The sequence below is a fragment of the Xanthomonas sacchari genome (genome assembly GCF_040529065.1).
Lineage (GTDB): Bacteria > Pseudomonadota > Gammaproteobacteria > Xanthomonadales > Xanthomonadaceae > Xanthomonas_A > Xanthomonas_A sacchari.
In genome coordinates this window covers 4,715,989-4,771,283 of sequence record NZ_CP132343.1, presented here as the reverse complement: position 1 = coordinate 4,771,283, position 55,295 = coordinate 4,715,989, and the positions used below count along the sequence as shown (strand labels likewise).

Annotated in this window: 55 protein-coding genes (2 of these 55 only partly in view); 23 read left to right on the top strand and 32 right to left on the bottom strand. The window is 69.0% G+C overall.

Annotated elements, in window-relative coordinates:
* The 3 genes from RAB71_RS20310 to pcaC all read left to right on the top strand — a co-directional run.
* Positions 1–528, top strand: partial view of a 3-carboxy-cis,cis-muconate cycloisomerase gene (locus RAB71_RS20310; RefSeq protein ID WP_010343714.1) — the final stretch only. Its footprint begins 825 nt before the window's first position; only the last 528 of its 1,353 coding nucleotides appear in the window; the start codon falls outside the window, past its left edge; the stop codon is at positions 526–528.
* Between the two features lie 111 nt (positions 529–639).
* Positions 640–1,419, top strand: a complete 780-nt coding sequence (gene pcaD / locus RAB71_RS20305) for a 3-oxoadipate enol-lactonase (RefSeq protein ID WP_010343713.1) — start codon at positions 640–642, stop codon at positions 1,417–1,419.
* 40 nt (positions 1,420–1,459) lie between these two features.
* Positions 1,460–1,852, top strand: a complete 393-nt coding sequence (gene pcaC, locus RAB71_RS20300; protein WP_010343712.1) for a 4-carboxymuconolactone decarboxylase — start codon at positions 1,460–1,462, stop codon at positions 1,850–1,852.
* Positions 1,853–1,868: 16 nt separating this feature from the next.
* Here pcaC and RAB71_RS20295 read toward each other — a convergent pair whose 3' ends face one another.
* A complete protein-coding gene (locus RAB71_RS20295; protein WP_010343711.1) occupies positions 1,869–2,315 on the bottom strand; it encodes a helix-turn-helix domain-containing protein in 447 nt (148 codons plus the stop codon).
* Between the two features lie 132 nt (positions 2,316–2,447).
* Between RAB71_RS20295 and RAB71_RS20290 the strand changes: the two genes are divergently transcribed.
* Positions 2,448–3,725, top strand: a complete 1,278-nt coding sequence (locus RAB71_RS20290) for an MFS transporter (protein WP_010343710.1) — start codon at positions 2,448–2,450, stop codon at positions 3,723–3,725.
* Here RAB71_RS20290 and RAB71_RS20285 read toward each other — a convergent pair.
* The 3 genes from RAB71_RS20285 to RAB71_RS20275 form a co-directional block, all read right to left on the bottom strand.
* Positions 3,619–4,488: an IclR family transcriptional regulator C-terminal domain-containing protein gene (locus RAB71_RS20285; protein WP_029562202.1), complete on the bottom strand. Its 870-nt coding sequence runs from the start codon at positions 4,486–4,488 to the stop codon at positions 3,619–3,621. The genes RAB71_RS20290 and RAB71_RS20285 overlap by 107 nt on opposite strands.
* Before the next feature lie 590 nt (positions 4,489–5,078).
* The gene (locus RAB71_RS20280; RefSeq protein WP_010343708.1) at positions 5,079–6,116 is read right to left on the bottom strand and encodes an NADP-dependent oxidoreductase; all 1,038 of its coding nucleotides are present in this window, start codon (positions 6,114–6,116) and stop codon (positions 5,079–5,081) included.
* A complete protein-coding gene (locus tag RAB71_RS20275; protein ID WP_010343707.1) occupies positions 6,113–7,072 on the bottom strand; it encodes an aldo/keto reductase in 960 nt (319 codons plus the stop codon). The genes RAB71_RS20280 and RAB71_RS20275 overlap by 4 nt, the downstream gene beginning before the upstream one ends.
* 173 nt (positions 7,073–7,245) lie before the next feature.
* Here RAB71_RS20275 and RAB71_RS20270 point away from each other — a divergent pair, with 173 nt between their 5' ends.
* Together RAB71_RS20270 and RAB71_RS20265 are read left to right on the top strand one after the other, a co-directional pair.
* Positions 7,246–8,103, top strand: coding sequence for a class I SAM-dependent methyltransferase (locus tag RAB71_RS20270; protein WP_010343706.1), 858 nt, complete (start codon positions 7,246–7,248; stop codon positions 8,101–8,103).
* 85 nt (positions 8,104–8,188) lie between these two features.
* Positions 8,189–8,725: a pseudouridine synthase gene (locus tag RAB71_RS20265; RefSeq protein WP_010343705.1), complete on the top strand. Its 537-nt coding sequence runs from the start codon at positions 8,189–8,191 to the stop codon at positions 8,723–8,725.
* Positions 8,726–8,922: 197 nt separating this feature from the next.
* On the opposite strand, the gene RAB71_RS20260 is transcribed toward RAB71_RS20265, so the two are convergent.
* Both RAB71_RS20260 and hrpB read right to left on the bottom strand, forming a co-directional pair.
* Complete coding sequence (locus RAB71_RS20260) at positions 8,923–9,333, bottom strand: hypothetical protein (protein ID WP_010343704.1); 411 nt, start codon at positions 9,331–9,333, stop codon at positions 8,923–8,925.
* 115 nt (positions 9,334–9,448) lie between these two features.
* Positions 9,449–12,073, bottom strand: coding sequence for an ATP-dependent helicase HrpB (hrpB, locus tag RAB71_RS20255; RefSeq protein WP_244170801.1), 2,625 nt, complete (start codon positions 12,071–12,073; stop codon positions 9,449–9,451).
* A 97-nt stretch (positions 12,074–12,170) separates the two neighbouring features.
* Here hrpB and RAB71_RS20250 point away from each other — a divergent pair, with 97 nt between their 5' ends.
* Positions 12,171–12,968: a TatD family hydrolase gene (locus RAB71_RS20250; protein ID WP_010340561.1), complete on the top strand. Its 798-nt coding sequence runs from the start codon at positions 12,171–12,173 to the stop codon at positions 12,966–12,968.
* A 335-nt stretch (positions 12,969–13,303) separates the two neighbouring features.
* Here RAB71_RS20250 and RAB71_RS20245 read toward each other — a convergent pair whose 3' ends face one another.
* The 19 genes from RAB71_RS20245 to RAB71_RS20155 form a co-directional block, all read right to left on the bottom strand.
* The gene (locus tag RAB71_RS20245) at positions 13,304–13,807 is read right to left on the bottom strand and encodes a hypothetical protein (RefSeq protein ID WP_010340560.1); all 504 of its coding nucleotides are present in this window, start codon (positions 13,805–13,807) and stop codon (positions 13,304–13,306) included.
* A 181-nt stretch (positions 13,808–13,988) separates the two neighbouring features.
* A complete protein-coding gene (gene panE / locus RAB71_RS20240; RefSeq protein ID WP_010340559.1) occupies positions 13,989–14,933 on the bottom strand; it encodes a 2-dehydropantoate 2-reductase in 945 nt (314 codons plus the stop codon).
* Positions 14,934–15,101: 168 nt separating this feature from the next.
* Positions 15,102–16,133: an OmpA family protein gene (locus RAB71_RS20235; protein ID WP_167397485.1), complete on the bottom strand. Its 1,032-nt coding sequence runs from the start codon at positions 16,131–16,133 to the stop codon at positions 15,102–15,104.
* A 129-nt stretch (positions 16,134–16,262) separates the two neighbouring features.
* Positions 16,263–16,871, bottom strand: coding sequence for a hypothetical protein (locus tag RAB71_RS20230; protein WP_010340557.1), 609 nt, complete (start codon positions 16,869–16,871; stop codon positions 16,263–16,265).
* Complete coding sequence (locus RAB71_RS20225; protein WP_010340556.1) at positions 16,871–17,500, bottom strand: TadE family protein; 630 nt, start codon at positions 17,498–17,500, stop codon at positions 16,871–16,873. The genes RAB71_RS20230 and RAB71_RS20225 overlap by 1 nt, the downstream gene beginning before the upstream one ends.
* 35 nt (positions 17,501–17,535) lie before the next feature.
* Entirely contained in the window at positions 17,536–17,922 is a 387-nt protein-coding gene (locus RAB71_RS20220; RefSeq protein ID WP_010340555.1) for a DUF192 domain-containing protein, read from the bottom strand.
* Positions 17,919–18,809 carry a type II secretion system F family protein gene (locus tag RAB71_RS20215; RefSeq protein WP_010340554.1) on the bottom strand — a complete coding sequence of 297 codons (891 nt, stop codon included), beginning with the start codon at positions 18,807–18,809 and terminating at the stop codon, positions 17,919–17,921. The genes RAB71_RS20220 and RAB71_RS20215 overlap by 4 nt, the downstream gene beginning before the upstream one ends.
* Positions 18,806–19,654 (bottom strand): type II secretion system F family protein, encoded by an 849-nt coding sequence (locus RAB71_RS20210; protein WP_010340553.1) that lies wholly within the window; start codon positions 19,652–19,654, stop codon positions 18,806–18,808. The genes RAB71_RS20215 and RAB71_RS20210 overlap by 4 nt, the downstream gene beginning before the upstream one ends.
* Positions 19,654–21,378 carry an ATPase, T2SS/T4P/T4SS family gene (locus RAB71_RS20205; protein ID WP_010340552.1) on the bottom strand — a complete coding sequence of 575 codons (1,725 nt, stop codon included), beginning with the start codon at positions 21,376–21,378 and terminating at the stop codon, positions 19,654–19,656. Before RAB71_RS20205 ends, RAB71_RS20210 begins: the two co-directional genes overlap by 1 nt.
* Before the next feature lie 30 nt (positions 21,379–21,408).
* Complete coding sequence (locus RAB71_RS20200; RefSeq protein ID WP_010340551.1) at positions 21,409–22,788, bottom strand: type II and III secretion system protein family protein; 1,380 nt, start codon at positions 22,786–22,788, stop codon at positions 21,409–21,411.
* Positions 22,789–23,015: 227 nt separating this feature from the next.
* Positions 23,016–23,855, bottom strand: coding sequence for a Flp pilus assembly protein CpaB (gene cpaB / locus RAB71_RS20195; protein ID WP_010340550.1), 840 nt, complete (start codon positions 23,853–23,855; stop codon positions 23,016–23,018).
* A 42-nt stretch (positions 23,856–23,897) separates the two neighbouring features.
* Positions 23,898–24,092 carry a hypothetical protein gene (locus RAB71_RS20190; RefSeq protein WP_010340549.1) on the bottom strand — a complete coding sequence of 65 codons (195 nt, stop codon included), beginning with the start codon at positions 24,090–24,092 and terminating at the stop codon, positions 23,898–23,900.
* A complete protein-coding gene (locus RAB71_RS20185; RefSeq protein WP_050946520.1) occupies positions 24,089–24,781 on the bottom strand; it encodes a hypothetical protein in 693 nt (230 codons plus the stop codon). Before RAB71_RS20185 ends, RAB71_RS20190 begins: the two co-directional genes overlap by 4 nt.
* Positions 24,778–25,608: a TadE family protein gene (locus RAB71_RS20180; RefSeq protein ID WP_029561765.1), complete on the bottom strand. Its 831-nt coding sequence runs from the start codon at positions 25,606–25,608 to the stop codon at positions 24,778–24,780. The genes RAB71_RS20185 and RAB71_RS20180 overlap by 4 nt, the downstream gene beginning before the upstream one ends.
* Positions 25,609–25,619: 11 nt before the next feature.
* Positions 25,620–26,414 carry a hypothetical protein gene (locus tag RAB71_RS20175; protein ID WP_353940107.1) on the bottom strand — a complete coding sequence of 265 codons (795 nt, stop codon included), beginning with the start codon at positions 26,412–26,414 and terminating at the stop codon, positions 25,620–25,622.
* Positions 26,414–27,925, bottom strand: a complete 1,512-nt coding sequence (locus RAB71_RS20170; protein WP_010340545.1) for a pilus assembly protein TadG-related protein — start codon at positions 27,923–27,925, stop codon at positions 26,414–26,416. The genes RAB71_RS20175 and RAB71_RS20170 overlap by 1 nt, the downstream gene beginning before the upstream one ends.
* A 170-nt stretch (positions 27,926–28,095) precedes the next feature.
* Positions 28,096–28,374 carry a hypothetical protein gene (locus RAB71_RS20165; RefSeq protein ID WP_010340544.1) on the bottom strand — a complete coding sequence of 93 codons (279 nt, stop codon included), beginning with the start codon at positions 28,372–28,374 and terminating at the stop codon, positions 28,096–28,098.
* A 653-nt stretch (positions 28,375–29,027) separates the two neighbouring features.
* Complete coding sequence (locus RAB71_RS20160; protein ID WP_010340543.1) at positions 29,028–29,843, bottom strand: ABC transporter permease; 816 nt, start codon at positions 29,841–29,843, stop codon at positions 29,028–29,030.
* A gap of 19 nt (positions 29,844–29,862) precedes the next feature.
* Positions 29,863–30,846, bottom strand: coding sequence for an ABC transporter ATP-binding protein (locus RAB71_RS20155; RefSeq protein ID WP_050946521.1), 984 nt, complete (start codon positions 30,844–30,846; stop codon positions 29,863–29,865).
* Between the two features lie 155 nt (positions 30,847–31,001).
* Here RAB71_RS20155 and RAB71_RS20150 point away from each other — a divergent pair, with 155 nt between their 5' ends.
* The 7 genes from RAB71_RS20150 to RAB71_RS20120 all read left to right on the top strand — a co-directional run bounded on the left by RAB71_RS20150 (position 31,002) and on the right by RAB71_RS20120 (position 37,671).
* The gene (locus RAB71_RS20150) at positions 31,002–31,712 is read left to right on the top strand and encodes an FAD-binding oxidoreductase (protein WP_040900689.1); all 711 of its coding nucleotides are present in this window, start codon (positions 31,002–31,004) and stop codon (positions 31,710–31,712) included.
* Between the two features lie 541 nt (positions 31,713–32,253).
* Positions 32,254–32,832 (top strand): hypothetical protein, encoded by a 579-nt coding sequence (locus RAB71_RS20145; protein ID WP_010340540.1) that lies wholly within the window; start codon positions 32,254–32,256, stop codon positions 32,830–32,832.
* Positions 32,829–33,029 (top strand): helix-turn-helix transcriptional regulator, encoded by a 201-nt coding sequence (locus RAB71_RS20140; protein WP_010340539.1) that lies wholly within the window; start codon positions 32,829–32,831, stop codon positions 33,027–33,029. Before RAB71_RS20145 ends, RAB71_RS20140 begins: the two co-directional genes overlap by 4 nt.
* Before the next feature lie 90 nt (positions 33,030–33,119).
* Complete coding sequence (locus tag RAB71_RS20135) at positions 33,120–34,634, top strand: alpha/beta fold hydrolase (RefSeq protein ID WP_041500590.1); 1,515 nt, start codon at positions 33,120–33,122, stop codon at positions 34,632–34,634.
* Between the two features lie 31 nt (positions 34,635–34,665).
* Complete coding sequence (locus RAB71_RS20130) at positions 34,666–35,412, top strand: ATP-binding cassette domain-containing protein (protein WP_010340635.1); 747 nt, start codon at positions 34,666–34,668, stop codon at positions 35,410–35,412.
* Positions 35,409–36,590: an ABC transporter permease gene (locus RAB71_RS20125; RefSeq protein WP_010340634.1), complete on the top strand. Its 1,182-nt coding sequence runs from the start codon at positions 35,409–35,411 to the stop codon at positions 36,588–36,590. Before RAB71_RS20130 ends, RAB71_RS20125 begins: the two co-directional genes overlap by 4 nt.
* A gap of 142 nt (positions 36,591–36,732) precedes the next feature.
* A complete protein-coding gene (locus RAB71_RS20120; RefSeq protein WP_010340633.1) occupies positions 36,733–37,671 on the top strand; it encodes a CPBP family intramembrane glutamic endopeptidase in 939 nt (312 codons plus the stop codon).
* 74 nt (positions 37,672–37,745) lie between these two features.
* Here RAB71_RS20120 and RAB71_RS20115 read toward each other — a convergent pair whose 3' ends face one another.
* Entirely contained in the window at positions 37,746–38,756 is a 1,011-nt protein-coding gene (locus RAB71_RS20115) for an energy transducer TonB (RefSeq protein WP_029561785.1), read from the bottom strand.
* Between the two features lie 169 nt (positions 38,757–38,925).
* Positions 38,926–39,534: a TIGR00645 family protein gene (locus RAB71_RS20110; protein WP_010340631.1), complete on the bottom strand. Its 609-nt coding sequence runs from the start codon at positions 39,532–39,534 to the stop codon at positions 38,926–38,928.
* Between the two features lie 113 nt (positions 39,535–39,647).
* On the opposite strand from RAB71_RS20110, the gene RAB71_RS20105 reads away from it, so the two are divergent.
* The 4 genes from RAB71_RS20105 to RAB71_RS20090 all read left to right on the top strand — a co-directional run bounded on the left by RAB71_RS20105 (position 39,648) and on the right by RAB71_RS20090 (position 45,310).
* Entirely contained in the window at positions 39,648–40,337 is a 690-nt protein-coding gene (locus tag RAB71_RS20105) for a glutathione binding-like protein (protein ID WP_010340630.1), read from the top strand.
* A gap of 70 nt (positions 40,338–40,407) precedes the next feature.
* A complete protein-coding gene (locus RAB71_RS20100) occupies positions 40,408–42,639 on the top strand; it encodes a S9 family peptidase (RefSeq protein ID WP_010340628.1) in 2,232 nt (743 codons plus the stop codon).
* Positions 42,640–42,691: 52 nt separating this feature from the next.
* Positions 42,692–43,276 (top strand): cytochrome c oxidase assembly factor Coa1 family protein, encoded by a 585-nt coding sequence (locus RAB71_RS20095; RefSeq protein WP_010340627.1) that lies wholly within the window; start codon positions 42,692–42,694, stop codon positions 43,274–43,276.
* 216 nt (positions 43,277–43,492) lie between these two features.
* On the top strand, positions 43,493–45,310 hold the full coding sequence (locus RAB71_RS20090) for a DUF885 domain-containing protein (RefSeq protein ID WP_010340626.1): 1,818 nt from the start codon (positions 43,493–43,495) through the stop codon (positions 45,308–45,310).
* Positions 45,311–45,385: 75 nt separating this feature from the next.
* Here RAB71_RS20090 and RAB71_RS20085 read toward each other — a convergent pair whose 3' ends face one another.
* Positions 45,386–45,739 carry a hypothetical protein gene (locus tag RAB71_RS20085; protein ID WP_081481889.1) on the bottom strand — a complete coding sequence of 118 codons (354 nt, stop codon included), beginning with the start codon at positions 45,737–45,739 and terminating at the stop codon, positions 45,386–45,388.
* A 267-nt stretch (positions 45,740–46,006) separates the two neighbouring features.
* Entirely contained in the window at positions 46,007–46,483 is a 477-nt protein-coding gene (locus RAB71_RS20080; RefSeq protein ID WP_010340625.1) for a hypothetical protein, read from the bottom strand.
* A gap of 172 nt (positions 46,484–46,655) precedes the next feature.
* On the opposite strand from RAB71_RS20080, the gene RAB71_RS20075 reads away from it, so the two are divergent.
* Together RAB71_RS20075 and hemB are read left to right on the top strand one after the other, a co-directional pair.
* Entirely contained in the window at positions 46,656–46,904 is a 249-nt protein-coding gene (locus RAB71_RS20075; RefSeq protein WP_010340624.1) for a hypothetical protein, read from the top strand.
* Between the two features lie 209 nt (positions 46,905–47,113).
* Positions 47,114–48,106 (top strand): porphobilinogen synthase, encoded by a 993-nt coding sequence (gene hemB, locus RAB71_RS20070; protein WP_010340623.1) that lies wholly within the window; start codon positions 47,114–47,116, stop codon positions 48,104–48,106.
* Between the two features lie 151 nt (positions 48,107–48,257).
* On the opposite strand, the gene RAB71_RS20065 is transcribed toward hemB, so the two are convergent.
* Positions 48,258–49,247 (bottom strand): NAD-dependent epimerase/dehydratase family protein, encoded by a 990-nt coding sequence (locus RAB71_RS20065; protein WP_010340622.1) that lies wholly within the window; start codon positions 49,245–49,247, stop codon positions 48,258–48,260.
* Between the two features lie 91 nt (positions 49,248–49,338).
* On the opposite strand from RAB71_RS20065, the gene RAB71_RS20060 reads away from it, so the two are divergent.
* Positions 49,339–50,226 carry a LysR family transcriptional regulator gene (locus RAB71_RS20060; RefSeq protein WP_010340621.1) on the top strand — a complete coding sequence of 296 codons (888 nt, stop codon included), beginning with the start codon at positions 49,339–49,341 and terminating at the stop codon, positions 50,224–50,226.
* A gap of 118 nt (positions 50,227–50,344) precedes the next feature.
* Here the strand turns inward: RAB71_RS20060 and RAB71_RS20055 are convergent, their stop codons facing one another.
* Positions 50,345–51,100, bottom strand: a complete 756-nt coding sequence (locus tag RAB71_RS20055) for a DNA/RNA non-specific endonuclease (RefSeq protein WP_010340307.1) — start codon at positions 51,098–51,100, stop codon at positions 50,345–50,347.
* A gap of 204 nt (positions 51,101–51,304) precedes the next feature.
* Here RAB71_RS20055 and RAB71_RS20050 point away from each other — a divergent pair, with 204 nt between their 5' ends.
* Complete coding sequence (locus RAB71_RS20050) at positions 51,305–53,815, top strand: sulfite reductase flavoprotein subunit alpha (protein ID WP_010340308.1); 2,511 nt, start codon at positions 51,305–51,307, stop codon at positions 53,813–53,815.
* A 411-nt stretch (positions 53,816–54,226) separates the two neighbouring features.
* On the opposite strand, the gene RAB71_RS20045 is transcribed toward RAB71_RS20050, so the two are convergent.
* The gene (locus RAB71_RS20045) at positions 54,227–55,117 is read right to left on the bottom strand and encodes a PD40 domain-containing protein (RefSeq protein WP_010340309.1); all 891 of its coding nucleotides are present in this window, start codon (positions 55,115–55,117) and stop codon (positions 54,227–54,229) included.
* A gap of 52 nt (positions 55,118–55,169) precedes the next feature.
* On the opposite strand from RAB71_RS20045, the gene aroE reads away from it, so the two are divergent.
* A protein-coding gene (aroE, locus tag RAB71_RS20040; RefSeq protein ID WP_010340310.1) for a shikimate dehydrogenase crosses the window boundary here: on the top strand, positions 55,170–55,295 show its beginning. Its footprint extends 723 nt past the window's final position; only the first 126 of its 849 coding nucleotides appear in the window; it begins with the start codon at positions 55,170–55,172; its stop codon lies off the right edge, out of view.

The following is a 55,295-nucleotide window of genomic DNA, read 5'->3' as shown; positions in this document are numbered from 1 at the left end:
GGCGGCTCCTCGGCGATGCCGCACAAGCGCAATCCGGTCGGCTGCGTGGTTGCGATCGCCGCGGCCACGCGCGCGCCGGGCTTGCTCGCGACCCTGTTCGCGGCGCTGCCGCAAGAACACGAGCGCGCGGTGGGCGGCTGGCATGCCGAATGGGAGACCCTGCCGGAACTGGTGCGTCTGAGCGCCGGCAGCTTGGCGCAGGTGCGGGTGCTGGCCGAGGGCCTGGAACTGGACCGCGCGCGCATGGCCGCGCATCTGGACAGCCACGGTGGCCTGCTCTACGCAGAAGCCGTGGCGGTGACCCTGGCCGCGCACCTGGGCAAGGCCGCCGCGCATGCACTGGTGGAAACGGCGGTGCGTCGTGCGCTGGCCACGCAGCAGCACTTGCGCGCGGTGCTGGCCGAGGAACCGCAGGTGACCGCGGTGCTGGTGCCGGCGCAACTGGATGCGATGTTCGCCAGCGACAGCTGGCGCGGCATGGCCGCGGTGTGGATCGAGCGCGTGCTCGCCGCGCAGTCGCGCGGGTGAGGCGCCGCGCCGTGCCTGTCTGCCGCAGTGTCGGCGACACGTTCTAGACTTGTCGGTGCCGCGCGGTTCCGTGCCGCCGTGACCTCTTCCACTTTCCTGCGAGCGCCGCCCATGCCCATCCTCGACCTGCCCACGCATCGTCTGCATTACCGCATCGACGGCAGCGAAGGCCGTCCGTGGCTGACCCTGTGCAACTCGCTCGGCACCGACCTGCACATGTGGGACGCGCAGATCACCGCGCTGTCGCCGCACTTCCGCGTGCTGCGCTACGACCGTCGCGGCCATGGCGCGTCCACCACCCCGCCGGCGCCCTATGCCATCGCCGACCTCGGCGGCGACGTGGTGGCGCTCTGGGATGCGCTGTCGATCGAGCGCAGCCATTTCTGCGGCCTGTCGATCGGTGGGCTGACCGGGCAGTGGCTGGGCCTGCACGCGGGCGAGCGCCTGCTCAGCCTCGCCCTGTGCGCCACCGCGGCCAAAATCGGCAGCGCCGAGAGCTGGCAGGCGCGCATCGAGCAAGTGCGCGCCGAGGGCCTGGCGCCGCTGTGCGACGGCACCCGCACGCGCTGGTTCACCGGGGCCTTCGCCGAGGCGCAGCCGGCGACCGTCGAGGCGATCCTGGACAGCTTCCGCGCCACCGATGCGCAGGCCTACATCGGCTGCTGCCAGGCGCTGGCCGAGGCCGACTTCCGCGCGCGCCTGGGCGAGATCCGCGTGCCGGTGCTGGCCGTGGCTGGGCACGACGATCCGGTGTGTCCGCCGGCCGATCTGCAGACCATCGCCGCGCAGGTGGCGCAGGGCGAGGATGCCGAGGTGCACGGCCGCCACCTGTGCAACGTCGAGTCGCCGCACGCCTTCAACGACGCGCTGCTGCGCTTCCTGCTGCAGTAGACCGCGCCTGCCTTTTTCCCACGTTTCAGGAGTCGCCCCGATGCACGAGAACGAACGCTACGTCGCCGGCCTGCAGGTGCGCCGCGCGGTGCTCGGCGATGCGCATGTCGACCGCTCGCTGGCCGCACGCACGCCGTTCACCGAGGAATTCCAGGAGTTCATCACCCGCACCGCCTGGGGCACGGTGTGGACCCGCGAGGGCCTGCCGCGGCACACGCGCTCGCTGCTGACCCTGGCGATGATGGTGGCGCGCGGTCACGACGAAGAATTCAAGCTGCACGTGCGCGCCGCGCGCAACAACGGCGTCAGCGCCGACGAGATCAAGGAAGTGCTGCTGCAGGCGGCGATCTACTGCGGCGTGCCCGCGGCCAACCACGCCTTCGCCCTGGCCGCGCCGATCCTGGCCGAGCAGGCCGCCGAAGGCGGCGCTTAGCGCGCGCCGCGCGCGCTCAGCGCACCTTCCGCACTTCGGTGACCGCCGGGCTCAGCCGCGTGCCATCGGCGGCGCGCGGCTGCATGCGCGCGACCGGCTTGCCGCTGCGCGTGTCGATCAGCACCGAGTGGCGCTCGCCGTGGTCGAACAGATGCCGTTCGCCCCATTGCCGCAGCGCCAGCACCACCGCGAACAGGTCCTCGCCCTTGGCGCTCAGCGCGTACTCGCGGTAGGCGCTGCCGTCGGACGCCTCGCGCGTCTCCAGGATGCCGGCCTCGACCAGCTTGCGCAGCCGGTCGGCCAGGATGTTGCGGGCCATGCCCAGGCTGCGCTGGAAGTCGCCGAAGCGGCGCACCCCATCGAAGGCATCGCGCACGATCAGCAGTGACCAGCGGTCGCCGATCAGGTCGGCGCTGCGCGCCACCGGGCAGGGCGACGCGGGCAGGGCAGGGCGGGACGGCATCGGCGTTTCCGGTCGGCGCTCGGTGGCGGTGGTTGCATTTTAAAACCTATCGGCCTAGCCTGAAACAAGTTTCGTTTTGAAACTTGAATGGGTGAGTTTTCGATCATGCACTCCGTCACCGCGGTGCCCTCCATGCCGCGTCGTCTGGTCTGGCTGTTCGCCATCGCCAGCGGCCTGAGCGTGGCCAACGTCTATTACGCGCAGCCGCTACTGGATGCGCTGGCAACGGATTTCCGCATCGGCCCGGCAGCGGTGGGCGGCGTGGTCAGCGCCGCCCAGGTCGGCTGCGCGCTGGCCCTGCTGTTGCTGGTGCCGCTAGGCGACCTGGTGGAGCGCCGGCGTCTGATGGCAGCGCAGGCGCTGGGACTGGTCGCGGCGCTGGTCGCGGTGAGCGTGGCGCGGTCGGCGCCGGTGTTGCTGGCCGGCATGCTCGCCGTCGGCATGCTGGGCACGGCGATGACTCAGGGGTTGATCGCCTATGCCGCCAGCGCCGCGGCGCCGCAGGAGCAGGGGCGGGTGGTCGGTGCGGCGCAGGGCGGCGTGTTCATCGGCCTGTTGCTGGCGCGGGTGTTCGCCGGCGCCGTCAGCGACCTGGCCGGCTGGCGCGCGGTCTATGCCGGCGCCGCGGCGCTGATGCTGGCGCTCGCGCTGCCGCTGTGGCGCTGGTTGCCGGCGCTGCCGGTGCCGCCGCAGCCAGTGCGCTATCTGCGCCTGATCGCATCCATGCTGACGCTGCTGCGGCAGGAGCGTGTGTTGCAGGTCCGCGGCGTGCTGGCGCTGTTGATGTTCGCAGCGTTCAACATCTTCTGGAGCGCGTTGGTGCTGCCATTGCGCGCACCGCCGTACGCGTTCTCGCACACCGCCATCGGCGCCTTCGGTCTGGTCGGCGCGGTCGGTGCGCTGGCGGCCGCACGGGCCGGGCACTGGGCCGACCGCGGCCATGCCCAGCGCACCAGCGCCGCGGCGCTGGTGGTGTTGGTGCTGGCCTGGTGGCCGCTGGCGTGGCTGCCGCACTCGCTGGCCGCGCTGCTGCTCGGCATCGTCCTGCTCGACCTGGCCGGGCAGGCGTTGCACGTCACCAGCCAGAGCATGATCCTGCGCGGCCGGCCGCACGCGCATGGCCGGCTGATCGGCCTGTACATGCTGTTCTACGCGGTGGGCAGCGGACTGGGCGCGATCGGCACGACCGCGACCTATGCCCAGGCGGGTTGGACCGGCGTGTGCCGCCTGGGGGCAGCGGTCAGCCTGCTGGCGCTGCTGTTCTGGTGGGCAACGCGGCGGCTCGGCGCGGCGCCCGCGGCGCTCAGTCGAGCACCCGGCTCAGGCGCTGTGCCGCCTGCCGCAGTGCCGGCAACACCGTGCTCTGCAGGCTACCCAGGGTCATCCGCGCCACCGAGCTGCCCACGTTGAGTGCGGCGACCACGCGGTCCTGGCGGTTGCGCACCGGCACCGCCACCGAGCGCAGGCCGATCTCCAGTTCCTGGTCCACCACTGCATAGCCATCGCGCTGCACGCGCTCGAGCAGGGTCTGGAACTGCGCGCGGTCGGTGACGGTACGCTCGGTGCGCGGGCGCAGCGGGTTGCGCTCCAGATAACTGTTCAAGGTGTCGCCCGGCTGCGCCGCCAGCAGCACCCGGCCCATCGAGGTGCAGTACGCCGGCAGGCGGCTGCCGGCGCGCAGGCCGATCGACATGATCCGCACGGTTTCCGCACGCGCCACGTACAGCAGGTCGTCGCCGTCGAGCACGCCCAGCGAGCAGGATTCGTGCAGGTCGTCGCGCAGCGCATCCAGCACCGGCTGCGCCGCCACCGACAGCGCGGCGGTGGACAGGTAGCCGCTGCCGATGCCCAGCGCGCGCGGCAGCAGCACGTAGCCGCGGCCGTGGGTGCCGGCGTAGCCGAGCTTTTCCAGCGTGTACAGCACGCGCCGCACCGCTGCGCGCGGGATGCCGGTGTCGGCGCTGAGCTGGGCCATGCTGACGTCGCGGCTGTGCTGGCCGAAGGCGCTGAGCACGGCCAGGCCGCGCGCCAGCGAGGTCATGAAGTTCGGATCGCCTCCGCATTCGCCGATGCGCCGCATCAGTTCCGCGGCCAGGCCGCGCTCGGGTGGGGTGGGAGCGGTGGCGGCACGCGCGGTGCGGCGTGCGCGAGGGGGACGCGGGGAATCGGACATGGAAGCGGCGGCGGCGGCGATGCGTCCGATGGTAGTGGTTGCATCAGTGGGCGTCGATGCCGAAGAGGCAGACGGGCGCGGCGGCAGCCGCTCCTACGGTTTTTTTTCGTCCGACACGCAAATCTCAAGCGAAAGCAAAGGCTTTCGCCCTGACGGGCGAGTTACTTTTCTTTGCTCGCGCAAAGAAAAGGTAACCAAAAGAAAGCGCGCCCTGCCTTGCGCCCTCCGCGCTGCGCGCTCCGGGTCCGCGTCCATCACGGGGATCCGCGGAAGGGGCATCCTGCCCCTGCCGCGGACGGCGCACATCCTTGTGCGCAGCCCTTCGGGTTTTTCCCCGCGCTGGCCGCCGCTTCGGAAGGGAACCCGGTAAGTCAAAAACAAGGGCAAAAGCAACAGCCGAAACCAAGCGATCGCGACTCCTACAGCGACTGGCGATGATCGGTGTCCGGGCGGGATGTGGGGAGGGACTCCCGTCCCTTTTTGTGGGATCAGTCCCGACTGATTCCGAGGTAGATCGTCCGTCTACTCCGTTCGTCGTGGTCGCATGACAGTTGACTCCCACAGATCCACCAGCCTCGGACCTTGTGGCCTCAGTCGCCCAGCCGCACCACCAGCTTGCCGAAGTTGCCGCCGCTCAGCATGTCGATGAAGGCCTGCGGCGCATTCTCCAGGCCGTCGACGACGTGTTCGCGGTAGCGCACGCGGCCATCGGCCAGCCAGGCGCCCATTTCGCGCAGGAACTCCGGATACAGTTTGACGAAGTCGCCGACGATGAAGCCGCGCAGGGTCAGGCGCTGGCGCAGCACCTGGCCCATCAGCGCCGGCAGCCGGTCCGGCCCCGGCGGCAGCGCGCCGTTGGCGTTGTAGGTGGCGATGGTGCCGCACACCGGCACGCGGGCGAAATCGTTGAGCAGCGGCAGCACCGCGTCGAACACGTGGCCGCCGACATTCTCGAAGTACACATCGATGCCGTCGGTCGCGGCGGCGCGCAACTGCTCGGCGAAGTCCTTGGCGCGGTGGTCCAGGGCCACATCCACGCCCAGTTCCTCGCGCAAATAGCGGCATTTTTCCGCGCCACCGGCGATGGCGATTACCTTCGCCCCGCGCAGTTTGGCGATCTGGGCCACGGTGGCGCCGACCGGGCCGGTGGCCGCGGCGACCGCCACGGTCTCGCCCGATTGCGGCTTGCCGATTTCGTGCAGGCCGGCATAGGCGGTGAAGCCGGGCATGCCGTACACGCCGAGCGCGGTGCTCGGCGGCAGCGGCGAGTTGGGATCGAGCTTGCGCCGCAGGCTGGCGCCGTCGACGACCAGATGGGTCTGCCAGCCGCCGTTCTGCACCAGCACCAGATCGCCCGGCGCGTGGTCGGGGGAGTTGGATTGCAGCACCTCGGCCACGGTGCTGCCGACCATGGTCTCGCCCAGTTGCACCGGCGGCGCGTAGGAGGGCGCATCGCTCATGCGCCCGCGCATGTACGGGTCCAGCGACAGCCAGCGGTTGCGCAGCAGCACCTGGCCGGGGCCTGGCGCCTCGAGCGGCACCTGTTCGGTGCGGAAGTTGTCGGTGCCCGGCGCGCCCTGCGGGCGCGAGGCCAGCACGATGCGGGTGGTCTGGGTGGGGGCGGTCATGCGGTTTCCTCACTTGCGGTATTCAGTTGCGCGATGTCTTCGGCCGACAGTTGCAGGCGCACGGCGGCGAGCAGGTCCTGCAGTTGTTCCAGGCTGGTCGCGCTGGCGATCGGCGCGACGATGCCGGGCCGCGCCATCAACCAGGCCAGCGCCACCTGCGTGGGCGTGGCGGCATGCTTGCCGGCAATGTCGTCGAGTGCGGCGAGGATGCGCAGGCCGCGCGCATTGAGATAGCGCGCGACCACGCTGGCGCCGCGCGCCTGGCTCTTGCCGGCGTCTTCGGCGCGGCGGTACTTGCCGCTGAGGAAGCCGCTGGCCAGCGCGTAGTAGCACAGCACGCCCAGGCCCTGTTCGCGCACCAGCGGTTCCAGCTCGGCCTCGTAACCGGCGCGGTCATAGAGGTTGTATTCCGGCTGCAGCGTCTCGTAACGGGGCAGGCCATACTGCGCCGAGACGTTCAACGCCTCGCGCAGGCGCGCGGCGCCGTAGTTGGAGGCGCCGATCGCGCGGACCTTGCCCTGCTCGATCAAGCGCCCGAACGCTGCCAGCGTCGCTTCCAGCGGTACCGAATCGTCGTCCTCGTGCGCCTGGTACAGATCGATGACGTCGGTCTGCAGGCGCTGCAGCGAGTCCTCCGCGGCGGCGGCGATGTTGTCGGCCGACAGGCCCGGGCGTTCGGCCCATTTGCCGACCTTGGTCGCGATCAGCACCTTGTCGCGCTTGCCGCTGCGCTTGAGCCACTGCCCGATCAGAGTTTCCGATTCGCCGCCGTGGTTGCCGGGCACCCAGGCCGAGTAGATGTCGGCGGTGTCGATGAGATTGCAGCCGGCCTCGACGAAGGCATCGAGCAGGGCGAAGGAGGTCTTGGCGTCGGCGCTCCAGCCGAACACGTTGCCGCCGAACGCCAGCGGTGCCGCATGCAGGCCGGAGCGGCCGAGTTCGCGCGTGTGCAGCATGGAAAACGTTCCACTGTGGGGGAGGCGACAGGATAGTCGCCAGGGGTTGGGCGGTCGTCAAATGCTCGCGAAAACATCGTTCTGTAGACGTGATTCGCGCTAACGGAAGCGCAACATTCGTCGGTATCGAGCCGCGTGCTAGGCTCGCGCCACCTCTCTTGCGGATGCCTGCCATGACGCTTCGAACCTCGCTCGCCTGCGCCTGCACCCTGGCCGTCGCCACTGCCTTGCTCGCTCCAGCGGCGCAGGCGATCAAGCCCGCCGATACCGCGACGCTGCCAGCGCCGGACGCGGCGTTGCAGACGGCGATCGACGGCAGCTGGCGCGACCGCGCCAACGTCGCCCGCGACGCCTACCGTCATCCCGGCCAGACCCTGGCGTTCTTCGGCATCAAGCCGACCCAGACGGTGATCGAGGTCACCCCGGGTAGCGGCTGGTATTCCGAGATCCTGGCGCCTTACCTGCGCGAGCGCGGGCAGTACATCGCCGCGGTGGTCGATCCGGCGGCCGTGCCGGAAGGCCGCGGCCGCGATTACCAGCAGAAGGCGCGCGCCGGCCTGGAGCAGAAGTTCGCCGCGGCACCGGCGCAGTACGACCACGCGCGCATCGTCGCGTATGCGCCGAACGCCCCGGTGTTCGGCCCGCCCGGCTCGGCGGACCTGGTGCTGACCTTCCGCAATGTGCACAACTGGCGTATGGCCGGCCAGGCCGAGGGCATGTTCAAGGGCTTCTACAACGTGCTCAAGCCCGGCGGCGTGCTCGGCGTGGTCGAGCACCGCGCCAAGGCCGACGTGCCGGCCGACGACAAGAGCGGCTATGTCGGCCAGGCGCAGGTGATCGCCATGGCCGAGGCGGCCGGCTTCAAGCTCGCCGGCAAGAGCGAGGTCAACGCCAATCCGCGCGACACCAAGGATTATCCGGGCGGTGTGTGGACGCTGCCGCCGAGCAACCAGCACGAAGCCGCCGACGACGCCAAGTACCAGGCGATCGGCGAGAGCGACCGGATGACCCTGAAGTTCGTCAAGCGCTGAGCCGGCGCACGGGCGACGCGGCGCGGACGCATGGGACAATGCCTGCGCCGCGCCGTGCGGCGCAGGCCCGCCGCCGTTCCCGCCGATGCTGATCGCCTTCAACAAGCCCTTCAACGTGCTGTGCCAGTTCACCGACCGCAGCACGCCGCCGCGGCGCACCCTGGCCGAGTTCGGCCTGCCCGCTGACGTTTACGCGGCCGGACGCCTGGACTACGACAGCGAGGGCCTGCTGTTGCTGACCGACGATGGCGCATTGGCGCACCGTCTTACCGATCCGCGGCACAAGCAGCCCAAGACCTACTGGGTGCAGGTGGAGGGCACGCCGCAACCGGAACAACTGCAGCGCCTGCGCGAGGGCGTGCTGTTGAACGATGGGCCGACCGCGCGGGCGGAGGTGACGTTGCTGGAGGCGGCGCCATCGCTATGGCCGCGCGATCCGCCGGTGCGCTTCCGCAAGAGCGTGCCCGATGCCTGGTTACAAGTGGTGTTGCGCGAAGGCCGCAACCGCCAGGTGCGGCGGATGACTGCAGCGGTCGGCCTGCCGACGCTGCGCCTGGTGCGTGCGGCGATGGGCGCGCACCGCCTGGGCGGACTGGCACCGGGCGCGTGGCGCGCGCTGTAACGCGTGCGGTGCCGTGTGACGCGTAGGAGCGGCTTCAGCCGCGACCGAGGCGTTACCGATGTTTTCCGGTCGCGGCTGAAGCCGCTCCTACGTTAGAAAGAAGAGCAAGGTCGCAGCGAATCCATAAAAAAAGCGACCGGGATCTCTCCCGATCGCTGCGTGCGACGCTGCGGCGACCGTCAGGCCGCTCGCGCAACTCACTCTTCAGTGGCGTCCTGCGCGGCCGCGGCGCGGCGCGTGCCACGGGTGCTGGCGGCGCTGCGGCGCGCACCGACATTGCCGCGCTTGTTGGCCGCTTCGATGCGCTGGGCATTGCCTTCGATCGGCGCACCCTTGTCGCGCTGGCGCTTGCGGTAGATGGCGTAACCCAGCAGGCCCACGCCCACCGCGGCGGCGGCGATGGCCACGGCCGGATTGCGACGCACCGCGGTGCGCGCGACCTTGGTGCCGGTCTTCACCGCACCCAGCGCAGCGCCCGCCTTGAGCGCACCCACCGCCTTGCCCGACTGCAGCCACTTGTTCGCCTGCGGGCCGAAGTGCTTGAGGCTGTCGCCGGCGTGACTGGCGAGATCCAGGGCGCGATCGGTGATGATGGTCAGCTTGCTCATGGGCGTCCCCTACTGGCAGGAATGAAGGGCTGCAGTGTCGCCCTCGTACCGTATACGGGGCGTTAGCGCAGCGCCGTGGATTCGTCTGCCCGCTGAATGCGGTGCGCCTGACCCACTAGGTGCCGCGCGGCTTGGCGCGGTGGCTGGCGGTGGCGGTCCACGGGTCGTCCGGCCACGGGTGGCGCGGGTAGCGACCCTTCATTTCCTTCTTCACTTCCGGATAGGTGCTAGACCAGAAATTGCGCAGGTCCTGGGTGACCTGCAGCGGCCGCCCGCCGGGCGAGAGCAGGTGCAGCAGCAGCGGCACGCGGCCGTCGGCGATGCGCGGGGTGTCGGCCATGCCGAACAGCTCCTGCAGCTTGACCGCCAGCACCGGCGGCTGCGGCTGCCCGGCGTGGTCCAGGCTGTAGTCGATGCGCCGTTCCATGCCCGAGGGCACCGCGATGCGCACCGGGGCATGGCGGTCGATGGCCTGGCGGCGGTCCCAGGGCAGTCGCGCCTTCAGTGCCTCGCCCAGTTCGTCCTCGCCGAGCGCATCGAGCCGGGTCTTGCCGGCGAAGGCCGGGCGCAGCCAGTCGTCGAGGCTGTCCAGCAGCGCGGCATCGCCCAGGTCCGGCAGGTCCAGTTCCGGCATCCACTGGCGCAGCCCGGCCACCCGCGCGCGCCACTGCGTCAGGCCCTCGCCCCAGGGCAGCGCCTGCAGTCCCAGCTCGCGCACTGCCTCGGTCAGCGCCGCGGCCGCCTGTGCCGGCGCGACGCGACCGGCGGGGCGACTGTCGAGCACGATGCGGTCGAAGCGGGTCTCGCGCAGCGCGCTCAGTGCGCGCCGCTCGGCATCCCAGCGCACCACGTCCTCCTGCGCGAAGCGCTGTGGGAACTGCGCGCGCAGGTAGCGCTCGTCCACCGGCGCGGCGCGCAGCAGCAGCGCGTCCTTGGCCTCGTGGCGCAACTCGGTGACGACCAGCCAGGGCTCGCCGCGCAGGTCGCTGTTGTCGAACAGGCGCGCGCTGCGGCCGTTGGCCAGCAGGTAGCGCAGCGGATCGTTGGGATGGCGGGTGCCGATGCGGTCGGGAAAGGCGTGCGCCAGCAGATCGCCGAGTTCGTGCGCCTCCACGCTGTCCGGCGCGGCGGCATCGCTGCGCAGGCGCCGCCGCCACTGCTTGGCCGCCGCGTCGATCGCGGCCAGCGCGCCACGGTTGGCGTCGTGCGGCACGCGGCCGCGGCGGAACGCGGCCAGGGCGCGCCAGCGTGCGGCCAGCGCATCGCCGCCCTGGCGCAGCGGGTCGCGCGCTTCGATCAACGCGGCGAGGTCGCAGGCCAGCGCCTGCGCGCGCGCATCGCCGGCGGCCAACAGCATCGCCGCCAGCCGCGGATGCGTGCCCAGCGCGAGCATGCGCCGGCCGCTGGCGGTGATGGTCCCGTTGGCACCGAGCGCGCCCAGCCGCTGCAGCAGCTCGCGGGCGGCGGCCAGCGCGCCGGGCGGCGGCGGATCGACGAAGCGCAGCCCATCGCTTCCCCAGGCGGCCAGTTCCAGCGCCAGCCCGGCCAGTTCCACCTGCAGGATCTCGGCGCGGCGTTGCGCTTCCAGGCGCTGCGACTGCGGCCACAGCCGGTAAGCCCAGCCGCTGGTGACGCGGCCGGCGCGGCCGGCGCGCTGGTCGGCCGAGGCCTGGGCGATGGTGGTGACGTCCAGCCGCGAGAAGCCGCTGTTGGGATCGTAGTGCGGCTCGCGCGCCAGCCCGGCGTCGATCACCACGCGCACGCCGGGCAGGGTCACCGAAGACTCGGCGACGTTGGTCGCCAGCACCACGCGCCGCCGCCCCTGCGGATCGGGCTGCAACACCTTGGTCTGCTGCTCCACCGGCAACTCGCCATGCAGCGGCAAGACCTCCACCTCGCTCCCTTCTCCCTGCGGGAGAAGGTGGCGCGCAGCGCCGGATGAGGGTACGCCAAAGGCGGTGCCGGCTGGGGTAGAGCCCGACGCGGCACCTGCTGGAGCAACACCCACCACCGCACCACCCCCAACCTCCGCCGCCTCCAGCGCCGCCTGCACCCGCCCGATCTCGCGCTGCCCGGGCAGGAACACCAGCACGTCGCCCGGATGCTGTTGCAGCGCGTGCTCGACCGCGCGCCGGGCCTGCGCTTCCAGCGACTCCTCGCGCCGCGCCGGGAAATGCGCGATCTCCACCGGGAAGCTGCGCCCGGCGCTGGAAAGCCGCGGGGCGTCGAGGAACTGCGCCAGGCGCTCGCCGTCCAGGGTGGCCGACATCACCACGATGCGCAGGTCCTCGCGCACCTGCGCCTGCACGTCCAGGGCCAGCGCCAGGCCCAGGTCCGCGGCCAGGTGGCGCTCGTGGAACTCGTCGAACAGCAACGCGCCGACGTTCTCAAGCATCGGGTCGTCCTGCAGCATGCGGGTCAGGATGCCCTCTGTGACCACCTCGATGCGGGTGCGTGCGGACACCTTGTTCTCGAATCGGATGCGATAGCCCACCGTCTCGCCCGGCGCCTCGCCACGCTGCCGGGCCATGAAGGTGGCGGCACTGCGCGCGGCGACCCGGCGCGGTTCCAGCATGACGATGCGCCGGCCGTGCAGCCACGGCGCGTCGAGCAGCGCCGGCGGCACCTGGGTGGTCTTGCCGGCGCCGGGTGGGGCTTCCAGCACCAGGCGCGGGTGGGCAGCGAGGCTGTCGCGGAGTTGCGGCAGCAGCGGATCGATCGGAAACACGGCGGACGTCATCGGCAAAGGATACGTGGCCGCCGCGCCGCCGTGGAGCGGCGACAGGCGCGTGGCCCGTACAATTGGCTGCTGTCCCGGCTGATTCCCGCGCAAGCGCATGACCCTGATCGACATCGGCGCCAACCTCACCCACGAGTCCTTCGACCGCGACCGCGACGCGGTGCTGCAGCGCGCCCGCGCCGCCGGCGTCGCGCAACTGGTGGTCACCGGCGCCAGCCGCGAGCACTCGCCGCTGGCGCTGCAATTGGCGCAGCAGCATCCGGGCGTGCTGTACGCCACCGCCGGCGTGCATCCGCACCACGCGGTGGAATACACCGCCGAATGCGACGCCGAACTGCGCGCGCTGCATGCGCATGCCGAAGTGGTGGCGGTGGGCGAATGCGGCCTGGACTACTTCCGCGACTTCTCGCCGCGGCCGGCGCAGCACCGTGCGTTCGAGCGGCAACTGCAACTGGCGGTGGATACCGGCAAGCCGCTGTTCCTGCACCAACGCGACGCCCATGCCGACTTCATGGCGCTGATGCGCCAGTTCGACGGCAAGCTCGGCCCGGCAGTGGTGCATTGCTTCACCGGCAGCCGCGAGGAACTGTTCGACTACCTGGACCGCGACTGGTACATCGGCATCACCGGCTGGCTGTGCGACGAGCGCCGCGGCGCGCACCTGCGCGAGCTGGTGAAGCACATCCCCGCCGAGCGGCTGATGATCGAGACCGATGCACCGTACCTGCTGCCGCGCACGCTCAAGCCGACGCCGAAGGACCGCCGCAACGAGCCGGCGTTCCTGGCGCATATCGTCGAGGAACTGGCACGCGACCGTGGCGAAGACGTGGCGACGGTCGCCGCCGCCAGCACCGCTGCCGCGCGGACGTTTTTCCGCTTGCCGATGCCGGCCTGAGGACGTCGACGCGACCGGTTTCGTGTTTGCGGATTCGTGATTGGGGATTCGTAAAAGCGCGCTTGGCTTTACACGTCTTTTGTAGGAGCGGCTTCAGCCGCGACCGGCCAACCGGTCGCGGCTGATGGCCCGGCGGTCATACCGACCCTTTGCGCGACTCTGCTGGCCGATGCGCCGCTGGAGATCCTGGACGGAGTGGGCTGGCATTTTCTTGTGGGAGGGACTTCAGTCCCGACGCCTGACGGTGTCAGTCGGCGCTGGGCTTGATCCGTCGCGGCTGAAGCCGCTCCTACGTGGGTAACGTGAGTCGGCATGCCGGGTGGCAACCACCCGCCTCAATCGACTTGCGCGTCCTCCCGCTTCGCTTCCGCCATCGCTTCCGGCTCCAGTTCCTCGGCGCTGCGGTTGAGCTTGACGAACACGCCCCAGGCGACCAGCAGCAGCGCCGCGCACAGGCCCACGGCAGACGCGTAGGGCAGCTTGGACGGATCGTCGTGCATCAGTTCGAAGATCGACACCAGGGTCTCGATCGCCAGGGCGATGACGATGACCACGAAGAACCGCGACAGGTAGCGACGCACCCGGGTCGGTCCACTGACCTTGACGTCGCGCTGTACTTCTTCCTCGTAGATGGTCTGGCCCAGTTCCAGGGTCACCAGCGCCACGGTGAGCAGGCCGATCGCTTCCAGCACCACGTTGAAGCGGTCGCGCACCACCAGCTCGCCGCCCGGCGTCAGGCCGTGCCATAGCTCGAGCACGGCCATGCAGATCAGTCCGGCCGCGCACAGCAGGAACAGCAGGATGATGAGGAAATGCCCGCCGCGGAACAGTTTTTCCATGCGCGTGCCCGTCGCTCGCCCCTGTGTGGTGGGCGAGCATAGGCGCCAGGCGCGTCAGCGGCGCGCGAAGACGCAGCGCCGCCCTCGGGACGGCGCGGGTACGACGTTGCCCGGAGCACCGTGGCTGGCATGCGCAGGGCAGGAGCGCGTTGCGCGCAGCACTGGTGTCCCGCGGCAAACCTCAGCGCGCGGGCAGACCGGCCTGGTAGGCCTGCAGGTGGCAGTACGCGGCCATCAGCAGCGGTGCTTCATGCCCGGCGGTACGGGCGCGGACCAGCATGTCGCCGACGATCTGCTGCGCCTCCACCTGCTGCCCGGCCTCCAGGTCGCGCAGCATCGACGCCTTCATCGGCGAGCCTGGCTGCGTCAGCAGGTGCAGCGCGCTGGCCTGCGCCGCCTCCGGCACCGGTTCGCCGGCCGCCGCGGCCACCGCCGTGCATTCGGCATACAGGCCGTGCACCAGCGTCACCCCATCGTCGCTGGCGACGATGCGCCCGATCGGCGCACGCATCAGGCAGGTGGCCGCGGCCAGCGCGGTGAGGAAGGTGTACTTGATCCATTGCTCCTGCGCGATCCGCGGCGTGGCCAGATGGTCCACGTCTGCCTGCGCGCAGGCCTCGGCTAAGGCGCGCACGCGCGCGCTGTCGGCGCCGCGGCCGTCGCGCTCGCCGAAGGTCAGCGAGGCCGGCTTGGCCAGGTGCTGGATCGCGCCGTCGGCATCCAGTACCGCGCTGATGAAGCACAGCCCGCCGACGACCCGCTCCGCACCGAAGCGCGCATCCAGCGCCCGATAGTGGCGCAGGCCATTGAGGATCGGCAGCACGCTGGTGTCCTCGTGGACCGCCGGTGCCACCGCCTCCAGCGCGCTCTGCAGGTCGTAGGCCTTGCAACTGAGCAACACCAGATCGAACGGCCGCGCCTGCGCGGCGCCGGGTAGCGTGTCGGCGGTGAGCGTACTCACCGCGATCGCCGCGTCGCCGCGTGGGCTGCGGATGCGCAGGCCGTCGCGCTGCAGGCGTGCGGCCCGCGGCGGCCGCACCAGGAAGCTGACATCGACGCCGGCCTGGGCCAGGCGTCCGCCGAAGTAACCGCCGGTCGCGCCGGCGCCGAGAATCAGGATACGCATGAGACGTGGATCGCCATGGAGTGGGAGGCGTCCGACTGCGGAAACGCATGCCGGCAAACGAGCGCGCGTGCGGTCCTGTCGACGATGCGGCGCAATCGGTCATGCCGTTGCGCCGCACCACGACCCGCACGCATCAGGGTGACCGCATGCCGCGGTACCCGGTGCGGCTCAGCTCTTCTTCACCAACTCGACGCGGCGGTTCTGCGACTTGCCTTGCTCGGTCGCATTGTCCGCCACCGGGTCGGCATCGCCGAAGCCGGCCGCGGTCAGGCGCGACGCGTCGATACCCTGCGCGACGAGCGCGGCGACCACCGCCTTGGCGCGTCCCTCCGACAGCGTCTTGTTGTGCGCGGCATCGCCGCTGCCGTCCGTATAGCCGTTGACGGCCAGCTTCAACGCGGCGTCCTGCTTGAGCAATTGCACGACCTGCGCGATCTGCGGCTGCGAGTCGGGCAGGATGTCGGTCTTGTCGGTGGCGAAGTTGACGTGCAAGGCCACCTTGCCGGTCTTGTCGATCTGCGTCTTCAGTTCGCTGGCCGGCAGCAGGCTGGCGGTGACCTGCAGCGGCTTGGTCTCGGCAATCAGCAGGCCTCCACCGAACTGGTAGCTGCACAGGTGGATCCAGATGTCGCGGTCGGCGCGATGCACCACGAAGACCTGTGCCGGATTGTTCCAGATGTCGCCAAGGCCGCTGTTGTACTTGGTGGCGACATCGCGCGGCCACTCCTTGATCTTCTGCGTCGCCGCCTCGGGAATCCGGCCGTCGAAGATCTTCTTGCCGCCGAGTGCGGTCACGACGGCCTCGATGTTGCGGGACAGTTCCAGGTCGGAGAAGGTCTTGCCCTGCGCCGCATCGATGTGCGCCGACCAGACCTTGCCCTCGACCGGCTGCAGCCGATCGCCGGTCCAGAACGGCACCTGGTCGAAGTCCGCGACGTCCGGCGTGCTGCCGGTGACGTAGCCGGTGGGCAGTGCGATGTACGGAAAATCTCCCAGTGCGACGTCGGACACCGGCAAGCTGGCCGGATCGAATGCCGTGCTGGCGGTAGCGTGCTGCGTGGACGCGTCCTGCGTGGCGCTGGCGGTCGCCGCGGGGGGCGCCGCCTGATCGTCGGGATGCGCGGGCTGCTCATGCTTCTTGCAGGCGCTCAGGCTTGCGATGGCGGCCAGGGCCAACGTCGCCGCTACTGCTCTTTTCACGGAGATACTCCTTGTCGGGGGACGAACCAATCTAGTGTAACGGCGCGATCGGCCGATCTTGCTGCAGAACCATGAATCCGCGTCGACCAAGAGTGGGCGACGTGCGCATGGATTGCAGGTGACGCGGGATCAGTGCGCGAGGTCGGGCGGCTGGAACAAGGCATCCGGCTGCGGGCCATAGTCGACGCGTTGGATGTCCCAGTGCTGTTGCTGTTCCAGTCCGGTCTTGCCGCGATAGGCGAGCACCAGGCCGGTCTCGCGGTCCAGCCACATCGTGCCTTGCCGGGTTCTGCCCGGCCCATCCGGATTGGCCAGGCGGTACCGCCATTGCACCGCGTCGCGGCCCGCGCGCAGGCCGCTGTCGCCACGCTGGCAGTCGGCGAACATGCCGAGTCCCGCGCAGGGTTGCTCTGGATCGAAGCGTAGCGGCCAGCGCATGCCGGGAACGGGCATGGCACCCCCTTGCTGGCCCACGATCCAGCCGGTGGGCGCACCCTTTGCCAGGATCAGCGCATACGACCGACCGCCGGCATCCTGGAACTGGATCCGCAACGCGTCGTCGCGAAAGAACACCGTCGCCGGCTGCACCGCACCGCGCGGCTGGATCCGGCTCAGGCCGCCAAGTTCGTTGGTGCTGACCTGCGCCACGCCGGAGAACGCGGCGTCCTCGGCGCACGCCGAGCCGGCAATGATCTGGGACAGCAGTGCAACGCACGCCAGCAGCGCGAGACGGGGCATCACTTGTCGAGGTTGCCTTGCGTGTAGATCGGCGACTGCATGCGCACGATCGCATAGCTCTCGATGGGCAGGCGTCCGGTGAGCGGCTGCAGCGGAGAGGCTTCGAACGTACCTGCTTTCAGGTACTGCGATTTCCCGCCCAGCACCCAGCCGACGAAGGGCACCACCAGTGGCGCGTCGTAGACCACCTTGATCTTGAGGATGTTGGCGTCCTGCACATTGACGCCGCTGCTGCCGATCGCATCGCTGCGATAGGCGAGCGTGTCGTTCGGCAACGCGTACTGGCCGTTGTACTGACGTTCGCGGAAGTTGCTCCACGCGGCCCGCGTGGGATTGATCACGGTGATGTGGCCGTGCAGGGTGAGGTCGGCGAATGCCTTGGCGTATGCCACTTCGAGCGCGGCCTGGCCGGTGTCGTGGGCGTACAGCGGCATCATGCCCTTGGCGAAGCCCTTGCGCATCTCCATGCGGTCCACTCCGCTCACCGCACCCGCGCGCGCCGCCATCAGCGCGGCGTAATCGAGCGTGGATTTCATGCGGTACAGCAGCACCGCCTGGATGACCGCAAGCAACAGGAACAGCAGCACCGGCGTGATGATCACCAGTTCCACCATGGATTGGCCGCGCATCGACGTGCGACTGCGGAGTGTGCGGACGCGTGCATTCATGAGCGGGCTCCCGGAGAGGAAGGCGCCGGCGCGGTGGCGCGCCAGTGCCAGTGTTCGCCGCGTTGCGGTTGCAGACGGTCCAGCGCACCGCCATGGAACTCGATGGTGGTCGCGGCACGGCGGCACATCGCCGTGCGATACGGCCTGACGTTCTCGCGCCACTCCAGCACCACATCGTCGCGGCCCAGGAACACCAGATCCAGCGGGTAGCCCATGCCGATGGTATGCACGCTGGCGCAGGGACGGATCAGCAAGGCCTCCGAGCCGTCCGTGGCCAGTGCCGGGCGCGCCAGCAGGCCACGCGCACGCGACCACCAGGTATCGGCCGCCCACACCTGCGGGATCGGGGCGCCGGCGCTGCGCTCGATGCATCCACGCTTCACAGGATCCCCTCCTGCAGCATCTTCAAGTAGATGAAGTAGGCGAGGAACAGGAAGATCAGCGGGAAGAAGAACATCACCAGCGGCAGCATCATCTTCACCGGCGCTTCCAGCGCCAGCTTCTCGGCGCGCAGGAAGCGTTCCTCGCGGCGCTGGTTGGCCTGCGCGCGCAAGGTGTCGCTGAGGTTGGCACCGACCTTGTCGGCCTGGATCAGCGCACTGGTGAAGCTGGTGATCTGCGCGATGTCCATGCGCTCGGCCATGCGGCGCAGCGCCTCGGCGCGCGGCAGGCCGGCGCGCAGATCGCGCAGCATGCGCGAGAACTCCTGCGACAGTGCGCCGGCCGGTCCCTTGGCGACCGCCTGCTCGATGCCGCCGGTGACGTTCAGGCCGGCCTCGACCGACATGGTGATGAAGTCCAGATAGACCGGCAGGTCGCGCACCACGGTCTTCTGCCGCGCCTTGCGCCGCTCGCCCAGCCACAGTGCGGGATACAGCCAGCCCAGCACGCCGCCGAACAGCACGCACATCAGGCCCGAACCGATGCCCAGGTGGCCGAGCATGCCGGTGCACAGCAGGAAGAAGGCGATCACCACCAGCGCGCTGGCCATGCGCAGGCCGTAGAACTCTTCCGGTGTCAGCGTGTAGTCCTGGCCGGCGGCCTGCAACTGGCGGTGGGTCTGTTCCAGTTGCGCCACGCTCAGGCGCGGCGCGATGCGCCGGGTCAGCACCGTCACCAACGGCCACATCAGTTGCATCAGCCGCGGCAGCGGATCGTAGTAGGTGCGGTCCTCCAGTTCGACTTCGCGGATCACCCCGCGCGTGCCGATGACCACCAGCGCGACGGCGCCGGCAGCGAGAAGCGCGACGAGGGCGAGCATCCAGGTCATACGTCGATCGTCATGATCTTCTTGCAGAGACGGTAGCCCAGGTATTCCATGACCAGGCAGATGGTGATCACCACCCAGCCGTGCCAGCTGTGGAACATCGGCTGCATGGTTTCGCTATACATCACGCTGAGGTAGCCGATCAGGAACACCGGCAGCATCGCCATGACGATGCCCTGTAGGCGGCCCTGCGCGGTCAGCGACTTCACTTTCTTCTCCATGGTCAGGCGTCGGCGCAGCGTCTCTGCCAGTGTCGCCAGGGTCTCGGCCAGATTGCCGCCGACCTCACGCGAAATATTCACCGCCGAGACGAACAGCTCCGCATCGGTGATGGGCACGCGCTTGCTGAAGTTCTCCATCGCTTCCTCGGCGCGCAGCCCCATGTGTTGTTCGCGCAGCACCAGCGCCAGTTCCTGCGCCAGCGGCGGCTGGCCGTCGTGGACCAGCACTTCCATCGCCGGCGCAAAGCCGACGCCGGCGCGCAGGCTGCTGGACAGCATCTGCAGCGCGTCGGGAAGCTGCTCCTGGATCTTCTCCAGCCGACGCTTGCGCAGGAACGCGTAGACCTTGCGCGGGGCGAAGATCAGGAAGATGCCGATCAGCACCGCGATGACCAGGCTGCCGGTCAGCATCCACACCAGCAGCGGGATGACCACCATCACCACGGCGCTGATCATGTAGACCTGGGCCGGATCCAGGAACAGGAACATGTCCGCCAGGTTCATGCGGGCCTGGTCCATGAAGCTTTCGCGGTAGCGCTTCAGGAACTGCTCGCTGGAGCGCGCGATCAGCAGGATGGCCATCGCGGTTCCGGCAAACACCAGCAGGGCGATCAGCCACAGGCCCATCAGCGCGCGCCTCCCTGGTTGCGGAAGATGCCCAGATCCACCGACACGCCGCGCTCGGCGAGCTCTTCGTAGAACTCGGGCACTGCACCGGTCGCAACGAAGTTACCGGCGACCTTGCCGTCGGGGCCATGGTAGGTGGTGGGCTTGAACAGGAACAGGTCCTGCATCTGGATGGTGCCGCTTTCGATGCCGGTGATTTCGGTGATGTGGCTGACCTTGCGCGAGCCGCAGGGATAGCGGCGCTGGTGCACGATCAGGTTGACCGCCGACGCGATCTGCTCGCGCACCACCGTCATCGGCAGCTCCATGCCGGCCATCATCACCATCACCTCCAGGCGCGAGAGCGTCTCGCGCGGGTTGTTGGCGTGCGCGGTGGTCAGCGAGCCTTCGTGGCCGGTGTTCATCGCCTGCAGCATGTCCAGGCATTCGCCGCCGCGGCACTCGCCGACGACGATGCGGTCCGGGCGCATGCGCAGCGCGTTCTTGACCAGGTCGCGGATGGTGATCTGGCCCTTGCCCTCCATGTTGGGCGGGCGCGCTTCCAGCGCCACCAGGTTGGGCTGGACCAGTTTCAGTTCCGCCGCATCCTCGATGGTGACCACGCGGTCGCCGTCCGGGATGAAGTTGGACAGGATGTTCAGCAGGGTGGTCTTGCCCGAGCCGGTACCGCCGGACACCACGATGTTGCGGCGCTCGCGCACGGCCATAATCAGGAAGTCCAGCATCGGCTGGTTCAGCGAGCCGAACTTCAGCAGGTCCTCGCCCATCAGCCGGCGCGTGGCGAACTTGCGGATGCTGATGCTGGGGCCGCGCAGCGCGACCGGCGGGATCACCGCATTGACGCGCGAACCGTCCTTGAGGCGCGCGTCGACCAGCGGCGAACTTTCGTCGATACGCCGCCCCAGGGGCGTAACGATGCGTTCGATCGCGGCTAGGCAGGCACGTTCGTTGGAGAACACCACCTCGGACTTCTGGATGCGCCCGGCACGCTCGATGAAGATGTCATCGTGCGAATTGACCATGATTTCGGTGACGGTCGGATCGTCGATCAGGTCTTCCAGTGGTCCCAGTCCGATCGCCTCGTCCAGCACCTGCTTGGCCAGCCTGCGCGGGCTGATGTCGGCCGGCAGATCGCTGAACTCGCGCTTGAGGATGTCGTCGATCAGGTTGATGGTGCTGTCGCGCAGCGCGCTGTCGTCCATGCTGCGTACGTCCATGCGCCGCAGGTCCATCTGCCGCACCAGCGCCATGTGCAGCTTGGTGCGCCAAGTGGCGATGTCCGACGGCGGCGGGCCAGCCACCACCATGTCTGTCGCGGCGGGCGCCGCCGCCTGGCGGTCGGACGCGGCCTCGGTGGTTGCCGCGGGCGCTTCCGTGGCCCTGACCGCCGCGCCGTCGTTGGCGGCAGGCGTCTGCCGGACGATGCGTGCATCGTCGCCGCTGACCTTCAGCATGTACTGGCCGATGCGGATCTCGTCCTTGCCGTCGATCGGCCCCTGCTTGGCCAGCACCACCTTGCCGTTGAGCGTGATTGGCTCGCGCCCGCCCAGGGGCAGGATGAACACGCCGTCGTCCTCGCGCAGCAGGGTGGCGTGCTTGCCGGCGATGTTCCAGCCCTGCAGCATCACCAGGTTGGCATCGGCGCGGCCGATGCCGCACTCGCGGTGCATGCACTTGACCTGGCGCGTGTCGCCTCCTGGCGTATTGATCAGCACTGTGAACATGGCGGTGAACCTTGCGCTCCGTGGGGTGGATTACTTGATCAACTTGTCTTGGCGGGGGCTGATTTCGTCCTGCAACTCCTTTTCGATCCCTTGGGCGCGCTGCAGATCCTGCAGGTTCTCCGGCGAGGTCGGGCTGACGATGCGCGGGGTCACGAAGATCACCAGTTCGGTCTTGTTGCCGCGGAAGCCATCGGAGCGGAACAGCTTGCCCAGGATCGGGATGTCGCCCAGCAGCGGCAGCTTGTCCACCGCCTTGGAGGCTTCCCGATCGAGCAGCCCGGAGATGACGATGGTCTGGCCGGCATTGACGTTCAGTTCGGTCTCGACGCGCCGCGTCAGGAAGCCAGGCACACCTTGTACCGACACCGATGGATCGATCCGGCTGACCTCGGCCATGATCGAGGTATTCACCTGATTGGACGAGTTGACCGACGGGTTGATGTTCAGGCGGATGCCGTATTCCTTGTACTCGATCTGGGTCTGGCCGAGGATCGACGGCACCACGATCGGCACTTCGCCACCGACCAGGAAGGTCGCGTTGCTGCCGCTCTTGGCGCTCAGCTTGGGCTGCGCCAGCACCCAGGCCTTGCCGCGGCTCATCAGCAGGTTGATCTTCGAGGCGATCGTGGTGGCGATACCGAAGTAGCCCTGCGGCCCGGGCAGCTTGGTGGGCAACTGATCCTTGATGTCCTGGAAGGTCTGGTTGTCCTGCGGCAGCACGCGGAAATAATTATTGGTGGTCACGTCGCGGATCAGGCCGCCGATCGGACCGTCGATGGTGCTGTCCCAGCGGATGCCCAGGTCCTCCACAGCGTTCTTGTTGAACTCCATGATCGACACGTCCATCTGCACCATCGGCCGCATGCCGACCGGGTCGGCGCCGGCGAAGTTCAGCACCTGCGGATAGATCTTCTGCAAGGCCTGGATCTTGGCCGTGGTGGCGGCATCCACGTCGTTGCCCGAGATCACCACATTGGAGCCAATGGCCCGCACGGTGACGCCCGGCGTATTGCCCAGCAGTTCGCGCACGGTCTCGGCCGCGCCTTCGGACTTGCTGCCACCGACCGTCACGTTGACGTCGCGCTGGCTGCCATCGGCCATCCACAGGTGGACGTTGGTCTCGCCGGGCTTGGTGCCGATCATGACCAGTTCGGACTTGCCGACCGAGAAGACGCTCAGGACCTCGCCGTCGCCGACCGCGATGCGGCGCAGCGTACCGGGAACCCGCCGCACCACGGCTTCGCCGGCGTAGATGCTTTGCGACGGCTGGATCAACGGGGCGACCGAGGGCTTCTTGTCGCCGGCCAACGCGACGCCGCCACCGCCCGACGAGGCGTTGCCGTTGCCCAGTTCCTGGATCTGCGATTCCACCGTCTGCTTGAGCTGGTCGACCTGGCGTCCTTGCGCCATCAGTCGCGCCTGTTCTGCCGACGGGGCATCCGCTGCCTGCCCGGTCGCCGGCGGCGCTGCTGGCGTGGTCGCCGGCGCGCGCGCGGCAGGCCGTGATGCCGCAGCAGTGGTGGCGGCCTGTTGTGCCGATGCGTTCCATCCCCCGATGCCCGCCAGCAGCAAGCCGGCCAACCATGGCGCCGATGTCCCGGCCTTGCTCCTGCGACGGCGTGTTGCTTGCGTCATGCTTAACCCTTTCCGCCAATGATGAACTCTACGCGGCTGCTTCCGCTGCCTGTGTTTGCCGGATCGCCCGATCCCAGCGACCGCAACAACTGACTCTCGCTCATGCCCGTCGCCGCGCCGGGCGAGGTGTCCTGCACTTCGCGCAGCAGGACGCGCACCGCGCCCACCTTGGAGGCGACGGCGAGCTGCTTGGCCTGATACTGGTCCAGCTCCAGGGTGACGCTGGAGAAGCCGGTGGACGTACTGGATTCCTCGCCTTCCTTCGGCGCCGTCTCGCCGATGCGGCTGCCGGCCGCCAGCACCTTGATCTTCTGCAGCAGCGGGAACACCTGCGCGCCCGATGCCTGGCTGCCGGCGGCGCCATTGCTGCCGGTGGAGGCGTCCTTGACGAAGAAGATGTCGATCAGGTCGCCCGGCGCGATCATGCCCGAGATCGAATTGTTCTCGTCCACGCTCATCGTGTAGGCGACCTTGCCCTTGGGAATCAGCCGCGAGAACTGGTCGTACAGCGGAACCAGGGCGCTGGCGCTCAACGGCGCGCCGCCCCGTGCCGGTGCACGCAATATCCTGCCTTCGAACTGGGCGTGGTTGTCGGGCGTGACCGCATCGGCGGGCGCGAACTCGGCCGGGATCGTGCGCAGGGCCAGATCGCTGCCCTGCAGGATCGCCCCCTGCGGCAGATCGTTCACCGGCACGGCGACGTCGACCATCGGCCGGTTGTCCTGGGTGCGTTCGGCGACGGTGGTGCGGATGTAGCTGACCGCGATGAAGGCGGCCAGGCCGGCCATGACCACCGCGACCAGGATGAAAAGGACGTTCTTGCTGAGTTTGGGTTTCTGCATTGAAGAGGCGCCGTCGGGCAGGTCATCGCGAGGGAAGAGGGATCACCCCACCAGCACGTCGGACGCCGAGATGGCGTAGACGAAGGCGGCATAGAGATCTTTCAGGGCTGTCACCACGTCGGTGATCACGTCGGGCTTGGCGATCAGCACGATCACCAGCGCCATCACCACCACCGTGTACTCGATCGTGGACTGGCCGCGCTGCAGGCGCTGGCAGGACAGGGCATGCGCGTTCATTCAACCACCGCCACGATCACGGTGCCGGTCTGCCCGCGGCTCGAGGTCACGGTGACGCGATCGTCCTGCCGGGTGAAGCGGGAGACGCAGTGCGGACTGCTCGCGGTGCAGGCCGAGGACGAGCCATCGCGCGCAAAGCCCTGCCCGGCGAAATACCGTGCGTAGTACTGCTGGTTCTGCAGCGGCGTATAGCGGTTGAGCATGCTCAGCGTCCTGACATGACGCGGCGTGTCCATGTAGACGATGTCCTCGGCGACCTGTGTCTCGGGCAGCCGGCCGAAGCCCTTGCCGACGTTGTCGGCGGGAAGATCCTTCTTGGGAACTTCCATGACGCCGATCTGGCCCTGCGTGCGATTGGCATCGCCACTCAGTTCCACGGTGATGTAATAGCCGTCCCTGGTCATGTGCCCAAGCACGGTCTTGTTGCCCATTGGGGTGGTCACGACGGCGTTGCCCCACTCCTTCCGATAGAACTGCTCGACCTGCTTCGGCGATTCGGCGACACGGAAGCGACTGGCCCGCATGGCGATGCCGTTGTAGAGCATGTGCTCGGATACGATCTCGCCCGAGGCCTGCTCGGGGACCGGGACTTCCGGCCAGTCCAGCGCATGCGCCTGCTGCGCCGCGACCGTCGACAAGAGCGCGCCAAGCCCGCCAGCGAGCATGCGGTGGGAAACGCGCGGACTCATGGCTTGCCCGGCTTGACCGGGTAGTTGGCGAGCTTGTCTGCAGGCACGACATCCGGCTCGATCGCGCCCAGCTCGAGATCGCCGAGAGAGCCAACCATGGGCAGGATCGGGGTCAAAGGCTTCAGCACGTCGAAGACCCGGTCCAGCCCATCGAAGTAGGAGACCGGCGCCAAGGGACGCACCGTGGCGATCACACTACGTGCACCGCTGCGCGGACCGGAGGCATTCCAGGCATCGGTCAGCAACGTCTGGTGACGCTTGTCGGCCAGATCGAGGTTGTCCAACGGCTCGAGAAAGTGCGCGGGTCGACCGTCCGCGGTCTTCAGGTCGCGATAGTTCAGCGTCACTTCCGCCGTGACATAGCCGCTCTTGTTGGGCGGGAAGGCATTGTCGAAATAGTTCTTCGGTAGCAACTGGGCCGCCTCGTCGACGTAGCCGGGAGAGCCCCTGTTCGCTGTACGCGTGATCGACAGGTCGCGTTTTTCCAGCAGCTTCTGGTTCGAGAAGGTATTGAGCATCTGATCGGCGAACGCACCGCCGCTGGCGCCGGATGTGCGGCTGGTGATCGGCGCGTCGGCATCGGCAAAGTTGCGGTCGAGCGCCTTGCCTTGCAGCGCGGCGCGGCTGGCCGGCTGATAGTTCTTGGCCACGCTCGCTTCCCAGGCGGCGTTGCGTGCCGCTTGCATCGCCATCTGTTTGCCGTGCCCCAACTTGGCGACAACCGGGATCAGCAGGAACAGCGGCACCAGCACAGCGGCACAGACCGCCAGCTCCACCATCCCCTGTCCGCGCATCCTGCGCGCTGGTGCAAAGAGCGTCGTCTTCATGCCGTGTCCTCCTAGTTTTCTTCCTTCTCACCCGCCACGTTGGAAGGAACCAGACCGCTGCCGAGGCTGAACGACTTGACCTGCAGCACGCAGCCGTTGCCGCCCTGCAGCGGCTTGGCCTCCAGCGGAATGGCCTGCAGATAGGCGCCGGCGCCATCGATCGTGCAGCCGGCCGCATCGCCTGGCGACTCGGAAAAGCCCCACTTGCTGCCGCCCGACCACATGCACACGTCCTGCTTGCCGTTCTCCCAGCGCGTGCAGGGCTGCCCCTTGACCTGGGCGTCGCCAGCGAGCTTCCAGCCGATGGCCTGGACGGTCTGCCGTTCCTGCGTGCGCGTGCTGCTGTCGATCGGCAGATACATGCCGTTGGTGTCCTGGATGGTGTCCTTGTCCGTGTGCTCCTCGAGCTTGACCATGCAGGCGCCCTGCGCGCTGTCGTCATCGGCGTCGAGGGTCCAGCTGACCTGATGCGCGAACTGCCGATGTGCGTCGATCATGATCTCGACCTCGCCGGTTCCCAGCTTGGCTTCGTCCTGCGGCGAAAGCGCACGCGTGGGCATGCCGGAGCCACGGCAGGCTTCCAGCTTCGCCTGATAGTTCTTGCGCTCCAGGTTTTCGCCTCCCATGCGCGACTCCCAGGTCAGCACGACATGGAGGGCGGGCAGCGACTTGACCCCGCTTTCCGAGGAGGAATCCCCACCACCGTTGCCGCCCTCGGTCGCGTCGTGCGACTGGCAGCCGGCGGTGAACGCCAGCGAGGCCATGCAAGCAAGCGCCAGCGCGCGGGATCGGTTGGTCAATAACATCATGGAGCGGTCACCAGGAGTGTTCGGTCGGAAATGGGGGTTTGCACCAGGCGCGCCTGCCAATACGGACTGAACAGGCTGCCTTTTTCGAACTTGCTGTCGCCTCTGCCCCACACCGAGCGCCGGAAGGCGCTGAGTTCGTAGGGACGATTGAAATAGACCTGCGCACTGGCCATCGCGCGCAATTGCTCGCCGCGCGCCTGATCCTTCAGCTGCATCCGTCCACTGCCGATCTTCAGCGCCGAGCTGGTGCGCGCCTTGTCGACCCGGGTGCCGACTTCGACGGTGTAGATCGGCCCGGCATTGGCGCCCTCGGGCTGCTGCGAGTAGGCGTCCTTGACGTCCCGATAGCGAGGGCTGATGCCGTAACGATAGCTGTTGATGAAAGCTTGGTTGCGTTTGAAGTCCGGGAGGACGGCTGGGTCGCCTTCGATGAATGCGCCGGCGATGTCGCTGCGCTTGGTGCCGTTGTAGGCCCGATAGGTGCGATTGTTTTCGTAGGGCGATTGCCATCCCCGCCCGTTGTTCATCCCGGGAAAGAAGTTGGGTTTGCGATTGTCGACCGCCTGGGTGCCCGCCCAGCCGATCGGAATCTTGAGGGTGGTGACAAGCAGCGGAAGCTTGAGTTGGAAGGTGTCCACGGCCGACCACCGGTCGTACTCGACCATGTCGGTGCCGCCATTGTTGTTGAAGATGCCGAACGCCGTGCCGTCGCGTGCGCGCGTGAACGTATCGCGCGACGCCATCACCACATTGCGATAGCGCTCGCCGCCCTTGTTGGTGCTGGTCAGGCCGCGGCGTTCGCCTGGGGTATAGCTTTCCAGCTGATTGCCTGCGGAAAGCACGTTCTTGGCCAGAACGCCCTTGCCGACCACGGTCAGATCGGCATCGGGCACATTGTCCTTGACGACCTTGCTGGCCATGGCGAAGACGTTGGCCTCCGACGTGAGGTCGCCCACCGCCGCCTCGGCGGCCAGCGCGTAGGGATGGTCGAGTGCTTGATCCAATATGCCGATGGTGGTGTCCGCTGCCCGCAGAAAGGTTTGGCGAAATATCTTGAGCGTCCTGTTGATCACCGTCATCGCGCGATCGACGCCGATTAGGACTTCACCAAGGGCCGGCACCCAGAACAGCAAGACTTCCGCGACCTCTACGACCTTCTCGAAGTGCACCGACGATGAGTGCACCATGGTCAGCCAGGAGTTCAGACTGACGATCTGCGCGACCGCCACCTCGTTGGCGACGCGTCCACGATTCAGATAGGCCGCGAAATTGCGCGCGCGCGCCTGCTCGACGGCGATGCTGTACGCCGCGGCATCGGCGGCATTGGTGAGTTCGACCTTCTTGCCGACCACCTGTCCGGTGTTGAAGGTCACCAGCAGGCCCACGCACAGCACCATCAGGAACACCAGCACCATCGGCATGGCCTGTCCCTGCATTTTGGAACGGACACAGGTCGGCCCTGGCGCGACCGTCGTGGTCGAGGGATTGGCGGCGGCGATGATCACCATGCGGCTTCCTTCGGGCAACACCACGCCGAGGGCACGACGCGTGCGTCGGACCCGGCGGGTTCCATGGATTGGGAGCTAGCTAACGCGCAGAATTCCGGACAAGACGTCTGCCGACACGATCGACGGCAGGCCACCATCTGCCCGCCTCGGGGCAGATGGTGGCAATGGCATTACTTGTTGCCGTTGTAGGCGGCCATGCCCTTGTCTTTGTCGGCCTGCGACTGCGCCTTGCCGGCGTTGGTGCCAGCGCGGTTGATCATCTGGCTGGCGTCCTGCTTGCCCGACAGCTCCTGCGCCATGCCGGCGACCTGGCTGCGGACGGTGCCGCCGAAGAACGTGAACACGCCAATCGCCGCGATCGCGATCAGGGCCACGATGATGATGTACTCGGTCATGCCCTGGCCGTGCTGCTTGCGGCCGAAGCGGATGGGCTTGCGTTGGATCTTCATCTGATTCCTCTCCTTGGCTCGATCGCCCAATTACCGGCAACACACAAGCGTGCCAGCGGCAACGTGTGGCGACATGGGTTCATTAAGTGAAGTCGTTCACGGAGACGAAGCTGGTCTCCGGCCCGCGCTTTACGTCCAGTAAAGAGATGGTGTGTAGCGGACGTGTGCACTGTAGCGTCGGGATATTGCCGTTACAAGAAAACTTGCGTTAATAAATTGGCGCTTAACAGGATTCGCATCACACTATAGAGTCAAACTTTGGACGCGTGCGTTCCCGTACGGAATATACAATTGTGAATTCGGTGCACTCGCGCCGTGCGCTTCGTCAGATTCGACTGTGACGCATAGCGGATATGCCGGTGCCTGACACCGGCTGCAATCCGGGACGCGGCGTGTATCGCGCTGTACATATGGCGGCTGACTGCGGTGCGCTCAGCTCCCGGCGAGGGTAGGTCTCTTGCGTCTACGTCTTCGTCCACTAGGTGCTCGTACCAAATAGCGAGCGCCTGTGCACTGTGTCGCTGCCACGCCGTGTCGGCGCGGCCTTTTCAGGCGATGCGAGACGTTGCCGCTTGTCACGACGACGCCTGGCGGCGTCGTACTTGGGGCGGCGTAAGCCGCCTGGAGGGCAGGGGCGCTAGGGACGCGGCGCGTCAGCTCCGCAACCCCACCCCGCGCCGCAGCAGCCACAGCGCCAGCGCCGCCAGCACCGCGACGAAGCCCAGCATCAGGCTGTAGGCCACCCACACCGGCACGTCGCTGCTGCCGAGCAGGCCGTAGCGGAAGGCGTTGACCATGTAGAAGATCGGGTTGGCGTGGGTGGCGGCCTCGGCCCAGCCGGGCAGCAGCTTGACCGAATAGAACACGCCGCCCAGGTAGGTCAGCGGGGTCAGGATGAAGGTCGGCACGATCGCCACGTCGTCGAACTTCTTCGCGTAGACCGCGTTGATGAAGCCGGCCAGGGAGAAGATGGTCGCGCCCAGCAGCACCGTGGTCAGGGTCACCAGCGGGTGCGGGATCCGCACCGGGGTGAAGAACATGGCGATGATTAGCACGATCACGCCGACCATCAGCCCGCGCAGCACCGCGCCGGCGACGTAGCCCCACAGGATCACCCAGTTGGGCATCGGGCTGACCAGCAGTTCCTCGACGTGGCGGCCGAACTTGGCGCCGAAGAAGCTGGAGCTGATGTTGCCGTAGCTGTTCTGGATCACGCTCATCATCACCAGGCCGGGAACGATGAACTGCATGTAGCTGTAGCCGCCCATGTCGCCCACGCGCGAGCCGATGAGCCCGCCGAAGATCAGGAAGTACAGGGTCATGGTGATCGCCGGCGGCACCAGGGTCTGGCCCCAGATGCGCAGGATGCGCTTGACCTCGCGGCGCACGATGGTGCCCAGCGCGACCCAGTTGCGCTGGGCGGGCGTGGCGTCGGAAACGGGGAGGGTGGAATCGGTCTGGGAAGTCATGGTCGTCGCCGTGGGGGCATCAGGGAGTGGCGGACGGCGTGGCCGCGCCGGTCGTGGCCGCAGCGGCATCGCGGTGTTCGCCGGTGAGGCGCACGAACAGTTCTTCCAGGCGATTGCTCTTGGTGCGCATGGAGCGCACGCGGATGCCGGCGTCGCCCAGTGCGGCGAACACGCGGTTGAGGTCCATCGCCCGCGGCATGTCCAGGTCCAGTGTGTGCGCGTCCTGGGCGAGCAGGGTGGTGCCCTCGATCGCCGGCAACTGCGCCGGCAGCTCGCCGTCGATGTCCAGCAGGAAGCCTTCCACGTCCAGCTTGGCCAGCAGGGCGCGCATCGGGCCCTGCTCGACGATGCGGCCGCGGTCGATGATCGCCAGGTTGCGGCACAGGCTCTCCGCTTCCTCCAGGTAGTGCGTGGTGAGGATGATGGTGGTGCCGGCGGCGTTGATCTCGCGCAGCACGCGCCACATGTCGCGGCGGATCTCGATGTCCACGCCGGCGGTGGGTTCGTCCAGGATCAGCAGGCGCGGCCGGGTCATCATCGCGCGGGCGATCATCAGCCGCCGCTTCATGCCGCCGGACAGGGTGCGGCTCATCACCTGGGCCTTCTCCCACAGGTGCGCACGCTTGAGTTCGGCTTCGGCCAGGCGCTCGGCCTCGGCGCGCGGCATGCCGTAGAAGCCGGCGTAGTTGACCAGGATGTCGAAGGGCTTCTCGAACAGGTTGAAGTTGATTTCCTGCGGTACCAGGCCGATAAGGCGCATCGCCGCGCTGCGCTGGCTGCTCAGGTCGGTGCCGAACACCTCGACCTGGCCTGCGCTGAGGTTGACCAGCGAGCTGATGATGCCGATCAGGGTGGACTTGCCGGCGCCGTTGGGGCCGAGCAGGGCGAAGAAGTCGCCGGGCAGCACGTCCAGCGACACGCCATGCAGGGCCTGCACGCCGTTGTCGTAGGTCTTGCGCAGGTCGCGCACGCGCAGGGCAGGCGCCGGGGTCTGGGAAGAAATAGCGGATGCGGGAGTCAAGGCGGGCCTTCGCGCCGCATCGACGGCGCAGGAGAAGTGCAGCCGCTATTATAGAAGACCTCGCGGGGTCGCCCCCGGCCACAGACTGTTGCATCTCCGTGCCTGCCCAATTCCCGTTGAAACTGGTCGACCGCCACATGCTGGCCCCGGCCGTCGGCCACTATCGCTTCGTCCGCGACGACGGCCAGCCGCTGCCGTTCGTGCCGGGCCAGTTCGTGCAGGTGCACTTCCACTATGCCGATGGCACCGCCACCAAGCGCAGCTATTCGCTGGCCACGCGCCACGATCCGACGCAGCCGGCCGATGCCACGGTCGAGATCGCGGTCAGCTTCGTCGCCGGCGGCGCGGCCACCGCGCTGTTCGAAGGCCTGGAGATCGGCGGGCAGGTCTGCGCCAGCGGTCCGTACGGCCGCTTCTGCCTGCAGCCCGGCGATAGCAACCGTCGTTATCTGTTGATCGCCACTGGCACCGGCGTCACTCCGTACCGTTCGATGCTGCCGCTGCTGGAAGCCGCGATGGCCGAGCGCGGCGTGGAAGTGGTGTTGCTGCTGGGCGCGCGCACCCCGGCCGAGCTGCTGTACGGTGACGAATTCCGCGCTTTCGCCGATGCGCATCCCGGTTTCCGTTTCGTGCCGTGCTTCTCGCGCGAGCTGCCGGAGGCGCCGCATGCCGACGTGCGGCATGGCTACGTGCAGCAGTTCCTCGCCGAGTTCGCGCCGCAGGCCGAGGGCGACATCGCCTACCTGTGCGGCAATCCGAACATGGTCGACGCCTGCTTCGATGCGCTGAAGGAGGCCGGCATGCCGGTGCCGCACATCCGCCGCGAGAAATACGTCAGCAGCAAGTAACGGCCGCTGTCGGCGCAGGACATCCCGCGTAGGAGCGGCTTCAGCCGCGACCGCTACACCTTCGGTCCGTCCAGGGCGAAGCTGCGTGTTTCCGAAGTGTCGAGCGCGCTTCGCGCCCTTACCCTCACCCCAACCCCTCTCCCGGTGGGAGAGGGGCTCGTTACGCTGGCTTGCCGGTGTTTCGCGTCGTTCGGACAAGGCGTCAGCAACAGGGTGCCCGTTGGCGCTGGACATCCTGCGTAGGAGCGGCTTCAGCCGCGACCGCTCCACCTGCGGTCGGTCCAGGGCGAAGCTGCCTGTTTCCGAAGCGTCGAGCTCGCTTCGCGCCCTTACCCTCACCCCAACCCCTCTCCCGGCGGGAGAGGGGCTCGTTACGCTGGCTTGCCGGTGATTTCGTTTTGTCTGTAAAGGACGCTTGACACTCGACCTTGGCGCGCGCATTCTGCTGTCAAGCGTGCTTGACAGGGGAAAGGTCGGCACGCCATGTGGCGCCGCCGTAACGGGCGGCCGGAGCGGGTCGAACTGAGATTGGGGACGGGGCATGGGCAACTGCAGGCGCAACGCGATCGTGGTGCTGTGCGTGAGTCTGGCGCTGCTGGCGGCGGGGACCTGGCTGCCGCTCGGCGGCAGCGACTATCTGCGTGGGGTATGCATGGGCGTCGGCGTCGGCGGCCTGTTCATGGCGCTGTTGATGTGGTGGTCGCGGGGCAGCCTGGCCGACAGCGCACCGCGGGCGCTGGCACGGCGCTACTACCGCGAGTTCTTTCCGCCGATGGGCGCCTACGTGGTGGTGATGCTGTTCTGGAAGCGCCTGCTCGACAGCGTCGACGCGCACTGGCTGCGCGTGGTGGTCGCGCTGCTGCCGGCATTGACGTTGGCGCTGGTGATCCGCGCGGTGGCGCGCTTCGTGCGCGACTCCGACGAATTGCAGCGGCGCATCGAGCTGGAGTCCATCGCCATCGCTGCCGGGCTGACTTGTGGCGTCTACATGGCCGCCGGCTTCCTGCAGGCGGCGCAGGTGATCACGGTGCCTGCCTCGAGCGCGATGCTGTGGGTGTTTCCTGCGCTGTGCATGACCTACGGGGTGGTCAAGGTCGCGAACGCGCGCCGCTATCAATGAACAGCCGCATCCGCGAACTGCGCGAGGCGCACGGCTGGTCGCAGGGCGAACTGGGCGAGCGGCTGGGCGTGTCGCGACAGACCATCAATGCGCTGGAGACCGGCAAGTACGATCCGAGCCTGCCGCTGGCGTTCCGTATCGCGCGGCTGTTCGCGCACAGCATCGAGCAGGTGTTCCTGTTCGATGAGGCCGAGTAAGCGCGCACTCCGTTCCATGCCCCACCGGGCAACGACGACGCCATGTTCCGGCATGGCATTCTGCAAGCCATGAACTCAAGGATGCGAACCATGCGACACCCCTCCCGGCCGTTCGCCATCGCGGCGGCCACTCTCTTGCTCGCCGCCTGCCAGGCGGCCCAGGCACCGGCGCCGCAGACGTCCGAGCGCAGCTACGGCGCGCTGCGCTTCCACCCGTGCACGCTGACCAATCCGGTTGCCTCCAACAACGTGCCGGCGCAGTGCGCGCGAATGGCGGTGGCGGAGAATCCGGCGGCGCCGAACGGCCGCAAGATCGAACTCAACATCGCCTGGTTGCCGATCACCGGCGAGGGCGGCAGCGACCCGGATCCGGTGTTCTTCCTCGCCGGCGGGCCCGGCCAGGCCGCCACCCAGGTCGCCAGCATCGTCGACATGGCGCTGCGCGAGACCCGCAAGCGCCGCGACGTGTTCCTGATCGACCAGCGCGGCACCGGCCAGTCAAACCCGCTGAGCTGCCTGGGACCGGACGGCAAGGAGATGCCGCTGGCCGATCCGGCGCGCGCGCCCACCGCGAACGAACTGGTCGACTACGCGCGGCGTTGCGCGCAGTCGCTGCAGGGCCGCGCCGATCCGCGCTACTACACCACCACCCAGGCGATCGGCGATCTGGATGCGGTGCGCGCCGCGCTGGGCGTGGACAAGATCAACCTGATCGGCGGCTCCTACGGCACCCGCGTCGCCCAGCAGTACGCGCGCCGCTACGCGCCGCACGTGCGCAGCGTGGTCATCGATGGCGTAGCGCCGAACGATCTGGTGGTCGGCGGCGAGTTCGCCACCACCTTCGAGGATGCGATCGCCCTGCAGGCCGAGCAGTGCAAGGCCGATCCGGCCTGCGCCAAGCGCTTTCCCACCGATACGCGCACGCAGTTGCGCGCGGTGGTGGAGCGGCTGCGGCAGGCGCCGGTGGACGTGGACTACCGCGACCCGGCCAGCGGCGAGAGCCGCCACGACCGGGTCACCGCCGACACCGTCACCAGCCTGGCGTTCTCGTTCTCCTACGCGCCGCAGACCGCGTCGCTGCTGCCGCTGGTGCTGGACGAGGCCGCCAACGGCCGCTACGGCCCGCTGATGTCGCTGGCGCGGATGATGGGCGGGCAACTGGACGGGCAGATGAACCGCGGCATGCAGTGGTCGGTGATCTGCGCCGAGGATGCCGACCGCTACCGCGCGCCGCAGACGCACGACACGCTGCTCGGCCCGGAAGTGGCGCAGATGTTCTTCGCGCCGTGCCCGGTGTGGCCCACCGGCACCCGCCCGGCCGACTTCACCGCGCCGTTCACCTCCACCCTGCCGGTGCTGCTGACCTCCGGCCAGCTGGATCCGGTGACGCCGCCACGCTACGCCGAGCGCGTGCTGAAGGGCCTGCCCAACGGCCGTCACCTGGTGGTGCGTGGCCAGGGCCACGGCACCATGACCCTGGGCTGCATGCCCAAGCTGCTCGGCCAGTTCTTCGAGACCGCCGATGCCAAGCACCTCGATGCCACCTGCCTGGACGCGATGAGCGGCGTGCCGGCCTTCACTTCATTCAACGGATGGGAACCATGAGCTGCGCAGCGTTCGACAGGGAGGGGCAGGCATGATCGTCGCCGACAATCTGCACAAGGCATTCAAGACCCGCGCCGGCGCCGTGCAGGCCGTGCAAGGGGTCAGCTTCCAGGCCGCCGACGGCCAGATCACCGGCCTGCTCGGTCCCAACGGTGCCGGCAAGACCACCACCTTGCGCATGCTCTACACGCTGATGGCGCCGGACCAGGGCCAGGTGCGCGTGGACGGCGTCGACGTGGGCCAGGATCCGATGGCGGTGCGGCGCGCGCTGGGCGTGCTGCCGGATGCGCGCGGCGTGTACAAGCGGCTGACCGCGCGCGAGAACATCGCCTATTTCGGCGAGCTGCACGGGCTGTCGGCGGCGCGCATCGCCGAGCGCACCCGGCTGCTGTCGACGGCGCTGGACATGGACGACATCCTCGACCGCCAGACCGAAGGCTTCAGCCAGGGCCAGCGCACCAAGACCGCGATCGCCCGCGCGCTGGTCCACGACCCGCGCAACGTGATCCTGGACGAACCCACCAACGGCCTGGACGTGATGACCACGCGGGCGCTGCGCGGGTTCCTGCGCGAACTGCGCGAGGAAGGGCGCTGCGTGATCTTCTCCAGCCACATCATGCAGGAGGTGGCGGCGCTGTGCGATCGCATCGTCATCATCGCCAAGGGCACGGTGGTGGCCGCCGGCACCGCCGACGAACTGCGCGCCCTCACCGGCGAATCCAACCTGGAAGACGCCTTCGTCAAGGCGATCGGCAGCGACGAGGGACTGCACGCATGAGCCTGCTCCGTACCGTATTCACCGTGATGCGCAAGGAATTGCGCGACCTCTCGCGCGATCGCCGCACCCTGGCGCTGGCCTTGCTGCTCGGGCCGCTGCTGTACCCGGCGCTGATCCTGGGCATGGGCGCGCTGGCCGAGAGCCGCGTGCGCACCCAGATCGACAAGCCGCTGGACATTCCGGTGATCGGCCGCGAACGCGCGCCGAACCTGGTCGCCTTCCTCGCCGCGCAGGGCCTGAACGCGGTCGCGCCGCCGAAGGACCTGACCGGCGCGATCCGCAGCCAGGACGTGGACCTGGCGCTGAAGATCGACGAGGACTACGCCAACGCCTGGCACGAAGGACGCCCGGCGCTGGTGGAGATCATCAAGGACAGCACCCGCCGCGACGCCGACATCCCGACCCAGCGGGTGCAGGCCGCGCTGAGCATGTACGGCCAGCAGGTCGGGGCCTTGCGCCTGCTGGCGCGCGGCATCGATTCGCAGGTGTCGCGGCCGCTGGACGTGGCGCTGCAGGACCTGGCCACGCCCGAAGCCAAGCGCGGTGCGTTGCTGGCGATGCTGCTGCCGGTGCTGCTGACCATCACCTCGTTCATCGGCGGCGCCTACCTGATCCTCGACGCCACCGCCGGCGAACGCGAGCGGCAATCGCTGGAGCCGCTGCTGGCCACGCCGGCCTCGCGCAGCGCCATCGTCAGCGGCAAGATCGCCGCGGCCTGCGTGGTCGGCCTGGTGTCGCTGCTGCTGACCCTGCTCGCGTTCAAGCTCAGCGCGCAGGTGGCCAGCGGCATCGGCCGCCAGCTCAACGTCAGCTTCGTGGCGATGCTGCAGATGCTGTTCGTGCTGCTGCCGATGCTGTTCATCGGCACTTCGCTGCTGACCTACCTGGCGGCCTCGGCCAAGAGCATGAAGGAAGCGCAGAGCCACATGACCTGGCTGATGCTGCTGCCGATGCTGCCCGGCTACGCCTTGATGGTGTATCCGCTGAAGACCACGCTGTGGCAGTTCGCGGTGCCGTTCCTGGCGCAGAACCAGATGTTGATGAAGATCATCCGCCGCGAAACGATCGATCCGCAGATCTGGGCGGTGTACCTGCTCACCGGCTTCGGCCTGGCCGCGGTGCTGTGGCTGGCGGCGGTGCGCCGCTATCGGCAGGAGCAGTTGGCGATCTCGCCGTGAGCCGCCGCAGCGCGCGGACCCCGTCCGCGCGCTGCGATCGATTGCAGTGGAGCCGCGCAGGGACCGCGGGCGTGATGCACACTCCCTGCCCGCACGGCGGATGCGTCCGCCTTCCTGAAGCATTCTCCGCAGCGAGCCTTGCATGTCTCCACATCCACACGATGCCCCGGTACTGACGGCTGCCGGCGATGCCCGCCTGCTGGTGCTGGGCGAGGCGCGCATCCTGCAACCGGGAATGCTGCGCTGGCTGCGGGCGGTGGCCTGGGCGATCGCCTTGCTGGCGCTGATGATCGTCGTGGCGACGGCGGTGCCGCTGCTGTGCGGCAGGCTCCTTGGGTCGGGCGCGGGTCCGCTCGCCGCGTTCGCCACGGCAGTGACGGCCGCCATCCTCTACGCCGTGGCGGTGCGCCTGGGCGAGCGGCGCTGGCCGGCGGAACTGGCCTGGCGTGCGGCACCCTCGCAGTTGGCCGGCGGCCTGCTGTTGGGCGCGGCGATGTTCGCGGCGGTGATGGCGCTGATGGCGGCATTGGGCGTGTACGCGATCCGCTGGACCGGACCGGCGCCGCTGTGGGGGCCGCTCGGCAAGGCGCTGCAGGCCGGCGTGGTGGAAGAACTGATGCTGCGCGCGATCCTGCTGCGCCTGCTGTGGCGCGCGTTCGGTCCCTGGCTGGCGTTCGCGCTGTCGGCGGCGCTGTTCGGGCTGGCCCACCTCGGCAATCCGAACGCCAGCGTGTTCGCCGCGCTGTGCATCGCGGTGGAGGCCGGGATCATGCTGGGCGCGTTCTACGTGCTCACCGGCCGGCTCTGGGTCTCCATCGGCGTGCACGCGGCCTGGAACTTCACCCAGGGCTATCTGTTCGGCACGGCAGTGTCGGGCACCGACATGGGACCGGCGATCGCGCGCAGCACCGCGCAGGCCGGCGTGCCGGACTGGCTGAGCGGTGGCGCGTTCGGACCGGAGGCCTCGCTGCCGGGGCTGCTGGTGTGCACGGTGGTGGGGGCGCTCGCGACCTGGGTGGCCTGGCGCAAGGGGCGCTTCGGCACGCCTGTGCGCCGCGCGGGTGGTGAGCCCGCGGCCTGAGCGCTTTCGCTCGGCGCGATCGTCGGCGATGCAGCGCGCCCGGCAGCCGCCGGGCACGCGTCAGCTGTGGCGGCTCAGCCGCCGGGATTGAACGCCAGCGTGCGGCGGGTGGTGATCGGCGCGCTGACCGGTTCGAAGCGCCAGCGCTTGGTCGCGTTCAGCGCCTCGCGGTCGAACACCCGCGGTGGCGTGGAGCGCAGCACGCGTGCGTTGGTGACCGCACCGTCGGTGCCGACGGTGATCTCCACCAGCACTTCGCCGGCGGTACCCGAGCGCAGCGCTTCGGGCGGATAGCGCGGGGCCGGGGTGCTGATCGGGCGCAGGGTCTGTGCCGTGGCGGCGGATGCCGGTGCGGCCGCGGGCGTCGCCGCCGGTGCCGGCGTCGCTTGCGCGGTGGCGGCGGGCGTGGCGGGGCGCGCGGCGGCCTGGCGTTCGGCTTCCTGGCGTGCGCTCTCGCGGCGCGCGGCTTCCTGTTGCGCGGCGATCTGCTGCGCCGCCTGCGCCTCGCTGGCCTGCTGTTGCGCCTGCTTCTGCTGCTCGGCCGCCAGCTTGGCCTTCTGCTCGGCGTCCTTCTTGGCCTTGTCGGTCTCGTCCTGGCTGCGCTGGGCCACTGTCTCCATGCCCTTGCTCACGCCCTGCTTGAGCCGCGGCAGCGCCGGGGCCTGCGGATCCATCTTCTCGATCAGGCCGATCAGGCGCTGCGCTTCCGGGAAATCCTCGCGGTTGATGCTCTGTTCGGCGGCGATCAGCGTGTACGGCATCAGGTCGGTCAGCGCGCTCTTGACCCCGGCATCGTCCGGCTGCTTGTCGCGCAGGGCCAGGTAGTACTCGACCGCGTTGTTGCCGGCCGGCGCATACATGCGGTTCTCGCGCAGCGCCTGGCTGGCCGAGTCGTGCAGCTGTTCGGTGCCCATCGACTGCACCTTGGCCGACACCGGCGGCGGTGCCGGCGCGTTGGCCGCGGCGGTGGCCGGTGCGGCGGTGGGTGGCGCGGTCTCGTCCTGCTTGGAGCAGGCCGCCAGCGCGGCCAGCAAGAGGACGGGCGCGACACGGCGCGCCTTGGCGAGTGTGGTGAGTTGCGACATGCGTCCCCCTGAATCCCCGGTGTTGGCAATCAACGATGCGATGGCGGTGCGTTCGCGGCGCTGCGGCCCCCAAGCCGCCAGCGCACCCCATCGGTCAATCTAGCATCCGCGGCCGCCGCGTGTGTGGCAGCCGCAGCGCTGCGGCGAAAAGCGTGACGTTGCGCGTCGTTCAGTGCGCCGGCCGCGCCGGCGCGGATCCGGACATGATCCGGTCAGTCCAGGCGATGCCGATCGCCGACAGGATGAAGATGCCATGGATGATGGTCTGCCACAGCACGCCGGTGGCGGTCAGCGTCGCACAGCTCTTCAGGTCCACCGTGCCCACGGCGCTGGCCAACTGGTCCGGCGAGCACATCGGCATGCCGCCGAGCGCGCCGACCGCGATGAAGGTCTTGAGCAGGTGGATCGAGGAGATGCCGATGATCGACAGCGCCAGCTTGACCTTGAGCACGCTGGCGTTGACGTGGCTCAGCCACTCCGGCTGGTCCGGGTGGCCTTCCAGGCCCAGCCGCGACACGAAGGTTTCGTAGCCGCCGACGATCACCATCACCAGCAGGTTGGAGATCATCACCACGTCGATCAGGCCGAGCACGATCAGCATGATCTGCTGCTCGCCCAGGCGCGGCGCCTCGTGGATCAGGTGCCACAGTTCCTTGCCGAACAGGAACACGTACACGCCCTGGGCCACGATCAGCCCCAGGTACAGCGGCAACTGCAGCCAGCGCGAGGCGAAGATCAGGTTGGACAGGGGATGCAGGCGGGGCCGCTCAGGAGTCATGGTGTGGTCTGGAATGCTGCGTTGCGGGAGCGGCCAGGGTACCCGGCCGGCGATGACGCTGCCAAGCCGGGGGCCGCCGCTACACTCGGGATCCCCTGTCCAGGAACGCCGCCATGATCGATCTGTATTACTGGCCCACCCCCAACGGCCACAAGGTCGCCCTGTTCCTCGAGGAAGCCGGGCTGGACTACACGCTCAAGCCGGTCAACATCGGCGCCGGCGAGCAGTTCGCGCCCGAATTCCTGGCGATCTCGCCCAACAACAAGATGCCGGCGATCGTCGACCACGCGCCGGCCGACGGTGGTGCGCCGCAGAGCGTGTTCGAGTCCGGCGCGATCCTGCTGTACCTGGCCGAGAAGACCGGCCGCTTCCTGCCGGCCGACCCGCGCGGGCGCGTGCTCGCGCTGGAATGGCTGTTCTGGCAGATGGCCGGCCTCGGCCCGATGACCGGGCAGATGGGCCATTTCAACGTCTACGCGCCGGAGAAGATCGGCTATGCGATCGAGCGCTACGGCAACGAGGTGCGGCGCCTGCACGGCGTGCTGGACAAGCGCCTGGCGCACAGCGCCTACCTGGCCGGCGACGACTACGGCATCGCCGACATGGCCAGCTACCCGTGGATCGAGGTGTACAACGGCCTGACCCCCGACTACGCCGCCTTCCCGCACCTCAAGCGCTGGCACGAGGCCATCGCCGCGCGTCCGGCCACCCAGCGCGCCTACGCCCTGAAGGAGCAGGTGAACCCGAACGCGGGCAAGCCGCTCAGCGACGCCGAGCGCAAGCACCTGTTCGGGAAGCGCTGAGCCGGCGCGCTTCTCAAATCCCGGGCGCACGCGCATCATCCGTGCGCTCGGTGCTCCATCAGGAACCTTCATGCGCTCTCTGTTCGCCGCTCTCGCCCTCATGCTCGCCACCCCCATCGTTCCCGCCCACGCCGAGAAACTGACCCTGGAGGCCATCACCGGCAGCAAGCCGCTGTCCGGGCCGACCCTGATGAAGCCCAAGGTGGCGCCGGACGGCTCGCGGGTGACCTTCTTGCGCGGCAAGGACAGCGACCGCAACCAGCTGGATCTGTGGGAGTACGACATCGCCAGCGGGCAGACCCGCATGCTGGTGGATTCCAAGCTGGTGCTGCCCGGCACCGAAACCTTGAGCGACGAGGAGAAGGCGCGCCGCGAGCGCCAGCGCATCGCCGCCTACACCGGCATCGTCGAGTACCAGTGGTCGCCGGACGCGCATGCGCTGCTGTTCCCGCTCGGCGGCGAGCTGTACCTGTACGACCTGCAGAAGACCGGCAGCGCCGCGGTGCGCAAGCTCACCCACGGCGAAGGTTTCGTCACCGATCCGAAGATCTCGCCCAAGGGCGGCTACGTCAGCTTCGTGCGCGGACGCAACCTGTGGGTGATCGACCTGGCCAGCGGCCAGCAGCATCAGCTCACCCACGACGGCAGCGAGACCATCGGCAACGGCGTGGCCGAGTTCGTCGCCGACGAAGAGATGGACCGCCACACCGGCTACTGGTGGGCGCCGGACGACTCGGCGATCGCCTTTGCGCGCATCGACGAAACCGAGGTGCCGGTGCAGAAACGCCCGGAGGTCTACGCCGACCACACCGAGGTGGTGGAGCAGCGCTATCCGCAGGCCGGCCAGCCCAACGTCAGGATCCAGCTCGGCACCATCGCGCCGCGTGCCGGCGCGCAGCCGCAGTGGATCGACCTGGGCAAGAACCCGGACATCTACCTGGCACGGGTGGACTGGCGCGATCCGCAACGGCTGACCTTCCAGCGCCAGTCACGCGACCAGAAGCGCCTGGAGCTGATCGAGGCGACCCTGGCCAACGGCAAGCAGCGCGTGCTGATCACCGAGACCAGCCCGACCTGGGTGCCGCTCACCTACGACCTGCACTTCCTCAAGGACGGGCGCTTCGTCTGGGGCTCGGAGCGCAGCGGCTACGAGCACCTGTACCTGGCCTCGGAAGACGGCCGCACACTGCGCCCGCTGACCCAGGGCGAGTGGATGGTGGACGAACTGCTGGCGGTGGACGAGGCGGCCGGCAAGGTCTATTTCTCCGCGACCAAGGAATCGCCGACCCAGACCCAGCTGTACGCGGTGCCGCTGGCCGGTGGCGCCATCGAGAAACTGTCCAAGCCCAACGGCACGCATGCCGCCAGCTTCGCCAAGAACGCCAGCGTGTATGTCGACAGCTGGTCCAACACCACCACGCCGCCGCAGATCGAGCTGTTCCGCGCCAACGGCGAAAAGATCGCCACCCTGCTGGTCAACGACCTGGCCGATCCGCAGCATCCCTACGCCGCCTACCGCGAGGCGCAGCGTCCGGTCGAGTTCGGCACCCTGACCGCCGCCGACGGCAAGACCCAGCTGCACTACCGGCTGATGAAGCCGGCCGGCTTCGATCCGGGCAAGCGCTATCCGGTGGTGGTCTACGTGTACGGCGGCCCGGCCGCGCAGACCGTGGTCGATGGCTGGCCCGGCCGTGGCGATGCGCTGTTCGACCAGTACCTGGCCCAGCATGGCTACGTGGTGTTCTCGCTCGACAATCGCGGCACGCCGCGCCGCGGCCGCGATTTTGGCGGCGCGCTGTACCAGCACCAGGGCACCGTGGAAGTGGACGACCAGTTGCGCGGCGTGGCCTGGCTGAAGGCGCAGCCGTGGGTCGATGCAACGCGCATCGGCGTGTACGGCTGGTCCAACGGCGGCTACATGACCCTGATGCTGCTGGCCAAGCACAGCGAGGCGTATGCCTGCGGCGCCGCCGGCGCGCCGGTGACCGACTGGGGTCTGTACGACAGCCACTACACCGAGCGCTACATGAACCTACCCAAGGCCAATCCCGACGGTTACCGCGACAGCCGCGTGGCCGCGCACCTGGACGGGCTGACCTCGCAACTGCTGCTGCTGCACGGCATGGCCGACGACAACGTGCTGTTCACCAATTCCACCTCGCTGATGAGCGAACTGCAGAAGCGCGGCAAGCTGTTCGAGCTGATGACCTATCCGGGTGCCAAGCACGGCCTGTCCGGCAGCAACGCGCTGCATCGCTATCGCACCACCGAGGCGTTCCTGGCGCGCTGCCTGAAGCCCTGAGCGCACCGCCGCGCTTCCCTCTCTCCGCTTCCGCATGACAAGGAGTGACGCCATGTCGAGTCCGCCGCCGCTGCCCGGGACGCCCGATTCCACCTCCGCGACGGCGCAGCCGCCGGCCAAGCGCGGCTGGTGGGCGCGGCACTGGAAATGGGCGGTGCCGCTGATCGTGCTGGTGCTCGGCGCCCTGCTGCTGGCGTCGATCGCGATGTTCGTGCTCGGCATCGCGCGCGTCACCAAGTCCTCCGAGCCGTACCGGGTCGGCGTGATGGCCGCGCAACGCGATCCGCGCGTGGCGGCCGCGCTGGGCGCGCCGATCAAGGACGGCATCATGCCCAGCGGCAGCTTCAACAGCAGCGGTGGCGGCAGTGGCAATGCCGAGCTGAGCGTGTCGTTGCACGGCACGCGCGCCAACGGCACCCTGTACATCGAAGCCGAGCGCCATGCGGGTGAGTGGCACTACACCACCTTGCAGGTCTTGCCGGATGCGGGTGAAGCGATCCCGCTGCTCGATGCGCTCGGGCAGGACGCCGACAGTGACGACGACGGGGAGGCGGACGGGATGGCGGTCGAGGCGCCGCCGGTGCCTGCGGCGGACGTGCACAGCGCCTCGCCTGCCGAGGCCGACGCCACGCAATAGCGGGGGCAAGCGGTTGGCCGCGCACATCGTGTGCGGTCGACAGCATCCACGGGCACGCGATGGCGTATCGCCGCGAGTCTGCATTGATGCAGCCACGCTGCGGCGTCACCGCCGCCGCATGCTGCATCGCCGCGCGGTGGCGGCCATGACCTCCGGCAGATTGCCGATCCGGCAATGCCGCGTACGGTCCCTGCATCGTTCTGTCGGAGCTGCGCCATGAAGCCACGTGTCCTCGCCATCGCCCTGACCCTGGCGCTGGCGGCACCTTCGCCGTTTCCTGCGTTGGCGGCTCCGACCGCACCGGCTGCCGCGTCGGCCACGCACGCGCCCGCTTGGGTGGAGCGCAGCAATGCCTTCGCGCAGATCCTGCTGCAGGCGCAGGCGCCGTTCCAGGCCGAGGAGGTGAGCTTCTTCGGCGTGCCGGGTTTCGACGACCAGGTCTCCGATTTCGGTCCCGACAACGCGCGGCGCTTCCGTGAGGCCACCAGCGCCGCGCGCCGCACGCTGCAGGAAAAACTGCAGGTGGAGCGCGATCCCAACGTGCGCCAGGACCTGGCGATCCTGATCCATGCCGCCGACCAGTCCATCGAGGGCAGCACGCTCAACGAGCGCTTTCTGCTGCCATGGACCGACGCGCCGCAGCATGTGTTCGGCGGCATCAACAACCTGTTGTCCGAGCAGGTACCGGCGGCGCGCCGCGCCAAGGCGCTGCTGCGGTTGCAGCGTTACGTCGGCCTGGCGCCGGGCAGCGCCTCGACCCTGCAACTGGCGCGGCAACGCTACGAAGAGAAGCGCGCCGACGGCAACCTCCTGCAGCCGACCAAGCGCGAGGTCGAGCAGGCCTTGAGCAACGTCGACACCTACGCCAAGGGCATTCGTTCGCTGTTCGCCGAGTACAAGATCACCGGCGCGGAGGCGGCGCTGGCGGCGATGGACAAGCAGTTCCAGGACTACGCCACCTGGACGCGTACGGTGGTGTTGCCGCAGGCACGCGAGGATGCGCGCCTGCCGCCCGAGCTGTATGCGTTCCAGCTCAAGCAGGTCGGTATCGACATCGCCCCGCAGGTGCTGATGCAGCGCGCGCAGCTGGAATTCATGGAAACCCGCGCGGCGATGCAGCAACTGGCGCCGCTGGTGGCCGCGGCCAAGGGCCTGCGCGGCGACGATGCCCGCGACTACCGCACCGTGCTGCGCGCGCTCAAGCGCGATACCATCCCCGACGACAAGCTCGAGGCGCACTACCGCAGCGTCATCGACCGCATCGATCCGATCATCCGCCAGCAGCGCATCGTCGACGTGCCGCAGCGGCCGATGCAGATGCGCCTGGGCTCGCCGGCGGAAAGCGCCGCGCAACCGGCACCGCATTTCCGCCCGGCGCCGCTGGTCGGCAACACCGGCGAGCAGGGCACCTTCGTGCTGCCGCTGGGCAATCCGGACAGCGCCGGCAAGGGCGAGCACTACGACGATTTCAACTTCGGCGCGGCGGCGTGGACGTTGAGCGCGCACGAGGGCCGGCCGGGCCACGAACTGCAGTTCACCGCCATGGTCGAGCGCGGCGTGTCGCTGGCGCGCAGCCTGTTCGCGTTCAATTCGGTCAACGTCGAAGGCTGGGCGCTGTACGCCGAGGCCGAGATGGTGCCGTACGAGCCGCTGGACGGGCAGTTGATCGCCCTGCAGTTCCGCCTGCTGCGCGCGGCGCGGGCCATGCTCGACCCGATGCTCAACCTCGGCCTGATCGACCGCGAGCGTGCGCGCCTGGTGCTGGAGAACGACGTCGGCCTGTCGCCGGCGATGGCGCGGCAGGAGCTGGACCGCTACATGGTGCGCGCGCCCGGCCAGGCCGGCAGCTACTTCTACGGCTACAGCCGCATCCTGGAACTGCGCATGCGCACCGAACTGGCGCTGGGCGCCAGGTTCGACCGGCTGAAGTTCAATAACTTCCTGCTGGATCAGGGGTTGCTGCCCCCGGACCAATTACAGGAGGCTGTGGAGACCCAGTTCATCGCCAACACGCGTGGCAGCGCGGCGCCCTGATCCTTTGCATTTGGAGCGACGCACCGTCTGTGTGCGTCGCCTTCCAGCCTGATCCGTTGTGCGCCCGAACGAACGCTAGTGTTTGAAGGGAACCAGTTCCGGGGGCTTTGTTCCCTTCCACTGTCCTTGCTTCAATGCACCAGGACAGATGCTCTGGTATTGAGCAAGCGCTGCGATCGCGGTCGTCGTCCATCCAACGCAGTGATGCGTCGAGACCGGTGTTGGATAGGGGCAATACGGCGACACCGGCGCCCAGGTTCCCGAGATGGGGTCCACCGGCTTCCAGTTGTAGTCAGGAATGTCGCAGCCCTTGGAACAGAACAGGAACGGGTCGTCCATGCGGCAGACCAGCGTCTGGTGCGGCGTCGATGCGATCGCGCTGGTCTGCAGCCCGGCAGCGGCGACCAATATCCATATCCAGCGTTTCATAACGATTCCTTCTGTCAATGATGGTGTCCACCGAATACCCAGGCTGACCATTTGGCAGTGCAATCTTCCTCATCCGGCGCGCCAGACGCATTGCGCCGACAGCGCAGCCGGAAAAATATGGTAGCCCACCAGTAGCTTACCAGGGGTTTTGGGGTGCGAAACATCGCAAGCGGCGGCGCCTGCGGCGTCCAGCACCGACGCTGGCCTTGCGCTCGGCGGACGCGGACACGCTCAGGCACCAATCGATCGCCGTGGTGGCAGGCGCCGTCAGGGTTCCCGGGGCGGTGCGGCTCCGGGGGGCGGGACAGGCTGCGGGGCGGCCGGCGCCGGCGCCCCCGGCGGCACCCAGATCGCCATGCCGGCGGCGCGCTTCTGCGTGGTGGGGATGCCGATGCCCAGGCCGCCGCCGACATGGCCGCCGTAGCTGCCCGCGCCGACCGACAGGCCGCCGCCGGAGCGCTGCGAGCCCACGCCCATCAGCACCACGCCGTTGGCGCCGAGCTTGGCCGCGTCGCGCTTGAGCCGGTCCACCGCTGCGTCGGTCTGGCCCTGGGTGCCGAAGCCGGCCGCGCTGGAGGCTTCCAGCTGGGCGATATCCACCGCCCCCGGCGGCGGCGCGGAGTAGATCTGCACCAGCGCCGGGTCGATCGGCGGCCGTGCCGCGCCGACCATCACCTTCGAGGAACTGGCGCAGCCGGCCAGGCTCAGCAGCAGCGCCAGCGGCAACAACGGTCGGATCTTCATGGCCTTGCCCCCGTCTTCGGATCTCACGCGATCATAGGCGGGCCGGGTGAATCGTGCCGAACCCACCGCTGTCGCACCCTGGCAGGGCCGCCGTGATCCCCATGCCAAGAGTTGGGTTGCCTGGCCTGCGCCGCGCGCTATGGTGCAGGCTCACATTCGCACGGAGGCCGGCATGGGCCTGATCAGTCTGCTGTGGGGCATCGTGGCGTTGCTGTGGATGATCCTCGCCTTCATCCCGCTGCTGGGCTGGGGCAACTGGTTCCTGATCCCGTTCGCCGCGGTCGGCGCGCTGATCGCCGCGATCGGGCTGCTGTTCACCGCCGCGCCCAATCGCGGCCGCGCCAAGACCGGCCTGATGCTCAACGCGCTGGTGATCGTGGTCGGGGTGATCCGGCTGAGCTTGGGCGGCGGCGTGATCTGAGCCGCGTGCCGGGCGACCGGCATGCTGTGTTGCACCATCCCATGCGGCGGACCACGCCGGCGGGAGTAACATGCGCAGCCGACGGCGGCCCGCGCGCGGACTGCCCTGCGTACACGCCGGTGCCGGCGGCGCGGTCTGCGGTGCCTTGGCGGCATCGGCCCGTGCGACCGGCGCGGCCTCCCAACATCCGCCCACCCAGGAGCCTGCACGTGGCCCATCCCCACTATCGTCCCCGGCGCATGCGCCGCGATGCCTTTTCGCGCCGCCTGATGCGCGAGCACACCCTGACCGTCGACGACCTGATCTGGCCGGTGTTCGTGCACGACGTGCCCGGGCGCACGCCGATCGCCTCCATGCCCGGCGTGGAGCGGCTGTCGATCGAGGAACTGCTAAAGGAGGCCGAGGCCGCGCTGGAACTGGGCATCCCGGTGATCGACCTGTTCCCGGTGATCGACCCGGCCGGCAAGTCGCTGGACGCGGCCGAGGCCTGGAATCCGGACGGCCTGGCGCAACGCGCGGTGCGCGCGCTGAAGACGCGCTTCCCGGAGCTGGGGGTGATGACCGACGTGGCGCTGGATCCGTACACCAGCCACGGCCAGGACGGCATCATCGACGACCGCGGCTACGTGCTCAACGACATCACCGTCGAGGCGCTGGTGCAGCAGTCGCTGTCGCATGCGCAGGCCGGCGTGGACATCGTCTCGCCGTCGGACATGATGGACGGGCGCATCGGCGCGATCCGCCGCGCGCTGGATGCCGACGAACACCTGCACGTGCGCATCATGGCCTACTCGGCCAAGTACGCCTCGGCGTTCTACGGCCCGTTCCGCGAGGCGGTGGGCAGCGCCGGCAACCTCGGCAAGGCCGACAAGACCACCTACCAGATGGACCCGGCCAACGGCGACGAGGCCTTGCGCGAGATCGCCCTGGACCTGGAAGAAGGTGCGGACATGGTGATGGTCAAGCCCGGCATGCCTTACCTGGACGTGGTGCGGCGGGTGAAGGACGAATTCCGCGTGCCGACCTTCGCCTACCAGGTCAGCGGCGAGTACGCGATGCTCAAGGCGGCGATCGGCAACGGCTGGCTGGACGAGCGCGCCTGCGTGCTGGAGTCGCTGATGGCGTTCAAGCGTGCCGGCGCCGACGGCGTGCTGACCTACTTCGCGCCGCAGGTGGCGCGCTGGCTGCGCGAGACGCGCTGAGCCGGCGTCTGTCTGCGCAAGCGGGTGTAGCAAACGCCCGATAACGATGGTCGGCGTGCTGTAGGAGCGGCTCTTGTCCCCTTTTCGGGATCAGCCGCGATCGCGCTTCAATGGGAAAGCCCGGTCGCGGTTGAAGCCGCTCCTACGCGCGTCAGGCCGATCGGGCGGTCGCCGGCAGACAGCCCAGACCCTGCAGCGTCGCCTCCACCGCCACATCCAGCGGTGTGTGCGGTTCTTCGCCCAGCAGTTCCAACAGCCGCGCGTTGCGCATGCGCAGCGGGTGCCGCCACAGCGGGCGCATCTCGTGCAGTTCGCGCGCCAGCGGCCAGAACGGCATGGCCAGGGTCAGCAGCGGCCACGGGAAACGGCGCGTGCGTGGCGGTGCCAGGCCGTGGCGCTGCGCGACCCGCGCGATCGCCGCGGCCATCTGCGTGCCGTCGGCGTCCCAGTGCCCGTCCATGTGCAGGCGGGCGAAGGCTGGCAGGCGTGCGCGCTGCTGCAGCAGCGCCAGCATGGTCCGCGCCACATCCGGCACATAGGCCCACTGGTGGCCAACGCCCGGATCGCCCGGCAAGGTCACCGTCGCCACCGGTCGCCCGGGCCGCACCAGCCCCTGCGCGAACCAGCTGTTGCCCACGCGCGGGCCGAAGAAGTCGCCGGCGCGCACCACGATCGCCCGTGCGCCTTGCGCTGTCGCGGCCTGCAGGCGGCGCTCCAGTTCCACCCGGATCGCGCCCTTGCGCGTGACCGGGGCCTGCGGCGCGTCTTCGTCCGGCGCCGGGTAGGCGTCCGGCCCGTAGTTGTAGACGGTGCCCGGCAGGATCACGGTGGCGCGCTCGGCGATCGCTGCGGCCACGGTGTTGTCGATCATCGGCAGCACCAGCTCCGACCAGCGCCGGTAACCGGGCGGGTTCACCGCATGCACGATCACCGCGCAGCCCCGGGCCGCCTGCAGCACGTCCGCCCGTTGCAGCGCATCGCCGCGAAGCCAGTGGATGCCGTCGCGCTCCGCGCTGGGGTGGGCGAGGCCGCGCTGCAGGGCGCGCACCTGCCAGCCGGCGTCGCGCAACTGCCGCGCCAGTTCGCCGCCGATACCGCCGCTGGCACCCAGCACCAGGGCCGTGGAAGAAGAAGAGGACATGACAGCGCTCCGTTGGGGTCGGCGCTCAGTGTCGGTGCCGGTGCCGCTGAAGAAAATTGGCGAATACTGCGGACCGGCTATACATTTCTGTATGGACAACGCGATCGGCTGGGAACTCTACCGGTCCTTCCTGGCGGTGCTGGAGGAGGGGTCGCTGTCGGCGGCGGCACGCGCGCTGGGGCTGACCCAGCCCACCGTCGGTCGTCACGTGGCGGCGCTGGAACAGGCGCTGGCGGTGCCGCTGTTCGTGCGTTCGCAGACCGGCCTGCTGCCCACCGATGCCGCGCTGGCCTTGCGCGGGCATGCACAGGCGATGGGCAGCCTGGCCGCATCGCTGCAGCGCGCGGCGGGCCGCCACGGCGATGCGGTACGCGGCACGGTGCGCATCGCCGCCAGCGAGGTGATCGGTGCGGAACTGCTACCGCCGGTGCTGGCGGCCCTGCGTCGCGCGCATCCGCAGCTGCGGCTGGAACTGGTGCTGAGCAACCGGGTGCAGGACCTGCTGCATCGCGAGGCCGACGTGGCGGTACGCATGACCCGTCCCACGCAGGACGTACTGGTCGCGCGTCATGTCGGCGAGGTGGCGGTGGCGCTGTTCGCGCACCAGGACTATGTGGACCGGCACGGTCTGCCGCAGGCGTTGGAGGACCTGCCGCAGCACGCGCTGATCGGCTTCGATGCGGAGACGCCGTTCCTGCGCGCGGCGCGCAGTGCCTTGCCGGCATGGCGGCGCGAGGCGTTCGCGTTGCGCGCCGACAGCGACCTGGCGCAACTGGCGCTGTTGCGTGCCGGCTGCGGCATCGGCTTCTGCCAGGTCGCGCTGGCGCGACGCACGCCGACGCTGGTGCCGGTGCTGCCGCAGCAGGTGCGCGTGGGCCTGGAGAGCTGGATCGTGATGCACCAGGACGTGCGCGGCAGCGCCGCCTGCAGCGCGGTGTTCGCCGCGCTGGTCGAGGCGATGGCCGCGCACACCGCCTGAGGTGGGCGCGCCTGCGACGGCGGCCGGCCGGCGCACACCGCGCCGCCGGCCGCCCCAACCCGGCAGGGATGTCAGGACGCTTTTACCAATCCCGAATCCCCACTCCCGAATCCCTGCCTTACGGCAACGTCAGCGCGATCGGATTGGCCTTCATGCTGGCGCTGATCGACGGGAACGGATCCACGCCGGACATGGTGATGACGTCGTTGATCGACACCACGTCGCAGTTGATGGTGCTGTCGTTGACGCACATATAGGCGGCCGCGCCGTTACCCGGCTCGTACACCGCCTTCCACACGTAGTCCGGGACCTGCACGTTGTCGGCGCCGATGCTGCTGCGCGTGCCGCTGTCGAAGGCCGGGCCGGTGACCACGTAGACCTCGCCGCGCTGCTTGGCCAGCTGGCGCACCTGCTCCTCGATCCGCGCCCACTCGCCGGTGTTGAGCTTGTGGTCCTGCGGGACCACGTTGGCCATCGAGAAGGTTTCCTTCTCCGAATTGGTGGTCGAGGCGTCGCCGGCCGGGGTCATGTGGCCGCGGTCGTAGCCGGAGTTGGTGTAGTCCGAGGTGTGCGAGCGGTCGGCGGCGGGGATGCCGGTCTCGTCGTGGAAGGAGCCGACGCGGCCGATCGATTCGGCGCCGGCGACCTGCTGGTCGGTGATGTGCTCGGCCGAGTACAGCGGACCCTTGGTCACGCCCGAGGCCATCAGCACGTATTCGGTATGGCAGACCTCGGTGGTGCGGCTGGTGATCGACGCATCGAGCGTCGGCGCCTTGCCGCCGGCATAGAGCGTGGGGCAGCTGGTGGCGGCGCTGGCCGCCTGGGCGGCGAACAGCGCAAGCAGGGCAAGACAACCGCGCAGGGAGACGGACATTGCAGGAACCTCGGGGGTGGTCGATGGAGGTGAAGAAACTGGCCACGTTCGATGTCCGTCAGGTGACCGCTGGATGTGCTGCCAATGGCAACTGCGTCGCGGGTCACGCTTGGCGGTAGACGCCGCGCGGCGACGGAGCAATCGCATGCGATAAGCGTTCTCATTTACAATGCGCGACCGCCCCCCGTCCCGCACCGCGCCGCCGTGATCAAGTCGCTGTTGTTCCAGTTGCATTGGCTGCTCGGCATCAGCGCCGGTCTGGCGCTGTCGGTGATGGGGCTGAGCGGGGCCACGCTCGCCTTCGAGGACGAGATCGTGCGCCTGGCCAATCCGCCGCTGGCGGCCATCGCCGCCCGCCATGCCGCCGGCGAGCAGCCCTTGCCGCTGGCCGAGCTGGCGCGGCGCCTGGACCTGGACGGCGCGCACCGCAGCAACCGCCTGTTGATCGATCCCACCGGCACGCGCCCGTCCGCGGTGCGCCTGCCGGGCCGCGACGGCGGCCGCCTGTATTTCGATCCCTACACCGGCGCGGTGCTGCCGGCGCCGCGCCTGGACGGCTTCTTCTCCTTCGTCGAAGACCTGCACCGGCGCCTGGCCGCCGGCGAGCGCGGCAAGGCGGTCACCGGGGCTTGCGCCTTCGTGCTGATCTTTTTCTGCCTGTCCGGCCTGTATCTGCGCTGGCCGCGGCGCTGGTGGAGTTGGCGCGCCTGGTGGGCGGTGGAGTGGAACCGGCAGGGACGCAGCTTCCTGTGGAGCCTGCACTCGGTGATCGGCACCTGGTGCCTGCTGGTGTACCTGCTGATCGCCGCGACCGGGCTGTACTGGTCCTACGACTGGTACCGGCAGGGGCTGGTGGCGATGCTCGGCGGCGATGCCGCGCCCAAGGAGAAAGAGGGCGGTCGCGGCGGCAAACCACCCGCAGTGGACTACGCGCGGCTGCAGGCGGCTCTGGCGACCGTGCCGGCGGCGCAGCGCGCTTACCTGGACCTGCGTCTGCCCGGTCGCAGCGGCCAGCCGATCGTGGCCCGCTACCTGCCGCCCGATCCGGCGCACGACCGTGCCTACGACAGCGTGGAGGTCGATCCGGCCAGCGGCCGCGTCCTGCGCCACCTGGAGTATCGGCAGCAACCGCTGGGCCGGCGCCTGCTGACCAGCATGTTCGCGCTGCACAGCGGCAGCTTCTTCGGCCTGCCCGGGCGCGTGGCGATGCTGCTGGCGAGCCTGTGCATGTCGCTGTTCTTCGTCACCGGCTGGATGCTGTACCTGGATCGCCGACGCAAGAAGCGCGCCTTGCGCGCGGCGCGGCGCGCGCTGCCGGGATTGGTCGGCGATGCCGCCGGCGCCTGGCTGGTGGGCTTCGCCAGCCAGAGCGGCCTGGCCGAGCGCCTGGCCTGGCAGACCGCCGCGCACCTGCAGGCCGCCGGCCTGGCGGTGGAGGTGCGTTCGCTGGCGCAGCTGGAGCTGGCGCACCTGCGCGGCGCCCAGCGCGTGCTGTTCGTGGTCAGCACCTTCGGCGACGGCGAACCGCCGGACGCGGCGCGCGGTTTCGTCCGACGTGTGCTGCGCCAGGCGCAGGCCTTGCCGGAGCTGCGCTACGCGATGCTCGGCCTGGGCGACCGGCAGTATCCGCAGTTCTGCGGCTTCTCTCGCGAGGTGCAGCGCTGGCTGGAGGCGCAGGGCGCGCAGGCGCTGTTCCCGCCACTGGAAGTGGACAATGCCGATCCGCAGGCGCTGGCGCAGTGGCAATGGCAACTGTCCGCGCTCACCGGCGTGGCGGCGTCGGCGCCGGTGCTGCAGGCGCCGGAACCGCTGGACTGGCGCTTGGCCGGCCGCGTCCTGCTCAATCCCGGCAGTGCCGGCGCGCCGGTGTGGCGCATCGATCTGGTGCCGCCGCCGCAGGCGCACTGGCATGCCGGCGACATCCTGGAAGTGCAGCCCTGCCACGCCGCCGATGCGGTCCGCACCTGGCTTGCCACGCAGGCGCTGGATGCCGAACAGACGGTGCAGGCCGATGGTGTGCGTCAGCCGCTGTGGCAGGCGCTGGCATCGCGCGCGCTGACGCCGCCGGCGCCGGGCGACGACGACCTGCAGGCCTGGGTGGATGCGCTGCCGAATCTGCCGTTGCGCGAATACTCGATCGCCTCGGTGCCGACCGACGGCCTGCTGCAGCTGGTCGTGCGCCTGACCCTGCGCGACGACGGCAGCCCCGGGCTCGGCGCCGGCTGGCTGTGCCAGCACGCACCGCTGGGCGCGGTATTGCGCGCACAGGTGCGCGCCAACCCGGGGTTCCGCCGGCATGGCGATGCGCCGATGCTGCTGATCGGCAACGGCACCGGCATCGCCGGTCTGCGCAGCCTGCTGCGCGAGGCCGAGCAGGCCGGCGTGCAGGGGCACTGGTTGCTGTTCGGCGAGCGCAACGCCGCGCACGATGCGCTGTTCGGCGACGAACTGCAGGCGTGGCAGGCCGCCGGCCATCTGCAGCGCCTCGATCTGCTGTTCTCGCGCGACCAGGCGCACAAGCGCTACGTGCAGGACGGGCTGTGCGAATCCGCCGACGCGGTCCGCGACTGGGTCGCGCGCGGCGCCACCGTGTACGTCTGCGGCAGCCTCGCCGGCATGGCGCGCGACGTGGATGCGGCACTGCGCGAGATCCTGGGCGAGGACGCGCTGGATGCGCTCAGCGCCGAGGGGCGCTACCGGCGCGACGTGTACTGAGGCGCTGCGCCGATCGCAGCGCGATCCAGGGCCTTGCGTGCCTGCCCTGATCGTCGCTGCGCACATGGTGAGGGGCAGAGGACGGTGGCAGCCATTAGGGATCCTCTGATCCAGGCGGAATGCACGCGTGTAGGAGCGGCTTCAGCCGCGACCAGGCGCTAGATGGGATGCTGTCTCGGCCGTTCCCGCAAGGGGAAGAGAACCACTGCCGCAGGATGACGACGTGTCCCGCTGCCCTGCGGTAGAGCGAGTCGTTAGAGGAGCACTTCGGTCGCGGCAAGCGACCCGTCGATGCGTCCGAGTGCCATGCGTCGGGACTGAAGTCCCTCCCACAAAGGCCTTCTGGTCCCGCTTGTTGTGTGTCGGCGCGGCAGCAGACCGGCATCTACCTTGAGCCGTCGCGCAACCCGCTTACCTGCAGTCGCCGCTACCGGTGGCGGTCGGCGCCTTGATCCGGTACAGGTCGCGCTTGCCGGCTCTGGGCGCGCGGGCGCTGCCGGACAGCAACAGTTCGCTGGGCTTGGACGCATCCAGCACCGCGCCGGCGGTGTGGCCGTCGCGACTGTTGAACGACAGCGCCAGCGGCTGCGGGTCCGCGTAGCGGCCGCCGGCGCATTGCGCCAGCAGCACCTGGCTGCTCGCACTGCCGTGCGCACGCGCGAACAGCAGCGCGCGGCCGTCGCCCAGCCAAGCGGCGTCGGTCTCGTCGTCGGCGCTGTTGACCCCGGCCAGCGCCTGCGGTGCGGTGAAGGTCTGACCCTGCAGGCGCGCCACGAACAGGTCCAGGCCGCCTGCGCCGCCATGGCCGTCGCTGGCGAACAGCAGCCGCGTGCCGTCCAGCGACAGGGCCGGCGCACGCTCGTTGCCCGGCGAATTCACCGCCGCGCCCAGGTTCTGCGGCGCACCGTAGCCGCCATCGGCCAGCACCGGCGCGCGGTACAGGTCGCTGCCGCCGTGGCCGCCGGGACGATCGGAGGCGAAGTACAGCCAGTGTCCGTCGGCGCTGAAGAACGGGTCGCTGTCCAGGTTCGGCGAGTTGAGCGGTGCCGGCAGCGGCTGCGGGTCGCTCCAGCGGCCGTCGCGCAGCAGCGCCTGCCAGAGGTCGCCGCCGCCGGGGCCGCCGGCGCGGTCGGGACTGGCCCAGACGATGCGCTGGCCGTCTGCAGACACGCTGGCGCGGGTCTCATCGGCAGCGGTGGACACCACGCCCATGCCCTCGATGCCGAATTCGGAAAGCGCGAACGCACACGGCGCGCAGAGTAAACTCGCGGCCAGCACGAGCGGCAGGGCAGGGGTCCGCATGAGGGATTCCATGGAATGTCGCCGCCAGTCTAAAACAACCAACGAGCGCTCCATGCCCAACTCCCGTTTTGCCGTGTTCGGCCATCCCGTCGCCCATTCGCTGTCGCCGCGCATCCACGCCGCCTTCGCCAAGCAGACCGGCATCGCCCTGCAATACGAGGCGATCGACGTCCAGGCC

Coding starts and splice junctions, on each gene's coding strand:
- RAB71_RS20185 (WP_050946520.1), bottom strand. CDS start 24,781: ATGAGTCCGCGCGTTTCCCACCGCATGCTCGCTGGCGGGCTTGGCGCG.
- RAB71_RS20170 (WP_010340545.1), bottom strand. CDS start 27,925: ATGGTGATCATCGCCGCCGCCAATCCCTCGACCACGACGGTCGCGCCA.
- RAB71_RS20150 (WP_040900689.1), top strand. CDS start 31,002: ATGCTGGCCCCGGCCGTCGGCCACTATCGCTTCGTCCGCGACGACGGC.
- RAB71_RS20140 (WP_010340539.1), top strand. CDS start 32,829: ATGAACAGCCGCATCCGCGAACTGCGCGAGGCGCACGGCTGGTCGCAG.
- RAB71_RS20215 (WP_010340554.1), bottom strand. CDS start 18,809: ATGACCTGGATGCTCGCCCTCGTCGCGCTTCTCGCTGCCGGCGCCGTC.
- RAB71_RS20115 (WP_029561785.1), bottom strand. CDS start 38,756: ATGTCGCAACTCACCACACTCGCCAAGGCGCGCCGTGTCGCGCCCGTC.
- RAB71_RS20055 (WP_010340307.1), bottom strand. CDS start 51,100: ATGTCCGTCTCCCTGCGCGGTTGTCTTGCCCTGCTTGCGCTGTTCGCC.
- RAB71_RS20260 (WP_010343704.1), bottom strand. CDS start 9,333: ATGAGCAAGCTGACCATCATCACCGATCGCGCCCTGGATCTCGCCAGT.
- RAB71_RS20200 (WP_010340551.1), bottom strand. CDS start 22,788: ATGGCGCAAGGACGCCAGGTCGACCAGCTCAAGCAGACGGTGGAATCG.
- RAB71_RS20245 (WP_010340560.1), bottom strand. CDS start 13,807: ATGGAAAAACTGTTCCGCGGCGGGCATTTCCTCATCATCCTGCTGTTC.
- panE (WP_010340559.1), bottom strand. CDS start 14,933: ATGCGTATCCTGATTCTCGGCGCCGGCGCGACCGGCGGTTACTTCGGC.
- RAB71_RS20295 (WP_010343711.1), bottom strand. CDS start 2,315: ATGCCGTCCCGCCCTGCCCTGCCCGCGTCGCCCTGCCCGGTGGCGCGC.
- RAB71_RS20190 (WP_010340549.1), bottom strand. CDS start 24,092: ATGAACGCGCATGCCCTGTCCTGCCAGCGCCTGCAGCGCGGCCAGTCC.
- RAB71_RS20100 (WP_010340628.1), top strand. CDS start 40,408: ATGCGCTCTCTGTTCGCCGCTCTCGCCCTCATGCTCGCCACCCCCATC.
- hrpB (WP_244170801.1), bottom strand. CDS start 12,073: ATGACGTCCGCCGTGTTTCCGATCGATCCGCTGCTGCCGCAACTCCGC.
- RAB71_RS20085 (WP_081481889.1), bottom strand. CDS start 45,739: ATGAAACGCTGGATATGGATATTGGTCGCCGCTGCCGGGCTGCAGACC.
- RAB71_RS20075 (WP_010340624.1), top strand. CDS start 46,656: ATGGGCCTGATCAGTCTGCTGTGGGGCATCGTGGCGTTGCTGTGGATG.
- RAB71_RS20080 (WP_010340625.1), bottom strand. CDS start 46,483: ATGAAGATCCGACCGTTGTTGCCGCTGGCGCTGCTGCTGAGCCTGGCC.
- RAB71_RS20205 (WP_010340552.1), bottom strand. CDS start 21,378: ATGTTCACAGTGCTGATCAATACGCCAGGAGGCGACACGCGCCAGGTC.
- RAB71_RS20180 (WP_029561765.1), bottom strand. CDS start 25,608: ATGAAGACGACGCTCTTTGCACCAGCGCGCAGGATGCGCGGACAGGGG.
- RAB71_RS20120 (WP_010340633.1), top strand. CDS start 36,733: ATGTCTCCACATCCACACGATGCCCCGGTACTGACGGCTGCCGGCGAT.
- RAB71_RS20290 (WP_010343710.1), top strand. CDS start 2,448: ATGCCGCGTCGTCTGGTCTGGCTGTTCGCCATCGCCAGCGGCCTGAGC.
- RAB71_RS20285 (WP_029562202.1), bottom strand. CDS start 4,488: ATGTCCGATTCCCCGCGTCCCCCTCGCGCACGCCGCACCGCGCGTGCC.
- RAB71_RS20060 (WP_010340621.1), top strand. CDS start 49,339: ATGGACAACGCGATCGGCTGGGAACTCTACCGGTCCTTCCTGGCGGTG.
- cpaB (WP_010340550.1), bottom strand. CDS start 23,855: ATGCAGAAACCCAAACTCAGCAAGAACGTCCTTTTCATCCTGGTCGCG.
- pcaC (WP_010343712.1), top strand. CDS start 1,460: ATGCACGAGAACGAACGCTACGTCGCCGGCCTGCAGGTGCGCCGCGCG.
- RAB71_RS20065 (WP_010340622.1), bottom strand. CDS start 49,247: ATGTCCTCTTCTTCTTCCACGGCCCTGGTGCTGGGTGCCAGCGGCGGT.
- RAB71_RS20145 (WP_010340540.1), top strand. CDS start 32,254: ATGGGCAACTGCAGGCGCAACGCGATCGTGGTGCTGTGCGTGAGTCTG.
- RAB71_RS20270 (WP_010343706.1), top strand. CDS start 7,246: ATGACGCTTCGAACCTCGCTCGCCTGCGCCTGCACCCTGGCCGTCGCC.
- RAB71_RS20045 (WP_010340309.1), bottom strand. CDS start 55,117: ATGCGGACCCCTGCCCTGCCGCTCGTGCTGGCCGCGAGTTTACTCTGC.
- RAB71_RS20090 (WP_010340626.1), top strand. CDS start 43,493: ATGAAGCCACGTGTCCTCGCCATCGCCCTGACCCTGGCGCTGGCGGCA.
- RAB71_RS20135 (WP_041500590.1), top strand. CDS start 33,120: ATGCGACACCCCTCCCGGCCGTTCGCCATCGCGGCGGCCACTCTCTTG.
- RAB71_RS20225 (WP_010340556.1), bottom strand. CDS start 17,500: ATGCGCGGCCAATCCATGGTGGAACTGGTGATCATCACGCCGGTGCTG.
- RAB71_RS20165 (WP_010340544.1), bottom strand. CDS start 28,374: ATGAAGATCCAACGCAAGCCCATCCGCTTCGGCCGCAAGCAGCACGGC.
- RAB71_RS20110 (WP_010340631.1), bottom strand. CDS start 39,534: ATGACTCCTGAGCGGCCCCGCCTGCATCCCCTGTCCAACCTGATCTTC.
- RAB71_RS20105 (WP_010340630.1), top strand. CDS start 39,648: ATGATCGATCTGTATTACTGGCCCACCCCCAACGGCCACAAGGTCGCC.
- RAB71_RS20095 (WP_010340627.1), top strand. CDS start 42,692: ATGTCGAGTCCGCCGCCGCTGCCCGGGACGCCCGATTCCACCTCCGCG.
- RAB71_RS20130 (WP_010340635.1), top strand. CDS start 34,666: ATGATCGTCGCCGACAATCTGCACAAGGCATTCAAGACCCGCGCCGGC.
- RAB71_RS20275 (WP_010343707.1), bottom strand. CDS start 7,072: ATGCTGCACACGCGCGAACTCGGCCGCTCCGGCCTGCATGCGGCACCG.
- RAB71_RS20230 (WP_010340557.1), bottom strand. CDS start 16,871: ATGCCCCGTCTCGCGCTGCTGGCGTGCGTTGCACTGCTGTCCCAGATC.
- RAB71_RS20160 (WP_010340543.1), bottom strand. CDS start 29,843: ATGACTTCCCAGACCGATTCCACCCTCCCCGTTTCCGACGCCACGCCC.
- RAB71_RS20175 (WP_353940107.1), bottom strand. CDS start 26,414: ATGTTATTGACCAACCGATCCCGCGCGCTGGCGCTTGCTTGCATGGCC.
- RAB71_RS20125 (WP_010340634.1), top strand. CDS start 35,409: ATGAGCCTGCTCCGTACCGTATTCACCGTGATGCGCAAGGAATTGCGC.
- RAB71_RS20280 (WP_010343708.1), bottom strand. CDS start 6,116: ATGACCGCCCCCACCCAGACCACCCGCATCGTGCTGGCCTCGCGCCCG.
- RAB71_RS20250 (WP_010340561.1), top strand. CDS start 12,171: ATGACCCTGATCGACATCGGCGCCAACCTCACCCACGAGTCCTTCGAC.
- pcaD (WP_010343713.1), top strand. CDS start 640: ATGCCCATCCTCGACCTGCCCACGCATCGTCTGCATTACCGCATCGAC.
- RAB71_RS20265 (WP_010343705.1), top strand. CDS start 8,189: ATGCTGATCGCCTTCAACAAGCCCTTCAACGTGCTGTGCCAGTTCACC.
- RAB71_RS20210 (WP_010340553.1), bottom strand. CDS start 19,654: ATGGGCCTGTGGCTGATCGCCCTGCTGGTGTTTGCCGGAACCGCGATG.